This window comes from Roseateles sp. GW823-FHT07B05 (assembly GCF_058794515.1).
Window position 1 is genome coordinate 672677 of record NZ_JBXAGX010000001.1, and the last position, 55860, is coordinate 728536.

The 55860-nt window shown below is 69.4% G+C and carries 54 protein-coding genes and 1 tRNA gene (2 of these 55 only partly in view); 49 read left to right on the top strand and 6 right to left on the bottom strand.

What is annotated here, in order from left to right; translation table 11 throughout:
- Positions 1 to 94, top strand: the final stretch of a protein-coding gene (locus AC1Q7O_RS02740) for a YdcH family protein (RefSeq protein WP_492658531.1). The gene continues 110 nt to the left of window position 1, outside the view; 94 of the gene's 204 nt are visible here — the last part of the coding sequence; its start codon lies off the left edge, out of view; its stop codon occupies positions 92 to 94.
- The gene (yoaA, locus tag AC1Q7O_RS02745) at positions 81 to 2132 is read left to right on the top strand and encodes a DNA repair helicase YoaA (protein ID WP_492658530.1); all 2052 of its coding nucleotides are present in this window, start codon (positions 81 to 83) and stop codon (positions 2130 to 2132) included. The genes AC1Q7O_RS02740 and yoaA overlap by 14 nt, the downstream gene beginning before the upstream one ends.
- Positions 2133 to 2194: 62 nt before the next feature.
- Here the strand turns inward: yoaA and AC1Q7O_RS02750 are convergent, their stop codons facing one another.
- Complete coding sequence (locus AC1Q7O_RS02750; RefSeq protein WP_492658529.1) at positions 2195 to 3010, bottom strand: outer membrane protein assembly factor BamD; 816 nt, start codon at positions 3008 to 3010, stop codon at positions 2195 to 2197.
- A 99-nt stretch (positions 3011 to 3109) separates the two neighbouring features.
- Here AC1Q7O_RS02750 and AC1Q7O_RS02755 point away from each other — a divergent pair, with 99 nt between their 5' ends.
- The 20 genes from AC1Q7O_RS02755 (at position 3110) to AC1Q7O_RS02850 (ending at position 23321) form a co-directional block, all read left to right on the top strand.
- Positions 3110 to 4075, top strand: a complete 966-nt coding sequence (locus AC1Q7O_RS02755; protein WP_492658528.1) for an RluA family pseudouridine synthase — start codon at positions 3110 to 3112, stop codon at positions 4073 to 4075.
- 239 nt (positions 4076 to 4314) lie between these two features.
- Positions 4315 to 5082 carry an SMC-Scp complex subunit ScpB gene (scpB, locus tag AC1Q7O_RS02760; protein WP_492658527.1) on the top strand — a complete coding sequence of 256 codons (768 nt, stop codon included), beginning with the start codon at positions 4315 to 4317 and terminating at the stop codon, positions 5080 to 5082.
- A gap of 5 nt (positions 5083 to 5087) precedes the next feature.
- Positions 5088 to 7064, top strand: coding sequence for a 23S rRNA pseudouridine(2605) synthase RluB (gene rluB, locus AC1Q7O_RS02765; RefSeq protein ID WP_492658526.1), 1977 nt, complete (start codon positions 5088 to 5090; stop codon positions 7062 to 7064).
- A gap of 83 nt (positions 7065 to 7147) precedes the next feature.
- A complete protein-coding gene (gene ndk / locus AC1Q7O_RS02770) occupies positions 7148 to 7576 on the top strand; it encodes a nucleoside-diphosphate kinase (RefSeq protein WP_394397155.1) in 429 nt (142 codons plus the stop codon).
- A 39-nt stretch (positions 7577 to 7615) separates the two neighbouring features.
- Complete coding sequence (rlmN, locus tag AC1Q7O_RS02775; RefSeq protein WP_492658525.1) at positions 7616 to 8728, top strand: dual-specificity RNA methyltransferase RlmN; 1113 nt, start codon at positions 7616 to 7618, stop codon at positions 8726 to 8728.
- Positions 8729 to 8757: 29 nt separating this feature from the next.
- Entirely contained in the window at positions 8758 to 9543 is a 786-nt protein-coding gene (gene pilW / locus AC1Q7O_RS02780; protein WP_492658524.1) for a type IV pilus biogenesis/stability protein PilW, read from the top strand.
- A gap of 31 nt (positions 9544 to 9574) precedes the next feature.
- A complete protein-coding gene (locus AC1Q7O_RS02785; RefSeq protein ID WP_492658523.1) occupies positions 9575 to 10483 on the top strand; it encodes a helix-turn-helix domain-containing protein in 909 nt (302 codons plus the stop codon).
- The gene (ispG, locus tag AC1Q7O_RS02790; protein ID WP_492658522.1) at positions 10483 to 11745 is read left to right on the top strand and encodes a flavodoxin-dependent (E)-4-hydroxy-3-methylbut-2-enyl-diphosphate synthase; all 1263 of its coding nucleotides are present in this window, start codon (positions 10483 to 10485) and stop codon (positions 11743 to 11745) included. The genes AC1Q7O_RS02785 and ispG overlap by 1 nt, the downstream gene beginning before the upstream one ends.
- Before the next feature lie 11 nt (positions 11746 to 11756).
- Complete coding sequence (gene hisS, locus AC1Q7O_RS02795; protein WP_492658521.1) at positions 11757 to 13064, top strand: histidine--tRNA ligase; 1308 nt, start codon at positions 11757 to 11759, stop codon at positions 13062 to 13064.
- A gap of 35 nt (positions 13065 to 13099) precedes the next feature.
- Positions 13100 to 13768 (top strand): YfgM family protein, encoded by a 669-nt coding sequence (locus AC1Q7O_RS02800; protein ID WP_492658520.1) that lies wholly within the window; start codon positions 13100 to 13102, stop codon positions 13766 to 13768.
- Positions 13765 to 14910 (top strand): outer membrane protein assembly factor BamB, encoded by a 1146-nt coding sequence (gene bamB / locus AC1Q7O_RS02805; RefSeq protein WP_492658519.1) that lies wholly within the window; start codon positions 13765 to 13767, stop codon positions 14908 to 14910. Before AC1Q7O_RS02800 ends, bamB begins: the two co-directional genes overlap by 4 nt.
- Positions 14907 to 16244, top strand: coding sequence for a ribosome biogenesis GTPase Der (gene der / locus AC1Q7O_RS02810; protein ID WP_492658518.1), 1338 nt, complete (start codon positions 14907 to 14909; stop codon positions 16242 to 16244). The genes bamB and der overlap by 4 nt, the downstream gene beginning before the upstream one ends.
- Before the next feature lie 79 nt (positions 16245 to 16323).
- Complete coding sequence (hfq, locus tag AC1Q7O_RS02815; protein ID WP_056198163.1) at positions 16324 to 16566, top strand: RNA chaperone Hfq; 243 nt, start codon at positions 16324 to 16326, stop codon at positions 16564 to 16566.
- Positions 16567 to 16576: 10 nt separating this feature from the next.
- Positions 16577 to 17818 (top strand): GTPase HflX, encoded by a 1242-nt coding sequence (hflX, locus tag AC1Q7O_RS02820; protein WP_492658517.1) that lies wholly within the window; start codon positions 16577 to 16579, stop codon positions 17816 to 17818.
- The gene (hflK, locus tag AC1Q7O_RS02825) at positions 17815 to 19059 is read left to right on the top strand and encodes an FtsH protease activity modulator HflK (protein WP_492658516.1); all 1245 of its coding nucleotides are present in this window, start codon (positions 17815 to 17817) and stop codon (positions 19057 to 19059) included. The genes hflX and hflK overlap by 4 nt, the downstream gene beginning before the upstream one ends.
- A 15-nt stretch (positions 19060 to 19074) precedes the next feature.
- Complete coding sequence (hflC, locus tag AC1Q7O_RS02830; protein WP_492658515.1) at positions 19075 to 19971, top strand: protease modulator HflC; 897 nt, start codon at positions 19075 to 19077, stop codon at positions 19969 to 19971.
- Positions 19968 to 20150 carry a DUF2065 domain-containing protein gene (locus tag AC1Q7O_RS02835; RefSeq protein WP_492658514.1) on the top strand — a complete coding sequence of 61 codons (183 nt, stop codon included), beginning with the start codon at positions 19968 to 19970 and terminating at the stop codon, positions 20148 to 20150. The genes hflC and AC1Q7O_RS02835 overlap by 4 nt, the downstream gene beginning before the upstream one ends.
- Before the next feature lie 73 nt (positions 20151 to 20223).
- Positions 20224 to 21387, top strand: a complete 1164-nt coding sequence (locus tag AC1Q7O_RS02840; RefSeq protein ID WP_492658513.1) for an ATP phosphoribosyltransferase regulatory subunit — start codon at positions 20224 to 20226, stop codon at positions 21385 to 21387.
- 44 nt (positions 21388 to 21431) lie between these two features.
- Positions 21432 to 22769, top strand: coding sequence for an adenylosuccinate synthase (locus AC1Q7O_RS02845; RefSeq protein ID WP_492658512.1), 1338 nt, complete (start codon positions 21432 to 21434; stop codon positions 22767 to 22769).
- A 30-nt stretch (positions 22770 to 22799) separates the two neighbouring features.
- Positions 22800 to 23321, top strand: a complete 522-nt coding sequence (locus AC1Q7O_RS02850; RefSeq protein ID WP_492658511.1) for a phosphoribosyltransferase — start codon at positions 22800 to 22802, stop codon at positions 23319 to 23321.
- A gap of 157 nt (positions 23322 to 23478) precedes the next feature.
- On the opposite strand, the gene AC1Q7O_RS02855 is transcribed toward AC1Q7O_RS02850, so the two are convergent.
- Positions 23479 to 23563: transfer RNA gene (locus AC1Q7O_RS02855), tRNA-Leu, on the bottom strand.
- Between the two features lie 68 nt (positions 23564 to 23631).
- Between AC1Q7O_RS02855 and rnr the strand changes: the two genes are divergently transcribed.
- Positions 23632 to 25944 (top strand): ribonuclease R, encoded by a 2313-nt coding sequence (rnr, locus tag AC1Q7O_RS02860; RefSeq protein ID WP_492658510.1) that lies wholly within the window; start codon positions 23632 to 23634, stop codon positions 25942 to 25944.
- 3 nt (positions 25945 to 25947) lie between these two features.
- On the opposite strand, the gene AC1Q7O_RS02865 is transcribed toward rnr, so the two are convergent.
- A complete protein-coding gene (locus AC1Q7O_RS02865) occupies positions 25948 to 27300 on the bottom strand; it encodes an NAD(P)H-hydrate dehydratase (protein WP_492658509.1) in 1353 nt (450 codons plus the stop codon).
- Positions 27301 to 27310: 10 nt separating this feature from the next.
- Positions 27311 to 28552, bottom strand: coding sequence for an NAD(P)/FAD-dependent oxidoreductase (locus AC1Q7O_RS02870; RefSeq protein WP_492658508.1), 1242 nt, complete (start codon positions 28550 to 28552; stop codon positions 27311 to 27313).
- A 333-nt stretch (positions 28553 to 28885) separates the two neighbouring features.
- On the opposite strand from AC1Q7O_RS02870, the gene rpsB reads away from it, so the two are divergent.
- From rpsB to glgA, 20 genes are all read left to right on the top strand, one after another.
- The gene (rpsB, locus tag AC1Q7O_RS02875) at positions 28886 to 29632 is read left to right on the top strand and encodes a 30S ribosomal protein S2 (RefSeq protein WP_492658507.1); all 747 of its coding nucleotides are present in this window, start codon (positions 28886 to 28888) and stop codon (positions 29630 to 29632) included.
- A 68-nt stretch (positions 29633 to 29700) separates the two neighbouring features.
- On the top strand, positions 29701 to 30594 hold the full coding sequence (gene tsf, locus AC1Q7O_RS02880; protein WP_492658506.1) for a translation elongation factor Ts: 894 nt from the start codon (positions 29701 to 29703) through the stop codon (positions 30592 to 30594).
- An 84-nt stretch (positions 30595 to 30678) separates the two neighbouring features.
- Positions 30679 to 31389, top strand: a complete 711-nt coding sequence (pyrH, locus tag AC1Q7O_RS02885) for a UMP kinase (RefSeq protein ID WP_492658505.1) — start codon at positions 30679 to 30681, stop codon at positions 31387 to 31389.
- Positions 31390 to 31464: 75 nt separating this feature from the next.
- Positions 31465 to 32025, top strand: coding sequence for a ribosome recycling factor (gene frr / locus AC1Q7O_RS02890; protein WP_492658504.1), 561 nt, complete (start codon positions 31465 to 31467; stop codon positions 32023 to 32025).
- Positions 32022 to 32762, top strand: coding sequence for a polyprenyl diphosphate synthase (gene uppS, locus AC1Q7O_RS02895; RefSeq protein ID WP_492658503.1), 741 nt, complete (start codon positions 32022 to 32024; stop codon positions 32760 to 32762). Before frr ends, uppS begins: the two co-directional genes overlap by 4 nt.
- 13 nt (positions 32763 to 32775) lie before the next feature.
- Positions 32776 to 33612 (top strand): phosphatidate cytidylyltransferase, encoded by an 837-nt coding sequence (locus AC1Q7O_RS02900; protein ID WP_492658502.1) that lies wholly within the window; start codon positions 32776 to 32778, stop codon positions 33610 to 33612.
- Entirely contained in the window at positions 33609 to 34793 is a 1185-nt protein-coding gene (gene ispC / locus AC1Q7O_RS02905; RefSeq protein ID WP_492658501.1) for a 1-deoxy-D-xylulose-5-phosphate reductoisomerase, read from the top strand. The genes AC1Q7O_RS02900 and ispC overlap by 4 nt, the downstream gene beginning before the upstream one ends.
- Positions 34784 to 36154, top strand: coding sequence for an RIP metalloprotease RseP (rseP, locus tag AC1Q7O_RS02910; RefSeq protein ID WP_492658500.1), 1371 nt, complete (start codon positions 34784 to 34786; stop codon positions 36152 to 36154). The genes ispC and rseP overlap by 10 nt, the downstream gene beginning before the upstream one ends.
- A 15-nt stretch (positions 36155 to 36169) precedes the next feature.
- Entirely contained in the window at positions 36170 to 38482 is a 2313-nt protein-coding gene (gene bamA, locus AC1Q7O_RS02915; RefSeq protein ID WP_492658499.1) for an outer membrane protein assembly factor BamA, read from the top strand.
- 2 nt (positions 38483 to 38484) lie between these two features.
- Positions 38485 to 39000, top strand: a complete 516-nt coding sequence (locus AC1Q7O_RS02920) for an OmpH/Skp family outer membrane protein (protein WP_492658658.1) — start codon at positions 38485 to 38487, stop codon at positions 38998 to 39000.
- 12 nt (positions 39001 to 39012) lie between these two features.
- Entirely contained in the window at positions 39013 to 40041 is a 1029-nt protein-coding gene (lpxD, locus tag AC1Q7O_RS02925; RefSeq protein ID WP_492658498.1) for a UDP-3-O-(3-hydroxymyristoyl)glucosamine N-acyltransferase, read from the top strand.
- On the top strand, positions 40038 to 40499 hold the full coding sequence (gene fabZ, locus AC1Q7O_RS02930; RefSeq protein ID WP_492658497.1) for a 3-hydroxyacyl-ACP dehydratase FabZ: 462 nt from the start codon (positions 40038 to 40040) through the stop codon (positions 40497 to 40499). Before lpxD ends, fabZ begins: the two co-directional genes overlap by 4 nt.
- 11 nt (positions 40500 to 40510) lie before the next feature.
- Entirely contained in the window at positions 40511 to 41299 is a 789-nt protein-coding gene (lpxA, locus tag AC1Q7O_RS02935) for an acyl-ACP--UDP-N-acetylglucosamine O-acyltransferase (RefSeq protein WP_492658496.1), read from the top strand.
- A gap of 26 nt (positions 41300 to 41325) precedes the next feature.
- Complete coding sequence (gene lpxB / locus AC1Q7O_RS02940) at positions 41326 to 42426, top strand: lipid-A-disaccharide synthase (protein WP_492658657.1); 1101 nt, start codon at positions 41326 to 41328, stop codon at positions 42424 to 42426.
- A complete protein-coding gene (gene rnhB / locus AC1Q7O_RS02945) occupies positions 42398 to 43018 on the top strand; it encodes a ribonuclease HII (RefSeq protein WP_492658495.1) in 621 nt (206 codons plus the stop codon). Before lpxB ends, rnhB begins: the two co-directional genes overlap by 29 nt.
- Entirely contained in the window at positions 43015 to 43785 is a 771-nt protein-coding gene (locus AC1Q7O_RS02950; RefSeq protein WP_492658494.1) for a TrmH family RNA methyltransferase, read from the top strand. The genes rnhB and AC1Q7O_RS02950 overlap by 4 nt, the downstream gene beginning before the upstream one ends.
- A 71-nt stretch (positions 43786 to 43856) precedes the next feature.
- Complete coding sequence (hemP, locus tag AC1Q7O_RS02955) at positions 43857 to 44039, top strand: hemin uptake protein HemP (RefSeq protein ID WP_492658493.1); 183 nt, start codon at positions 43857 to 43859, stop codon at positions 44037 to 44039.
- 63 nt (positions 44040 to 44102) lie between these two features.
- Entirely contained in the window at positions 44103 to 45281 is a 1179-nt protein-coding gene (locus AC1Q7O_RS02960; RefSeq protein ID WP_492658492.1) for a DUF2325 domain-containing protein, read from the top strand.
- A gap of 75 nt (positions 45282 to 45356) precedes the next feature.
- Positions 45357 to 46616: a glucose-1-phosphate adenylyltransferase gene (gene glgC, locus AC1Q7O_RS02965; protein ID WP_492658491.1), complete on the top strand. Its 1260-nt coding sequence runs from the start codon at positions 45357 to 45359 to the stop codon at positions 46614 to 46616.
- A gap of 1 nt (position 46617) precedes the next feature.
- On the top strand, positions 46618 to 48075 hold the full coding sequence (gene glgA, locus AC1Q7O_RS02970; RefSeq protein WP_492658490.1) for a glycogen synthase GlgA: 1458 nt from the start codon (positions 46618 to 46620) through the stop codon (positions 48073 to 48075).
- Here glgA and AC1Q7O_RS02975 read toward each other — a convergent pair.
- Entirely contained in the window at positions 48064 to 48948 is an 885-nt protein-coding gene (locus tag AC1Q7O_RS02975) for an EamA family transporter (RefSeq protein WP_492658489.1), read from the bottom strand. The genes glgA and AC1Q7O_RS02975 overlap by 12 nt on opposite strands.
- A 3-nt stretch (positions 48949 to 48951) precedes the next feature.
- Entirely contained in the window at positions 48952 to 49773 is an 822-nt protein-coding gene (gene ppsR / locus AC1Q7O_RS02980) for a posphoenolpyruvate synthetase regulatory kinase/phosphorylase PpsR (protein WP_492658488.1), read from the bottom strand.
- Between the two features lie 283 nt (positions 49774 to 50056).
- Here ppsR and ppsA point away from each other — a divergent pair, with 283 nt between their 5' ends.
- The 6 genes from ppsA to rplI form a co-directional block, all read left to right on the top strand.
- Complete coding sequence (gene ppsA / locus AC1Q7O_RS02985; protein ID WP_492658487.1) at positions 50057 to 52453, top strand: phosphoenolpyruvate synthase; 2397 nt, start codon at positions 50057 to 50059, stop codon at positions 52451 to 52453.
- A gap of 74 nt (positions 52454 to 52527) precedes the next feature.
- Positions 52528 to 54594, top strand: coding sequence for a sodium:solute symporter family protein (locus tag AC1Q7O_RS02990; RefSeq protein ID WP_492658486.1), 2067 nt, complete (start codon positions 52528 to 52530; stop codon positions 54592 to 54594).
- A gap of 137 nt (positions 54595 to 54731) precedes the next feature.
- Positions 54732 to 55094, top strand: a complete 363-nt coding sequence (rpsF, locus tag AC1Q7O_RS02995; protein WP_268168250.1) for a 30S ribosomal protein S6 — start codon at positions 54732 to 54734, stop codon at positions 55092 to 55094.
- A gap of 48 nt (positions 55095 to 55142) precedes the next feature.
- A complete protein-coding gene (gene priB / locus AC1Q7O_RS03000; protein ID WP_492658485.1) occupies positions 55143 to 55454 on the top strand; it encodes a primosomal replication protein N in 312 nt (103 codons plus the stop codon).
- Positions 55455 to 55482: 28 nt separating this feature from the next.
- The gene (gene rpsR / locus AC1Q7O_RS03005) at positions 55483 to 55773 is read left to right on the top strand and encodes a 30S ribosomal protein S18 (RefSeq protein ID WP_492658484.1); all 291 of its coding nucleotides are present in this window, start codon (positions 55483 to 55485) and stop codon (positions 55771 to 55773) included.
- 12 nt (positions 55774 to 55785) lie between these two features.
- On the top strand, positions 55786 to 55860 hold the start of the coding sequence (gene rplI, locus AC1Q7O_RS03010; protein ID WP_492658483.1) for a 50S ribosomal protein L9. The gene runs 378 nt beyond the window's last position; the window shows 75 of its 453 coding nt (coding positions 1-75); it begins with the start codon at positions 55786 to 55788; the stop codon falls past the right edge of the window.

The following is a 55860-nucleotide window of genomic DNA, read 5'->3' on the forward strand; positions in this document are numbered from 1 at the left end:
ACTTGCGCTGCAGCGGCTGAAGAAGCGCCGGCTGGCGCTGCGCGACATGATCGCGCGCCTGGAAGCCACCACCACGCCCGATGACCTCGCCTGATCTCGACGATTGGCTGGACCAGCTCGATCAGGCCACCCCGCCCGCGCCGCCGGTCGCCGACGAACTGCTGCAGGCCGTCGAGGCGGCGTTCGACCACGATGGCCCGCTGGCCCGCCTGGACCGCGGCTACAAGCCCCGCGAGCCGCAGCTGCAGATGACCCGCGCCGTCGCGCGCGCGCTGAGCCGCCGCCAGGCGCTGGTGGTGGAGGCCGGCACCGGCGTCGGCAAGACCTTCGCCTACCTCGTCCCCGCGCTGCTGGCGGGCAGCCGCGCACTCATCAGCACGGCCACCAAGAGCCTGCAGGACCAGCTCTTCCTGCGCGACCTGCCGCGGCTGACCAAGGCGCTGAACACGCCCGTGCGGCTGGCGCTGCTGAAGGGCCGCAGCAGCTACCTGTGCTTGCACCGCATGAAGGAGGCGCGCGTGTCTGGCGAGTTCCCGGACCGGCGCACGGCCATGTCGCTGGCGCGCATCGAGCGCTGGGCGCTGGGCACGGCAACGGGTGACTTCGCCGAGATCGATGGCCTTGACGAGCGCTCGCCCATCATCCCCATCGTCAGCTCCAGCCGCGAGAACTGCCTGGGCCAGGAGTGCCCGGACTGGAAGGCCTGCTACGTCGTCAAGGCGCGGCGCGAGGCGATGGAGGCCGACGTCGTCGTCGTCAACCACCACCTGTTCTTCGCCGACATGACGCTGCGCGACACCGGCGTCGCGGAGCTGCTGCCCAGCGTCGAAATCGCCATCTTCGACGAGGCCCACCAGCTGGCCGAGGCCGGCGTGCAGTTCCTCGGTACGCTGCTGGGCACGGCCGCACTGATCGACTTCGCGCGCGACATGCTGGCCCAGGGGCTGGCCCATGCGCGCGGTGTGAACGACTGGCAGGGGTTGCATGCCGGCGTCGAGAAGGCCGCGCGCGAGCTGCGCCTGGCCGCCGCCGGCGCGCTGGCCACCGCCGGGCGCGAGCTGCGCGGCACGCTGAAGCTGGGCTGGAAGGAGAGGGCCACGCAGCCCGCCTTCGGCGCGGCGCTCGCGGGTGTCGAGCAGGCCTGCGCCGGCGCGCTGGAGGCGCTGACCGCGGTGCGCGAGGCGGCGCCCGACTTTGCGCGTCTGTGCGAACGCGCCCAGCAGCTGCGCGACCTGGCCAAGCAGTTCGCGGCCGACCCCGACCCGGGCGATGTGCGCTGGATCGACATCAGCCCGCACGCGGCCCGGCTGGTCGAGTCGCCGCTGGACATCCGCGACGCGATGCAGCAGCAGCTGGAAGGCCCGCCCAAGGCCTGGGTCTTCACGTCCGCGACGCTGGGCGACGACGAGGGGCTGACCTGGTTCACCGAGCCCGCCGGGCTGCAGGACGCCGAGATCCTGCGCGTCGGCAGCCCGTTCGACTACCCGGCGCACGCGCGGCTGTACGTGCCGCGCGGCTTTCCCAAGCCTAGCGAGCCGACGCATGCGCCCAGCGTCGCGCTGCTGGGCTCGCGGCTGGCGCGCGCCCTGGGTGGCCGCACCTTCGTGCTGACGACGACGCTGCGCAACCTGCAGACCGTGGCCGACGCGTTGCGCGAGCGCTTCGAGGAAGGCGGCGATTCGATCGCCGTGCTGCAGCAGGGGGCGCTGCCGAAGCGCGTGCTGCTGCAGCGCTTCCTCGACAACCCGGCCTCGGTGCTGGTCGGCTCGGCAAGCTTCTGGGAAGGCATCGACGTGCCCGGCGACGCGCTGCAGTGCGTCGTCATCGACAAGCTGCCGTTCCCGCCGCCCAACGACCCGCTGGTGGAGGCGCGCGTGCAGCGGCTGGAGGCCGAGGGGCGCAACGCGTTCTCGGAGTACTTCGTCGCCGAGGCGGCCATCGCGCTGAAGCAGGGCGCCGGGCGGCTGATCCGCACCGAGACCGACCGCGGCCTGCTGGTGGTGTGCGACCCGCGCATGGCCGGCATGAACTACGGCCGCCGCCTGCGCGCCGCGTTGCCGCCGATGACGCCCGTGGCCAACGAGGCCGAGGCGCTGGCATGGCTGCAGCGGCTGAACGCAGAGCGAACCTGAAGCGTGGGCGTGTCGTGCCCGGCCTGGAATGAAAAACGGGCCTGACGGCCCGTTTGTTCAATTCACCAGACTTTCCACCACGGCTTCTTTTTCTTGCCGCCGCCCGACGCGTACTCGCTGTCGGGGAAGTTCTTGTCGAGCACGCGGCGCGCGTCGTCGCGCAGCTGCGTGAGGCCCAGCTTGTCGTAGCTCTCGCTCATGATGTAGAGCGCTTCTTCGATGCCCGGCGCGTACTGGAACTCGGCGACGGCCGACTGCGCACGGTTGGCCGCGGCGACGTAGGCCTTGCGGTTGAAGTAGTAGCGCGCGACGTGCACTTCGTAGGCCGCCAGCGTGTTGGAGATGAAGTTGGCACGCGTCTGCGCGTCGGCCGCGTACTTGGACTCGGGGAACTGCTCGACCAGCTGGCGGAAGGCCAGCAGCGCCTCGCGCGAGGCCTGCTGGTCGCGCTCCGACACGTCCTGGCCGGCCAGGCGGCCGAACAGGCCCAGGTCCTCGTTGAAGTTGACGATGCCCTTCATGTAGAGGGCGTAGTCCATCGCCTGGCTGGACGGGTTGAGCTTGATGAAGCGGTCCAGCGTGGACACCGCCTGCGCACGCTCGCCCGTCTTGTAGTAGGCCCAGGCCAGATCCAGCGTCGCCTGCTGGCCCATCGTCGTGCCGGCGGCGCGGCCCTCGATCTTCTCCAGCGTCTTGATCGCGCGGTCGTAGCTGCCGGCGTTCAGGTCGTCCTTCGCGTCTGCATACAATTTGTCGAGGGCGGCCTGGGAGTTTGGATCGTCCTTGGCCGTGGAGCTGCACCCGCTCATCACGAGTGCGAACGCCATCAGGACGGCGCCGGCGACGATGCGGCCAGCCTTGAATTTCTCAACAAACATGTCTGAAGTCGGGGCTTAGCTGCCGGCCGGTCACACTGAACAATGGACGCGGAGTATAGGGCGGGGGGTCTTCAGGACCCGGAAGACGAAGCGGGCGAGTTGTCGTCGGCCGACGAGGCGCCCGAGCGCCGCGGCGCCGACGTCGATGCGGCGGGCCATGGCGAGCGGCTGGACCGCTGGCTGACGGGCCTGGCGCCGGAGTTCTCGCGCAACCACCTGCAGGCGCTCATCGAGCGCGGCTGCGTGGTCGTGGACAGCAAATCTTTACTCAAGCCGGCGCACAAACTGCGCGCCGGCCAGCGGGTCGAGATCGAGTTGCAGCCCACCGACGAGAGCCGCGCGTTCCGTGCCGAGGCGATGGCGCTGAACATCGTTTTCGAGGACGAGCACCTGGTCGTCATCGACAAGCCGGTTGGCCTCGTCGTGCACCCGGCGCCGGGCAACTGGTCGGGCACGCTGATGAACGGGCTGCTGGCCCACCACGCGGCGGCGGCCAGCCTGCCGCGCGCCGGCATCGTGCACCGGCTGGACAAGGACACCAGCGGGCTCATGGTGGTCGGCAAGACGCTGGAGGCCGTCACGGCGCTGAGCCGCCAGATCGCCGCCCGCGAGGTGCACCGCGAGTACCTGGCGCTGGCCTGGGGGCGCGTCGAGGAGCCGTTCGTCGTCGAGAAGGCGATGCGCCGCGACCCGGTGTCGCGCGTGAAGATGGCCATTGCGCCGGCCAACCTCGGCAAACCGGCGCGCACGGACGTGTTCCCGCTGGGCGTGGGCGAGGTGCAGGTCAACGGGCAGGCGCGGCCTGTCAGCGCCGTGCACTGCGTGCTGCACACCGGCCGCACGCACCAGATCCGCGTGCACCTGACGCACAGCGGCCACCCGCTGTTGGCCGACACGCTGTACGGCGGCGTGCCGGCGCTGGGGCTGGCGCGCCAGGCGCTGCATGCGGCCCGGCTGTCGTTCACGCACCCGGCCTCCGGCGAGGTGCTGGCGCTGCGCGCGCCGCTGCCCGCCGACCTGGCCGCCGCGTGGGCGCAGGTGGGGGCGGCGGAGCTGCCCGGCTGACATGGCTACAATGCGTTCGGTTGTTGTGCCAGAGCGCTGCGCCACGAGGCTGCAGCCCTTCGCGGGAACGCAGTCCCTCCCGGAAGCCGCCAACCAGATCGCCGATGCGCCCGCCCCTTGAAGGCCGGCCGCGGCGCACCATGCCAGACCGCCCCGCCGCCCGACGAACGCCTGGACCAGGCGCGCAGGCCAGGGGCCATCGCCAGAGCTCTCCCCATTGAGGGTGCGAAGTTGAGTTCATGAATACCCAGGATGCCAAGCGCGTCCTTGAAACCGCGCTGATCTGTGCCTCGCAGCCGCTGACGTTGCGCGAGATGCGCAGCCTGTTCGCCGACGAAGTCGGCGCCGACACGCTGCGCGGACTGCTCGACGACCTGGGCCGCGACTGGGACGGCAAGGGCGTGGAGCTGGTGGCGCTGGCCTCGGGCTGGCGTTTCCAGAGCCGGCCCGAGCTGCGCGAGTACCTGGACCGGCTGCACCCCGAGAAGCCGCCGCGCTACTCGCGCGCCGTGCTGGAGACGCTGGCCATCATTGCCTACCGCCAGCCCGTCACGCGCGGCGACATCGAGGACATCCGCGGCGTCGTCGTGGCCAGCCAGATCATCAAGCAGCTGGAAGACCGCGGCTGGATCGACGTCATCGGCCACCGCGAGACCCCCGGCCGGCCGGCGCTGTACGCGACGACCAAGGCTTTTCTCGACGACCTGGGCCTGGCCAGCCTGGAGCAGTTGCCGGCGCTGGACGTCGGCAGCGAGCCGCCGGCCTTCGAGGCGCTGCAGGGCCAGTTGCTGGCCGACGCCGAGGAGGTGCCGGCCGAGGCGCTGCCCGAAGTGGCCGCCGACCTGCCCGTGGCGCCGCCTGCCGTGGCGCCTGAGGCTGTGCCAGCCGAGGCCCCCGCCGATCTGCCGGCGCCGTCGTTGAGCCTGTTCGGCAACGATGGCACCCCCGCACTCCCTGATCCCGACCCCACCGATCCCACCGATCCGTCCCCGCAACCCCAGCACTGAACCGCATGAACGACGCCGCTGATCAAGACAAGCCCCTGCCCACCGCCGCCGAAGGCGATGCACCCGCTGCGCCCAAGCGCCGCCGCACGACCAAGGCTGCTGCCGTCGAGGCCGCTCCCGAGGCGGCTGCCGCCGCGGAAGAGGCCGCCGTGCCGGTGAAGCGCACGCGCCGCAAGGCGGTCGCTGCCGAGGTGCAGGCGCCTGAGGCCGCGGCACCCGAGGCGGCGACGCCCGAGGCTGCGCCCGCCGAAGAGGCGGCCCCGGCCCGCAAGCGCGCGCCGCGCAAGACCGTGGCGGCCGCCGAGGCTGAGCCGGCGCCGGACGTGGCGCAGGCGCCGCTGTTCACGCTGGCGGACGAAGCGCCGGCCGCGGTGGCGGACGAGGGTGACGGCGGGGACGAGGGCGATGACGGTGAGGGTGGCGAGGGCGAAGATGGCGAGCGCGGCGGCCGCAGCCGCAACCGCCGGCGCAATCGCAAGGAGCGCGCGGAGCGCCAGGCGACCACGCAGGCCGAAGGTGGCGGCAGCGAGCTGCCCGGCACGGCCGTGACGCCGGAGCTGGTCGAGGCGGCTGGCGCGCGCTTTGCCGACGTGCTGTCGGGCAACCTGGACGCCGAGTCCGAAGGCCCGGTCGGTGAACTGCCGACGCTGCGGCCCGACGTCGAAGAGAGTGGCGAAGCCGATGGCGAGACCAAGCGCGTGCTGGCGGCCGACGTCGACGCACCCAAGCTGCAGAAGGTGCTGGCGCAGTCCGGCATCGGCTCGCGCCGCGACATCGAGGAGTGGATCGCCGAGGGCAAGATCGAGGTGAATGGCGAGGTCGCCCACGTCGGCCAGCGCATCTCGTTCGGCGACCGCGTCAGGGTCAACGGCAAGGACGTGCGCGTGCGCATCTCGCCGCCCAACCCGCGCATCCTGGCCTATCACAAGCCCACCGGCGAGGTGTCGACGTTCAACGACCCCGAGGGCCGCCCGACCGTGTTCCGCTCGCTGCCGCGCGTGCAGGGCCAGAAGTGGCAGTCCGTCGGCCGCCTGGACATCAACACCGAAGGCCTGCTGCTGTTCACGAACTCCGGCGAACTGGCCAACCAGCTGATGCACCCGCGCTTCGGCGTCGAGCGCGAGTACGCGGCCCGTGTGCTGGGCTCGCTGAGCGACGAGCAGCGCGCCAAGCTGCTGGAAGGCGTCAGCGTCGAGGGCCAGACGGCCGCGTTCAAGGCCATCGAGGACGGCGGCGGCGAAGGCGCCAACCGCTGGTACCGCGTGACGATCACCGAAGGCCGCAACCGCGAAGTGCGCAAGCTGTTCGAGGCGGTCGGCATGGTGGTCAGCCGGCTGATCCGCATCCGCTACGGCACCGTCGTGCTGCCGCGCGGCTTGAAGCGTGGCGTCTGGGTGGAGCTGGGCGACGACGACGTGCGCGTCATCCGCCGCCTGGCCGGCCACGGCTCCAACACGGGCCAGGCCCAGCCGCAACAGCAGCAGGGTCAGGGGCAGGGCCAGCAGGGCAAGGGCCAGCAACAGCAGCAGGGCGGCAAGAACGACCGCAACAAGCGCCGCAACGACGACCGCCATGCCGGCGTCGGCCCGCGCCCCAGCCGTCCGCCCGAGCCGCAGCAGCAGCCGCGCCCGCAGCGTGAAGAGCGCGCCCAGCGCCGGGATGATGACGACGAGGATGACGGCTTCATTCCGCACCACGTCAATCCGCTGGAGCAGACCTTTGACCGCCGTCACGCGACCGGCGGCAAGCGTGGCCTGCCCCAGGGTTTCGGTGCCGGTGGCAGCCAGCAGCAGGACCGGCCCAACCGCGGTGGCGGCAACAAGGGCAATGGCCCGCGTGAGCCCGATCCGATGCAGACCTCCGTGGGCTACATCGGTGGCGACGCCTTCCTGCGCCGTGGCGGCGGTGGTGGTGGCCGTGGCGGCAAGGGCGGTGGTGGTGGCGGTGGCCGTTCGGGCGGCGGCTACGGCGGCCGGCGCTGAAACTGGCCGCAAGCTGCAACTAGGGTCATCCCTGAACGCTACAATCGCAGGCTTTGTCCAATACGCCCCCTCAGGAGAACTCCATGGCGATCGAAACCACCCTGTCCATCATCAAGCCCGATGCCGTGGCGAAGAACGTCATCGGCCAGATCTACGCCCGCTTCGAAGCCGCCGGCCTGAAGGTCGTCGCTGCCAAGATGGTGCATCTGTCGCGCGGTGAAGCCGAACAGTTCTACGCCGTCCACAAGGCCCGCCCGTTCTTCAACGACCTGGTCAACTTCATGATCAGCGGCCCGGTGATGATCCAGGCCCTGCAAGGCGAAGGCGCCATCCTGAAGAACCGTGACCTGATGGGCGCGACCGATCCGAAGAAGGCCGAGAAGGGCACCATCCGCGCCGACTTCGCCGACAGCATCGACGCCAACGCCGTGCACGGCTCCGACGCTGCCGAAACGGCCGCCGTCGAAGTGGCGTTCTTCTTCCCCGGCATGAACGTCTACGCTGCCAAGTAAACCCCAACGGGGTCGGTGACCCCGGCCCAGGAAGTTCGTATGGACGCGGTCAACCTGCTCGGTTTCGATCTGCCAGGCTTGGCCGCCTATTGCGAGCAACTGGGCGAAAAGAAATTCCGTGCGACCCAGCTGTTCCGCTGGGTCCACCAGAAAGGCGCGTCGGACTTCGACCAGATGTCCGACCTCGCCAAGTCCTTGCGCGACAAGCTCAAGGGCCGTGCCCACATCTCGGCGCTGCCGGTGATCTCGGAGCACGTGTCGGCCGACGGCACCATCAAGTGGCTGTTCGACGTCGGTGCCGGCAATGCGGTCGAGGCCGTGTTCATCCCCGAAGACGATCGCGGCACGCTGTGCATTTCCAGCCAGGCCGGTTGCGCCGTGGGCTGCCGTTTCTGCTCCACCGGCCACCAGGGCTTCAGCCGCAACCTGACGACGGCCGAGATCACGGCCCAGCTGTGGTTTGCCGAGCATTCGCTGCGCAAGCGCCAGAACACGACCGAGCGCGTCATCTCCAACGTCGTGATGATGGGCATGGGCGAGCCGCTGCAGAACTACGACCAGCTCGTGCCGTCGCTGAAGACCATGCTGGACGACCATGGATACGGCCTGAGCCGCCGCCGCGTGACGGTGTCGACCTCCGGCGTCGTGCCGATGATCGACCGGCTGCGCGAGGACTGCCCCGTGGCGCTGGCCGTCAGCCTGCATGCGCCGACCGACCCGCTGCGCGACCAGCTCGTGCCGCTGAACAAGAAGTACCCGATCGCCGAGCTGCTGGACAGCTGCAATCGCTACCTCGAGAAGGCGCCGCGCGACTTCATCACCTTCGAGTACTGCATGCTGCAGGAGGTGAACGATTCGCCGGAGCAGGCGAGGGAGCTGCTGAAGCTGCTCAAGGGCCGGGTCAACTGCAAGATCAACCTGATCCCGTTCAACCCGTTCCCGGCATCCGGCCTGATCCGCAGCACGAACGCGCGAGTGCAGGCCTTTGCCGAAGTGCTGATCCAGGCCGGCATCGTGACCACCGTGCGCAAGACGCGCGGTGACGACATCGACGCCGCCTGCGGCCAGCTGGCCGGCGAGGTGCAGGACCGCACCCGCGCGCATATCCGCATGGTCAGAGCCCCCGTGGCGGTGGCCAAATCCACGCCGTGACACGCTGGGTGTCCAACCACGAGGATTTGATGAAGCGACTGCTGACCGTCCTGACTGCCTGTCTGCTGGCCGCCTGTGCCAGCACCGGCACCGCGCCCACCGCCGACCGCGAGATCAAGACCGACTCCGACCAGACCGACGCCGACCGCCGTGCGGCCATCCGGCTGGAGCTGGCGCAGGGCTATTTCTCGCGCGGCCAGTTCCCCACGGCGCTGGACGAGCTCAAGCTCGCGCTGCAGGTCAAGCCCGACATGCGCGAGGCCGTGAACCTGCGCGGCCTCATCTACGCCGCCATGGGCGACCACCAGCTCGCCGAGGAAACCTTCCGCCGCGCGCTGGCCGTCTACCCCAACGACCCCGACACGCTGCACAACTACGGCTGGTTCCTGTGCCAGCAGCAGCGCTGGGCCACGGCCGACTCGCTGTTCGACCAGGCGCTGGCGCAGTCCACCTACCGCGCACCGGCCCGCACGCTGCTGGCCAAGGGCGTCTGCGAGGCCCGCGCCGGCCGCCTGCTGGTGGCCGAGAAGACGCTGTCGCGCGCCTTCGAGCTGGACCCTGGCAGCCCCGTCATCGCCGTCAACCTGTCCGAGGTGCTGTATCGCAACCGCGAGCTGGAGCGCGCCCGCTTCTATGTGAAGCGCGTCAACGACCAGCCCGAGCAGATGAACGCGCAGAGCGTCTGGCTGCAGCTGCGCATCGAGCGAAAGCTGGGCCACAGCAATGTCGTCGACGACCTGGCCCTGATCCTGCGCCGCAAGTTCCCGCAGGCCCCGGAAACGCAGGCGCTGGACGCCGGCCGCTACGAAGACTGAGCCGCCTGGCGGCCGACAACAAGAAGAGACGATGGAACCCATCTCCGAGGGACGTGACCCCCAGGCCGCCACCGCTGGCGCCTGGCTGAGGAGCGCGCGCCAGCAGCGTGGCCTGCACATCGCGGCGCTGGCCGTCATGCTCAAGGTGCCCCAGGCCAAGCTGGAGGCGCTGGAGGCCGACCGCTACGACGACCTGCCCGACGCGACCTTCGCGCGCGCGCTGGCCACGTCGGTCTGCCGCGCGCTGAAGGTGGACGCGGCGCCCGTGCTGGCGCTGCTGCCGCGCACGCGCGACCAGCAGTTCGACATGCGCCCCGGGCTGAACCAGCCCTTCCGCGAGCGCAGCGCGGGCGGCCCCATCGACGGCGGCGTGCTGGCCCTCGTCGCGCGGCCCGTGGTCTGGGGCCCTGCCTTGCTGCTGATCGCCGCGGCGGCCATCTACTGGATTCCCGCCGGCTGGCTGCCGGAGCGCGAGGCTGCATCGGCACCGGCCGCCGCCTTCCCGGCCTCGGGCGTGGTGACGGCCGTGGCCAGCGCGCCGGTCGAGTTCGTGCCCGCGCCCGCCGCTGCCGAGCCGGTCGCGTCGGCCCCCGTGACGCTGACCGCGCCGGTGCCGGCCGTCGTCGCGTCCGCGCCGCTGCAGGTGCGTGACGTCGCCCCGCCGCCGGCCGCCACGCCGGCGCCCGTGCCAGCCGCGGCCACCGGCCCGGCGCTGCGCGTCAGCGCCAGCGCCGACAGCTGGATCGAGATCGTCGATGCCAGGGGGCAGGTCGTGCTGTCGCGCGTGCTGCGCCAGGGCGAGCAGCAGGATCTGGCCGGCACCGCACCGTACAAGGTGCGTGTCGGCAACGTGGGGGGGACGAAGATCGAATGGCGCGGCAGCGTCGTCGACCTGGCCGCCCGCGCCAGCAACAACGTCGCCCGTCTGGAGTTGAATTGATGAGCGAATGGATCATTCCCGAGGCCGCGCCCGCGCCGCGCAAGAGCCGCCAGGCCCGCGTGGTCTGGGGCAATCGTGTCGTCACCGTCGGCGGTGACGCGCCGGTGCGCGTGCAGTCCATGACGAACACCGACACGGTGGACGCCATCGGCACGGCCATCCAGGTCAAGGAGCTGGCGATTGCGGGCTCGGAGATGGTGCGCATCACCGTCAACACGCCCGAGGCGGCCGAGCAGGTGCCCTACATCCGCGAGCAGTTGGACCGCATGGGCATCGACACGCCGTTGGTGGGCGACTTCCACTACAACGGCCACCGCCTGCTGACCGAGTACCCGGCCATGGCGCAGGCGCTGTCCAAGTACCGCATCAACCCCGGCAACGTCGGCAAGGGCGAGAAGAAGGACAGGCAGTTCGCGCAGATGATCGAAGCCGCGATGAAGTACGACAAGGTCGTGCGCATCGGCGTCAACTGGGGCAGCCTGGACCAGGAGCTGCTCGCGCAGTTCATGGACGAGAACGCGCGCCGCGCCCAGCCCTGGGATGCCAAGCCGGTCATGTACCAGGCGCTGGTCGAGTCTGCGCTGACGTCGGCCACCTATGCCCGCGAGCTGGGCATGAACCCCGACAACATCATCATCAGCTGCAAGGTCAGCGGCGTGCAGGACCTGATCTCGGTCTACCGCGAGCTGGCCCGTCGCTGCGACTATGCGCTGCACCTGGGCCTGACCGAAGCTGGCATGGGCACCAAGGGCACGGTGGCGTCCTCCGTCGCCTTGGGCATCCTGGCGCAGGAGGGCATCGGCGACACCATCCGCGTCAGCCTCACGCCGCAGCCCGGCGAATCGCGCACGCAGGAAGTGGTCGTCGCGCTGGAGATCCTGCAGTCGCTGGGCCTGCGCCACTTCAACCCCAGCGTCACCGCCTGCCCGGGCTGTGGCCGCACCACCAGCACGACCTTCCAGGAACTGGCCAAGCAGATCGACGACTTCCTGCGCCTGCAGATGCCGGTCTGGCGCAACAAGTACCCCGGCGTCGAAGAGATGAAGGTGGCCGTCATGGGCTGCATCGTCAACGGCCCCGGCGAGAGCAAGCATGCCGACATCGGCATCAGCCTGCCCGGCACCGGCGAGGCGCCGGCGGCGCCCGTCTTCATCGACGGCGAGAAGGCGCTGACGCTGCGCGGCGACAACATCGCGCAGGAGTTCCACGCGCTGGTCGAGAACTACATCGAGAAGCGCTTCGGCGCCACGGCTGCGGCCTGAACACGGATTCCATGAGCGAGACCAAGAAAGTCCAGCCGCTGCAGGCGGTGAAGGGCATGAACGACATCCTGCCGCCGGAATCGGCGCGCTGGGAGCAACTCGAAGCCACGATGCGCGGCGTGCTGGCGCGCTACGGCTACAGCAACGTGCGCGTGCCCATCGTCGAGCCGACGGCGCTGTTCGTGCGCGGCATCGGCGAGGTGACGGACATCGTTGAGAAGGAGATGTACGCCTTCGAAGACCGCGCCGACAAGCACGGCCAGGCTGAGCACCTGGCGCTGCGCCCCGAGGGCACTGCCGGCGTCGTGCGCGCGATGATCGAGCACAGCTACCTGCGCGACAGCCCGCGCCGCCTCTACTACGTCGGCCCGATGTTCCGCCGCGAGAAGCCGCAGAAGGGCCGCTACCGGCAGTTCCACCAGATGGGCATCGAGGCGCTGGGCTTCGCCGGGCCCGACGTCGATGCCGAAGTCATCCTGCTGGCCCGCACGCTGTGGCGCGAGCTGGGGCTGAAGGAGGGCGAGGACGTCTCGCTGGAGATCAACTGCCTGGGCCAGCCGGACGAGCGCGCCGCGCACCGCGCTGCGCTGATCGCCCACCTCGAGCAGCACCAGAGCGTGCTGGACGAGGAAGCCAAGTCCCGCATGTACAGCAACCCGCTGCGCGTGCTGGACACCAAGAACCCCGCGATGCAGGCCATGGCCGAAGCGGCGCCCAAGCTGCTGGACTTCCTCGGCGAAGCCTCGCTGGCCCACTTCAACGGCGTGAAGGCGCTGCTGGATGCGGTCGGCCTGGCCTACCGCATCAACCCCCGCCTCGTGCGCGGGCTGGACTACTACAACCTCACCGTCTTCGAGTGGGTGACGGACAAGCTGGGCGCCCAGGGCACCGTCTGCGCCGGTGGCCGCTACGACGGCCTCGTCGAGCAGCTGGGCGGCAAGCCCACGCCGGCGGTCGGCTTCGGCATGGGCCTGGAGCGGCTGCTGCTGCTGCTGGAGACGCTGGGCCTGCAGGCGCCCACCGCCGTGCCCGACGCCTATGCCGTCGTGCCCGACCCGGCCGAGCTGCCGCGCATCCTGCCGACGCTGGAAGCGCTGCGCGCCGCCGGCGTGAGCGTGCAGATGCACGCCGGCGGCGGGTCGTTCAAGTCGCAGTTCAAGAAGGCCGACGGCTCCGGCGCGCGCTACGCGCTGGTGTTCGGCGCCGACGAACTGGCGCGCGGCGAAGTGGCCGTGAAGCCGCTTCGGGACGGTACCGAACAGACCAGTCGCCCCCTCGCCGACGTGGCCGCCTGGGCGGCCGAACTGCGCACCGCATAATCCCGGGCCTTGCCCGAACACGCTGACTTCCTCTCATGGCATCGCATCTCGACCTCGAAGAACAAGAACAACTGGACCAGCTCAAGGCCTTCTGGAAGCGCTGGGGCAACCTCATCACCTGGCTCATCACGGCCGCGCTGGCCGCCTTCGCCGCGTGGCAGGGCTGGAACTGGTACCAGCGCGACCAGGCCGCCCAGGCCAGCGCGATGTACGACGAGTTCGACCGCGCCGTCAGCGCGCAGGACCTCGACAAGGCCACCGCTGCCGCGGGCGACCTCAAGGCCCGCTTCGCCAGCACCGGCTTCGCCGCGCAGGCCGGCCTGCAGGTCGCCAGGCTGCAGCTGGACAAGGGCAAGGCCGATGACGCCAAGCAAAGCCTGACCTGGGTGGCCGAGCAGGGTTCGGAGAGCGCCTACCGCGACCTGGCCCGTCTGCGCCTGGCCGGCCTGCAGCTCGACGCCAAGGCCCACGACGACGCGCTGAAGACGCTGGACGCGATCAAGTCCACCGAGTTCTCGGCCCTGGTGGCCGACCGCCGCGGTGATGCGCTGCTGCTGCAGGACAAGCGCGACGCCGCCAAGGCCGAGTACCAGAAGGCGCTGGCCGGTCTGGAGAAGACGCAGGACTACCGCCGCATCATCGAAGCCAAGCTCGCCACGCTGGGCGTGCCCACTGCCGTCGAGACCACCGGAGCCGCGCAATGAAGCGCCTCGTTCAAATCACGCTGATCTCGCTGGCCGCGGCCTCGCTGTCGGGCTGCTCGACGATCAGCAATACGTGGAACAACTGGTTCGGCGACGCGAAGAACAAGCCCGCGGTGCTGGAGACGTTGACCGGCCCGGCTTCCGGCCGCGTGGTCTGGAGCACCAAGGGCGACGACGTCACCTTCCCGCTCAGCATCGCGACGCCGGGTGACCGCTTCGTCGTCGCCAGCGTCGACGGCACCGTGCGCGCGCTGGCCGCCGCCGATGGCCGCGAGCTGTGGCGCGGCACGGCCGGCGCCAAGCTGGCTGCCGGCGTCGGCAGCGACGGCCGCTTCGCGGCGGTGGTCAACCGCGACAACGAGCTGGTCGTGCTCGACAACGGCGCGGTGGTCTGGAAGAAGGCCCTGCCCACGCCCGTCATTGCCGCGCCGCTGGTGGCTGGCGAGCGCGTCTTCGCGCTGACGCTGGACCGCCAGGTCCTCGCGTTCGACGCGCTGGACGGCCGCAAGATCTGGGAGCTGCGCCGCCCCGGCGAGCCGCTGACGCTGGCCAAGGCCGGCGTGCTGATGGCTTACAAGGACACGCTGATCGTCGGCCAGGGCGCGCGCCTGGCGGGCATCGATCCGCTCAAAGGCCAGCTGCGCTGGGAAGCCAGCGTCGCCACGCCGCGCGGCACCAACGAGGTCGAGCGCCTGGCCGACCTCGTCGGCCCGGCCGTGCGCCAGGGCGACGTCATCTGCGCACGCGCCTTCCAGTCGTCGGTGGGCTGCGTGAACGCCGAGCGCGGCAGCGCGCTGTGGAACCGTGTCGTCGGCGGCACCAACGGCATCGGCGCGGACGACCAGATCGTCGTCGCCGGCGACGCCTCGGACCGCATGTCGGCCTGGAAGCTGGCCAACGGCGACCTGGCCTGGTCGGCCGACCAGTTCCAGCTGCGCAAGTTGTCGGCGCCCGTGGTGCTGAACAAGCAGATCATCGTGGGCGACTACGAAGGCCAGGTCCACCTGCTGGACCGCGACACCGGCAAGACCCGCTCCCGCATCGCCACCGACGGCACGCCCGTCGCAGCCATCACGCTGCTGGGCGACACGGCGCTTGTCGCCACCAGGAATGGCGGCCTGTTCGCCATCAAGGCCGAATGAAACCTGTCATTGCCCTGGTCGGCCGCCCCAACGTGGGCAAGTCGACGTTGTTCAACCGCCTGACGAAGTCGCGCGACGCCATCGTGGCCGACTTCGCCGGCCTGACGCGCGACCGCCACTACGGCGACGGCCGCCTGGGCGATCGCGAGTTCATCGTCATCGACACCGGCGGCTTCGAGCCCGACAGCTCGACCGGCATCGTCAAGGAGATGGCCAAGCAGACCAAGCAGGCCGTTGCCGAGGCCGATGCGGTCATCTTCGTCGTCGACATCCGCTTAGGGCTTTCGGCCCACGACAGCGACATCGCCCGCTACCTGCGCAGCGTCAACAAGCGCGTGCACCTGGCCGTCAACAAGGCCGAGGGCATGAGCGAGTCGCCGCTGCTGGCCGAGTTCCACGAACTCGGCATGGGCGAGCCGCACCCGATCTCTTCGGCGCACGGGCAGGGCATCCGCAGCCTGCTGGACGCCGTGCTGGAGCCCTTCGAGGACACCAGCGAGGAATTCGGCGCCGGCCCGCAGCAGGACGGCGTCATTCGCCTGGCCGTGGCCGGCCGCCCCAACGTCGGCAAGAGCACGCTGATCAACACCTGGCTCGGCGAGGAGCGCCTCGTCGCCTTCGACATGCCGGGCACGACGCGTGACGCCATCTCGGTCGACTTCGAGCGCAACGGCCAGAAGTTCAAGCTCATCGACACCGCCGGCCTGCGCCGCAAGGGCAAGGTCTTCGAGGCCATCGAGAAGTTCTCGGTCGTCAAGACGCTGCAGGCCATCGCCGACGCGCACGTCGTGCTGCTGCTGCTCGATGCGACCCAGGGCGTGACCGACCAGGACGCCCACATCGCCGGCTACATCCTCGACAGCGGCCGCGCCGTCGTGCTGGCCTGCAACAAGTGGGACGCCGTCGACAGCTACCAGCGCGAGACGCTGCAGCGTCAGATCGAGCAGCGCCTGGCCTTCCTGAAGTTCGCGCCGATGCACCACATCTCGGCGCTGAAGCGGCAGGGGCTCAGCAGCCTGTGGAATGCGATGGCCGATGCCTATGCGTCCGCCTACCGCAAGATGACGACGCCGGTGCTGACCCGCCTCATCCAGGAGGCCGTGGAGCACCAGCAGCCCAAGCGCTCCGGCGTGTCGCGCCCCAAGATGCGCTACGCCCACCAGGGTGGCCAGAACCCGCCCATCGTCGTCATCCACGGCAATGCGCTGGACGGCGTCACCGAGGTCTACAAGCGCTACCTGGAAGGCCGCATCCGCGCCCACTACAAACTGGTCGGCACACCGCTGAAGATAGAGCTACGTTCTTCGAAGAATCCCTTCGACGAAAAGACCTAGGCTGACCTCCGGAGGGACAAAGACGCTGTGTTAAGGTCTTACCCGTAGTCCCCACCTCCCGATAACTCGGAGCATACCGATGAGCAACAAAGGCCAACTTTTGCAGGACCCCTTTTTGAACCTGCTGCGCAAAGAGCATGTGCCGGTTTCGATCTACCTCGTCAACGGCATCAAGCTGCAAGGCCACATCGAATCGTTTGACCAGTACGTCGTGCTGCTCCGCAACACGGTGACCCAGATGGTCTACAAGCACGCGATCTCCACCGTCGTGCCGGGCCGCGCGGTCAACTTCCACGCCGGCGACGCTCCCGCGGACGCCTGATCCCGACCCCTTGTCCCCGACCTCTGCCAACGCCGCGACGCCGCCCTCCGAGGCGGCGCGCGCCATTCTTGTGGGCGTCGATTTCGGTCGACAGTCCGCCAAACAGGGCTTTGACGAAAGCCTGGACGAGCTGGCGCTGCTGGCCGAATCCGCCGGCGACACGCCGGTCGCCAAGGTCATCGCCCGCCGCCCGGCGCCCGACGCCGCGCTGTTCGTCGGCTCCGGCAAGGCCGACGAGATCAAGCTGCTCGTGCAGGCCCACCAGGCCCACACGGTGCTGTTCGACCAGGCCATCTCGCCCGCGCAGCAGCGCAACCTCGAGAAGGTGCTGGGCGTGCCCGTTGCCGACCGCACCGCGCTGATCCTCGAGATCTTCGCGCAGCGCGCCAAGAGCCACGAGGGCAAGCTGCAGGTCGAGCTGGCGCGGCTGCAATACCTGGCCACGCGCCTGGTGCGCCGCTGGAGCCACCTGGAGCGCCAGAGTGGCGGCATCGGCATGCGCGGCGGCCCCGGCGAGGCGCAGATCGAGCTGGACCGTCGCATGATCGACGACCGCATCAAGAAGACCAAGGAGCGGCTCAAGCAGGTGCAGAAGCAGCGCAGCACGCAGCGCAAGTCCCGCTCCCGCAATGGCGTCTTCAAGGTCTCGCTGGTCGGCTACACGAACGCGGGCAAGAGCACGCTGTTCAATGCGCTCACCAAGGCGCGTGCCTATGCCGCCAACCAGCTGTTCGCGACGCTGGACACCACCACGCGCTCGCTCTACCTGGAGCAGGCTGAGGCCAGCGTGTCGCTGTCCGACACGGTGGGCTTCATCCGCGACCTGCCGCACAAACTTGTCGAGGCCTTCCGCGCGACGCTGCAGGAGGCGGCCGATGCCGACCTGCTGCTGCATGTCGTCGATGCCGCCAGCCCGGTGCTGGACGAGCAGATGGCCGAGGTAGAGCGCGTGCTGGAGGAAATCGGCGCCGGCGGCGTGCCGCAGATCCTCGTCTACAACAAGCAGGACCTGCTGGCCGACGACCAGCGCCCGCGCGAGATCGTCGACGCGATGCTGCGCCCCAATGGCTCGACCGAGCCGACGCCGCGCGTGTTCGTCAGCGCCGTCGAAGGCGATGGCCTGGCCGAACTGCGCCAGCTCATCGCGACGGCCATGCAGGCCCAGCCCTTGATTCCCGACGAGCGGGACCCACGTTTCGATGCTGATCCGTCAGACATCGAATCCTCTTCCTCAGACCCTTCTCAGGCATGAGCAGCACTCTCAACACTCCGCCCCGCAGCCCCTGGGCCCGGCGCCTGATGACGCCGGTCGCGCGAGCCGCAGGCCGGCTGCTGAACAACGGCCGCAACGACGGCCCGCCCGACCTCGACGAGCTGTGGCGCGACTTCAACCGCAAGCTCTCGGGCATGTTCGGTGGGCGCAACGGCGGGTCGTCGGGCGGCGGCGCCGGCGGTGCGCCGGACATGAAGGGCGCGGGCATCGGCATCGGGCTCATCGCCGGTGTCGTCGCGCTGGGCTGGCTGGCCAGCGGCTTCTTCATCGTGCAGGAAGGCCAGCAGGGCGTCATCACGTCCTTCGGCAAGTACGACAAGACCGTGGAGGCCGGCTTCCAGTGGCGCCTGCCGTATCCGTTCCAGGCGCACGAGGTGCAACCGGTGTCGCAGCTGCGTCAGGTGGAAGTGGGTCGCAACTCGGTTGTCGCGGCCACGGGGCTGCGCGACTCGTCCATGCTGACGCAGGACGAGAACATCGTCGACATCCGCTTCAAGGTGCAGTTCACCATCCGTGACCTGAAGGACTTCCTGTTCGAGAACCGCGACCCCGAGCAGGCCGTGCTGCTGGCCGCCGAATCCGCCGTGCGCGAGATCGTCGGCAAGAGCGCGATGGACTCGGTGCTGTACGAGCAGCGTGACGCCATCGCGGCCGACCTCGTCAAGTCCATCCAGGCGCAGATGGACCGCCTCAAGGCCGGCGTCCAGATCAAGAACGTCAACCTGGAGAGCGTGCAGGCGCCCGACCAGGTGCAGGCCGCGTTCGACGACGTGCAGAAGGCCAATGCCGACCGTGAGCGGGCCAAGAACGACGCGCAGGCCTACGCCAACGACAAGATCCCCAGCGCGCAGGGCGATGCCGCCAAGCTGCGCGAGCAGGCCGAGGGCTACAAGGCCAGCGTCATTGCCCGCGCAGAGGGCGATGCCGAACGCTTCAAGAGCGTGCTGGCCGAGTACCAGAAGGCGCCGCAGGTCACGCGCGACCGCATCTACATCGACACGATGCAGCAGATCTACGCCAACGTCAGCAAGGTCATGGTGGACAGCCGCAACGGCTCCAACATGCTGTACCTGCCGCTGGACAAGCTGCTGCAGCAGGGCAGCTCCGGCACCGTGACCGTGTCGCCGCCGCAGCCCACGACGCTGCCCGAGCCGCAGAACCTGCCCAGCGCCAACGACCTGCGCAGCCGTGACAACCAGCGCAGCCGCGACGGCCGCTGATCGAGGAGCCCCCACATGAACCGAATTGCCGCCATCGTTGCCGGCGTCCTCGTCGCGCTGATGCTGGCCTCGTCCATGCTGTTCGTGGTTGACCAGCGGCAGTTCGCCGCGGTCTACGCGCTGGGCGAGATCAAGGAAGTCATCACCGAGCCGGGCCTGCACGGCAAGCTGCCGCCGCCGTTCCAGAACGTCGTGCTGCTGGACCGCCGCGTGCAGACGCTGGACAGCCCCGAGTCGCGCGCTATCTTCACGGCCGAGAAGAAGAGCCTGGTCATCGACTGGCTCATCAAGTGGCGCATCGCCGAGCCGCGCCAGTTCATCCGCAACAGCGGCGTCGACATCCGCAACGTCGAGAACCGCCTGGCGCCCGTCGTGCAGGCTGCGTTCAACGAGGAAGTGACCAAGCGCACCGTCATCGCCGTGCTGGCGACCGAGCGCGAAAAGATCATGCAGGACGTGCGCAAGCGCCTGGCCGACGAGGCCAAGCAGTTCGGCATCGAGATCGTCGACGTGCGCATCAAGCGCGTGGACTTCGCGTCCAGCATCACCGATTCGGTCTACCGCCGCATGGACTCCGAGCGCAAGCGCGTGGCCGCGGAGGCCCGCTCCACCGGTGCCGCCGAGGGCGAGAAGATCAAGGCCGACGCCGACCGCCAGCGCGAAATCATCGTCGCCGAGGCCTACCGTGATGCGCAGAAGATCATGGGCGAGGGTGATGCCAAGGCGTCGGCCCTGTATGCCGAGGCCTTCGGCCGCGACCCGCAGTTCGCGCAGTTCTACCGTTCGCTGATGGCCTACCGTGCCAGCTTCAAGACGAAGAACGACGTGATGGTGGTGGACCCCAACAGCGACTTCTTCAAGGCCATGCGGGGCTCCGGCGCCGCGCCCGCTGCCGCTCCTGCACGCAAGTGAACGAGCTGCTCAGCGCGCTGGCGCTGGTGCTGATCATCGAAGGGCTGATGCCGCTGCTCAGCCCGGCGCGCTGGCGCGAGGTGTTCGCCCGCGTGCTGGCCATGAGCGACGGCCAGATCCGCTTCATCGGCCTGATCAGCATCGTGCTGGGCGCGCTGGGATTGCTGTGGTTGCGCTGATCGGAAGGCTCGCTGCGCGCTGAAGGCGGGGAGGGCATAGGTACAATGCCGTTTTTAACCGCCTGCCCCGACCATGTCCTCTGCTTGGCTGCTGCCAGAGCACATTGCCGATGTCCTGCCTTCGCAGGCGCGCCGCATCGAAGAGCTGCGTAGAGAACTGCTCGACATGGCCCGCAGCTACGGCTGCGAGCTGGTCATCCCGCCGCTGCTGGAGCATCTGGACTCCCTGCTGTCCGGCACGGGCAGCGGCAGCGAGATCAAGTTGTTCAAGCTGGTCGACCAGCTGTCTGGCCGCTCGCTTGGCGTGCGCGCCGACACGACGCCGCAGGTGGCCCGCATCGACGCCCATCTGCTGAACCGCCAGGGCGTGACCCGCCTGTGCTACTGCGGCCCCGTGGCCCACACGCGGCCGGACGGCCTGAACACCAGCCGCGAGCCGCTGCAGTTCGGCGTCGAGATCTACGGCCACGCCGGCCTGGAGGCCGACCTGGAAGTGCAGGAGCTGGCGCTGGATGCCTTGCGCCGCGCCGGCCTGAAGAAGGTCATGCTGGACCTCGGCGACGCCCGCCTGCTGCAGGGCGTGCTGGACGGCGTCAAGCTGGCGCCCGAAGCACTGACGGCGCTGACCGCGGCGCTGGCGGCCAAGGACGTTGCCGTGCTGGCGACGCTGACTGCCGACCTGCCCGCCGAGACCCGTGATGCGCTGCTGGCGCTGCCCAGCCTGTTCGGCGGCCGCGAGGTGCTGGCCGAGGCCGCGCGCCGCCTGCCCGCGCACCCACTGGTCAAGGCCGCGCTGGCCGACCTGGACTGGCTGGCCGGCCATCTGGGGGCCGTGCATCCCGAGGTCAGCCTGGGCTTCGACCTGGCCGACCTGCAGGGCTATGCCTACTACACCGGCATCCGTTTCGCGGCCTACGCGGCGGGCTGCTCCGACGCCGTGCTGCGCGGCGGCCGCTACGACGAGGTCGGCGCCGTGTTCGGCCGCCGTCGCCCGGCCGCGGGCTTCAGCCTGGACCTGAAGACGCTGGTGACGCTGGTGCCCGCCACGCCGTTGCGTGCCGCTGTGCGCGCGCCGTGGGGCGACGACGCGTCGCTGCGCCAGGCCGTGCGCGCGCTGCGCGAGCAGGGCGAGACGGTGGTCTGCGTGCTGCCGGGCCACGAGCACGAGGCCGATGAATTCGACTGTGACCGCGAACTGGTTCGCGATCACGCTGACTGGGTCGTCCGGGCGCTCTGAGCGCGACGGCCCCACTTCCTTCCAAGCTACAGCAGGCAAACAACATGCAAAGCCAAACCGCGCGTGGACGCAATGTGGTCGTCGTCGGCACCCAGTGGGGTGACGAGGGCAAGGGCAAGGTCGTCGACTGGATGACCGACCACGCCCAAGGTGTCGTGCGCTTCCAGGGCGGCCACAACGCGGGCCACACGCTGGTCATCAAGGGCATCAAGACGGCGCTGCAGCTGATCCCCAGCGGCATCATGCGCGACGGCGTGGCCTGCTACATCGGCAATGGCGTGGTGCTGGACCCGACCCATCTGCTGACCGAGATCGAGCGCCTCGAAGCCGCCGGTGTCGAGGTGCGTTCGCGCCTGTTCATCAGCGAGTCCTGCCCGCTGATCCTGCCGTTCCACGTCGCCGTCGACAAGGCGCGCGAGGCGCTGCGCGAGACCAGTGGCAGCGGCAAGATCGGCACGACGGGCAAGGGCATCGGCCCGGCCTACGAGGACAAGGTCGCCCGCCGCGCGCTGCGCGCCCAGGACCTGAAGCACCCCGAGCGCTTCGCGAAGAAGCTGCGCGAGCTGCTGGAGCTGCACAACTTCGCACTGCGCGGCTACCTGAAGGGCGAAGAGCTGGCCTTCGAGCCCATCTTCGAGCAGGCCATGAAGATGGCTGAGCAGATCAAGCCCATGCTGGCCGACGTCGGCTACATGATCCACAAGGCCAGCAAGGCCGGCGCCAACATCCTGTTCGAAGGCGCGCAAGGCACGCTGCTGGACATCGACCACGGCACCTACCCCTACGTGACGTCCAGCAACTGCGTGGCCGGCAACGCCGCCGCCGGTGCCGGCGTGGGCCCGCAGATGCTGCACTACATGCTGGGCATCACGAAGGCGTACACGACGCGCGTGGGCTCCGGCCCGTTCCCGACCGAGCTGGACTGGGAAGTGGCGGGCACCGTCGGCTACCACCTGTCCACCGTGGGCCAGGAGCGCGGCACCGTCACCGGCCGCGCGCGCCGCTGCGGCTGGCTGGACGCCGCCGCGCTGAAGCGCTCCATCATCATCAACGGCATCACCGGCCTGTGCCTGACCAAGCTGGACGTGCTGGACGGCCTGGCCGAGATCAAGGTCTGCGTCGGCTACCAGCTCAACGGCCAGCTGCTGGACATCCTGCCGCTGGATGCCGACGAGATCGAGGACTGCACGCCCGTGTATGAGACCTTCCCGGGCTGGACCGAGACCACCTTTGGCATGACCAGCTGGGATGCGCTGCCGGCCAACGCGCGCGCCTACCTGAAGCGTGTCGAGGAAGTCATCGGCGCGCCCATCGACATGGTCTCCACCGGCCCCGACCGTGAGCACACCATTGTGCTGCGCCACCCGTATTCCGCCTCCTGATCACCATCACACCACGGAGACAACACCACCATGTTGACCGACGACGGCAAGCACCTCTACGTATCCTGGGACGAGTACCACCTGCTGACCGAGCGCCTGGCGCTCAAGGTGCACGCCTCGGGCTGGCAGTTCGACCAGATCCTCTGCCTGGCCCGTGGCGGCATGCGCCCGGGCGACGTGCTGTCGCGCGTTTTCGACAAGCCGCTGGGCATCATGTCCACCAGCTCCTACCGTGCCGAAGCCGGCACCATCCAGGGCCGCCTGGACATGGCCAAGTACATCACCATGCCCAAGGGCGAGCTGGCTGGCCGCGTGCTGCTGGTGGATGACCTGGCCGACTCGGGCGTGACGCTGAAGGCCGTGGTGGAGCGCCTGCGTGGCATGCCGGCCATCTCCGAGCTGCGCTCGGCGGTGATCTGGACCAAGCAGGTCTCGGCCTACACGCCGGACTACTACGTCGAGATGCTGGAAACCTCGCCGTGGATTCACCAGCCGTTCGAGGAGTACGACGGCATGGGGCCGGAAGCCCTGGCGAAGAAATTCGTCGTTTGAACCTGAAGATGGGCGCCAGGCAGGATTCGCTGATGCGCCCATCCAAGGCGGTGCCCGACGTTGTCGTCGGCGCCGACCTTGACTCTTTGTCGGCATCGCCGCGGCGCACAAAGCAAAAAGGCCAGCACTTGCGTGCTGGCCTTTTCGTTTCTTGTTATGGTGCCCAGGAGAGGACTCGAACCTCCACGGAGTTACCCGCTAGTACCTGAAACTAGTGCGTCTACCAATTCCGCCACCTGGGCAAGGTTCTCAAAACTTCTTTTGAAGTCCTGAGCCGTTTCAGGAAAGCGCGGACTATAGCATCAAAAACTTGAAGAACACAACACACTCCACCAAGGCTGACGGCGCCGGGCTGCTCGGCGAAGTCGAAGGCACGCTGCAAGGCCATCGCGACGGCCACGGCTTCTTGATCCCGGACGACGGCTCGACCGACGTCTATCTGTCCTCGCAAGAGACCCATGCCGTCATGCACGGCGACCGCCTGCGCGTGCGCGTCGTGCGCTTCGACAAGCGCGGCCGCCCCGAGGGCAAGGTGCTGGAGATCCTGGAGCGCAAGAGGCGGCCCATCATCGGCAGGCTGCTGCTGGAGTCGGGCATCTGGCTGGTCGCGCCCGAGGACCGGCGCATGGGCCAGGACATCCTTATCCCCAAGAACGGCATCGCGAATGCGACCGCCGGCCAGGTCGTCGCCGTCGAGCTGACCGAGCCGCCGTCGCTGTATTCGCAGCCGGTGGGCCGCGTGGTTGAAGTGTTAGGGGAAATCGACGACCCCGGCATGGAGATCGAGATCGCCGTGCGCAAGTACGACGTGCCGCACCGCTTCAGCCCCGAGACGCTGGCGCAGAGCGCCAAGCTGCCCGAGAAGCTGCGCGCGGCAGACCTGAAGCACCGCATTGACCTGCGCGACGTGCCGCTGGTCACCATCGACGGCGAGGACGCGCGCGACTTCGACGACGCCGTCTACTGCGAGCCCTTCAAGCAGGGACGCGGCAAGAAGGCCTTCGACGGCTGGCGCCTGCTGGTGGCCATCGCCGACGTGTCGCACTACGTGAAGCCCGGCGAGCCGCTGGACGCCGACGCCTACGAGCGCGCCACGTCCGTCTACTTCCCGCGTCGCGTCATTCCGATGCTGCCGGAGAAGCTGTCCAACGGCCTGTGCTCGTTGAACCCGTATGAAGACCGGCTCAGCATGGTCTGCGACATGCTCGTGTCCACCGATGGCGAGGTCACGGCCTACCAGTTCTACCCGGCCGTCATCAGCTCGCATGCGCGCTTCACGTACAACGAGGTCGCGGCTATCCTTGGCAACACGCATGGCCCCGAGGCCGCCAAGCGTCGCGAGCTGGTGCCGCACCTGCTGCACCTGCACGAGGTCTACCGCGCGCTGCTGTCCGAGCGCGGCCGGCGTGGCGCGGTGGACTTCGAGACGACCGAGACGCAGATCGTCTGCGACGACAACGGCCGCATCGAGAAGATCATCCCGCGCACGCGGAACGACGCGCACCGGCTGATCGAGGAGGCCATGCTGGCCGCCAACACCTGCTCGGCGGATTTCATCCAGTCGAACAAGCACCATGCGCTGTTCCGCGTGCACGAGGGTCCGACGCCCGAGAAGCGCACGACGCTGCAGAACTACCTGCGCTCGCTCGGCATCGGCATGGGTGTTTCCGACGACCCGACGCCGCGCGAGTTCCAGCAGATCGCCCAGGCGACCAAGGACCGCCCGGACGCGCAGCAGATCCACACCATGCTGCTGCGCTCCATGCAGCAGGCCATCTACACCGGCACCAACTCCGGCCACTTCGGCCTGGCGTATCCGGCTTACACGCACTTCACCAGCCCGATCCGGCGCTACCCGGACCTGCTGGTCCACCGCGTCATCAAGGCGCTGCTGGCGGGCAAGAAGTACACGCTGGACCCGGCCAAGATGAACGTGCCGCAGGCGCCCAAGCGCCCCGGCCGCGCGGCGCCGCCCAACCCGGCGGAGGCGCGCAACGAGGCCGAGCGCTGGGAGGTCGTCGGCGCGCACTGCAGCGCCAACGAGCGCCGTGCTGACGAGGCCAGCCGCGACGTCGAGGCCTGGCTGAAGTGCCGCTACATGCGCGACCGCCTCGGCGAGGAATTCGCCGGCACCGTCAGTGCGGTCACGTCGTTCGGGCTGTTCGTGCAGCTGGATGCGCTCTACGTCGAAGGCCTGGTGCACATCACCGAACTGGGCGGCGAGTACTACCGCTTCGACGAGGTGCGCCAGGAGCTGCGTGGCGAGCGCACCGGCATCCGCTACGCCACGGGCGCGCGCGTGCAGGTGCAGGTCAGCCGTGTGGACCTGGACGGCCGCCGTATCGACTTCCGCCTCGTGCGGGACGCCGACGACGTGCGCTCGCCCAGCCGCGCCGCTGCCGGAAAGCCGGCGGGCAAGGCGCCGGCCAAGAAGCGCGCCCCGAAGACCGCCGTCGAGGCGCTGGAGGATGTGCGCCAGGCCGATCGCGATGTGAAGCAGAGCCGCAAGGCCGTCGTCGCTGCATTGCACCCCGTCAAGGCGGCGCAGCAGGCGGCCAAGCGGGCGGCCGGCAAGGCTGCCAAGAAGGCGCCTGCGAAGACGGCGCCGCGCAAGCGCCGTTGAGGCTCAGCGCAGCGCCGCGAGGCGCTCGATGAGATCGCCCGCGCGCAGCACGCCATCCACCTCGCCGGCGCGGCCGTGCGCGTCCACGCCCGCGCAGGCGATGGCATGGGCGCCGGCATCCGGCTGCTGGGCCCACAGCCCGCCCAGCCAGCCGGCCAGCACGTCGCCGCTGCCGGCCGTGGCCAGCGCCGGGCCGCCGCTGGCGCAGATGGCCGGCCGCTCGGCGGGCGACGCGATGACACTGCCCGAGCCCTTCAGCACGACGCTGCAGTTCAGCCGCGCCGACAGCTCGCGCGCGGCGGCCAGGCGGTCGGCCTGCACGGCCGCGGTGTCCCGGTCCAGCAGGCGGGCTGCTTCGAGTGGATGAGGCGTCAGCATGGTGGTGCCGGCCGGCCGGGCGCGCAGCAGGTCCTGCAGTGCCAGGCTGGAGGCGACGGCATTCAGCGCGTCGGCATCGAGCACGACGCGGGGCAGCCGCTGCAGCATCGCGGGCAGCTGATCGGCAATGGTCGTGCCGGCGCCGCAGCCGATGACGCCCACGGCCTGCGGCAGCTCGGCCAGCGTGCCGCGCATCAGCTCGGGCCGGCCGGCGTCGGCCACCTCGCCCGCCGGCAGACCGAGCAGGTCGGCGTAGACACGGCCCGCGCCGCAGGCCAGCGCAGCCCGGGCGGCCAGCCGCGCCGCGCCCTGCATGCCGGCGGCGCCGCCCACCACCAGCACCTGGCCGTGGCTGCCCTTGTGGCTGGTGGCGCCGCGCGCGGGTGCGGGCGACGGGCCCAGCAGGTCGGCGGTGGGGGCCTCGTCGGGCGCCACGCCGAGGTCGTCGAACCACAGCCGGCCCACCTGCGCGCGGCCCTCACCGGTGAACAGCCCGGGCTTGAGCGTCAGCAGCGTCAGCGTGTGGTCGGCGCGCAGCGCCCGTCCGCCCGCGGGCTGGCCCGTGTCGGCCAGCAGGCCGCTGGGCAGGTCGACAGCGACGATGGCGGCGCCGCAGGCCTGCATCGCGGCGAGGGTGGCCTGCATCGCCGCCGAGGGCGCGCGGTTCAACCCCAGGCCTAGCAGCGCGTCGATGACCAGCGACGGTGCCGGCGGCGGCTCGCTGCCGATGTGCACCGGCACGCCGGCCTCGGCCAGCCGCCGCGCGGCGACGCGGCCGTCGCCGCCGTTGTTGCCCGGCCCGCAGGCGATCCACACGGGGCCAGCGCCGCGGCGCAGCGCCAGTGCCAGTTTGGCGACGGCCAGGCCGGCGCGCTCCATCAGGTCGGGCGAATGGGTCAGCGCCCGCGTCTCGATGCGCCGGCTGGCGGCGACGTCGAACAAGGGCAGGGCGGTGGTGGTGGGCAGCAGCGCATGCATGCCCGCGAGCTTAGGCCAGCCGCTGCGGCCCCAGCGGCGTCACGTCCAGCGCCGGTGTCTGCCCGCTGATCTGCTGTGCCAGCAGCTGGGCCGCGCCGCAGGCCACGCCCCAGCCCAGGCCGCCAGCCGACAGGTTCAGCCACAGGCCCGGCTGGCCGCTGGCGCCCAGCACCGGCATGCCGTCGGCTGGCTGTGCACGGCGGTTCTGGCTCTGCTGCACCTGTTGGTGCAGTACCGAGCCCGGGAACCAGTGCTGCAGGCCGCGGTGCAGGGCTTCGAAGTCGGGCGTGTGCCGGCCTGCGGCGCCGGTCACCGCCAGGCCGCCGGTCACGCGCACGCGTTGCCCCGTGCGGGCCACGACGAGGCCGCGCGACGGGTCGACCCAGCCGGCCTTAGGGCCCAGGTCGGGGTGGGCCTCCAGCAGCCGCAGCGGCGCGGTGACCGAGGTCTCGTGCAGCGCCGCCAGCGGCAGGCGCCGGCCCAGCAGTGCCGGCGCGTCCAGCCCGTTGCACAGCACGACGGCGTCGAAGCGCTCGTCCATCGCACCCGGCGCCTGCGGCAGTGTGTCGCCGGCGTCGCGCTCGCCGCCACGCGTGGGCGCCTCCTGTGGCGGCGTGTATTCGTGGCGCAGCGCCAGTACGGCGCCTTCGTTGGCGATGGCGCGCACTGTGGTGTGAAAGCGCAAGGTCACGCCCAGCCGCTGGGCCTGCTGGCGCAGCTGCTGCGCGAACAGGCGGGCGTTGCCGGTGCCGCCGCCGGCGAGCGCCAGCGCGCCTGCCAGCGGGGCCTCGCCGTTGAGCCCGGGCTCGCGCCGGCGCGCCTCGTCGGCGTCCAGCAGGTCGACGCCCAGCCCCAGCGCCTTCCAGCCAGCCAGCTGCGCCTCGGCGGCCGTGACGCGCCGGCTCTCCGCGAGGGCGACCAGCAGCCCCTCGGATGCTTCGTCGTCCAGCCCGAGGCTGTGCCGCAGCTCGGCCGTGCGGGCCAGCCCGAACTGGCTCAACGCGGCCAGCGTGTCGGTGCTGCGGCGACGGGCGCGCCAGCGGCGCCAGCGCCAGGCCAGCGGCGCCGGCGGCAGCGTGTCGGCCAGGCCGGGCAGCCAGGGCGACAGCAGCGCGCTGCCGGCAAAGCTGGCCTGCTCGGCGACGCTGCCGCCGCGCTCGAACACCTGCACCTGCCAACCCAGCGCGGCCAGCTCGTAGGCCGTGGCCACGCCGGCCAGCCCGGCGCCCACCACGGCGATGCGGCGGCTCACCGGTCCACCCGGCGGATGTCTGCGGCGCAGGGGGTGACGGGCGATTCGCCGGGCGCTTGCCTGGGGCGTCGGCTGAGGTGGGCCATGGGTTGTGTATACTCTGCGGGTTTTGCCGGAGGGCTTGCGCATTCAAGCGCAGGTTTTCAGCTTCGGCAGAACGGTTGTGAGGGTGTCGGCTGGAGCGATCTGCCCCGCCTGTCGCAACAAATCGCAAACCGGCCACGCAAAGGTGTTGTGGTTTGCGGCCCTGGGAATCAGGCAAGAAACAGCTGTTTCCAGGTGCTGCAACGCAATTCGGGCCGGATTTTAGACACAACCTTCGGAGTAAGACCCATGTCTGTCACGATGCGCGAGATGCTGGAAGCCGGCGTCCATTTCGGCCACCAAACCCGCTTCTGGAATCCCAAGATGGCCCCGTATATCTACGGCCATCGCAACAAGATCCACATCATCAACCTCGAGAAGACGCTGCCCGCGTTCAACGATGCGATGAAGTTCGTGCGCTCGCTGTCCGCCAAGCGCGGCACGATCCTGATGATCGGCACGAAGCGCCAGGCCCGTGAGTTCATCGCCGCCGAAGCCCAGCGCGCCGGCATGCCCTACGTCGACTCGCGTTGGCTGGGCGGCATGATGACCAACTTCAAGACGGTCAAGACGTCCCTCAAGAACCTGAAGGACATGCAGGCCCAGGTCGAGGCTGGCACCCAGCCCGCGATCAAGAAGGAAGCCCTGCTGTTCCAGCGCGACATCGCCAAGCTGGAAAAGAATATCGGCGGCATCCAGGACATGACCGCGCTGCCCGACGCCATCTTCGTCATCGACGTCGGCTATCACAAGATCGCCGTTGCCGAAGCCAAGAAGCTGGGCATTCCCGTCATCGGCGTGGTTGACACCAACCACTCGCCCGAAGGCATCGACTACGTCATCCCCGGCAACGACGACTCGGCCAAGGCCGTGGCGCTGTACGCCCGTGCCGTCGCCGACGCCGTGCTGGAAGGCAAGGCCAACGCCACGAACGAAGTGCTGGCTGCGGTTGCCCCGGCCGGCGACGAGTTCGTCGAGGTTTCCGAAGAGGCGTAAGCCCTTTCGACCCTGCATCTGAAAGGGGCCGCGAGGCCCCTTTTGCCAACCGAAATCTGGAGAGAACAATGGCTGCAATCACTGCAAGCATGGTGGGCGAACTGCGTGCCCGCACCGACGCCCCGATGATGGAGTGCAAGAAGGCGCTGACGGAAGCCGACGGCGACCTGGGCCGCGCTGAAGAGATCCTGCGCGTCAAGCTGGGCAACAAGGCCGGCAAGGCCGCCTCGCGCATCACCGCCGAAGGCATCGTCGCCTCGGCCGTCGTCGGCGGCAACGGCGCGCTGATCGAAGTCAACTGCGAAACCGACTTCGTTTCGAAGAACGACGCCTTCCTGGCGTTCGTCAGCGCGCTGGCCGGCCTCGTCGCCGAGAACAACCCCGCCGACGTGGCCGCGCTGTCGGCGCTGCCGCTGTCGCAGGAAGGCTTCGGCCCGACGGTGGAAGACGTGCGCAAGGGCCTGATCGGCAAGATCGGCGAGAACATGACGATCCGCCGCTTCCAGCGCTACACCGGCTCCAAGCTGGCCACCTACCTGCACGGCACCCGCATCGGCGTGGTCGTCGAGTTCGAAGGTGACGACACGGCTGCCAAGGACGTCGCGATGCACATCGCCGCCATGAAGCCCGCCGCGCTGTCCAGCGCCGACGTGCCGGCCGAGCTGGTCGAGAAGGAGCGCAAGATCGCCACCGAGAAGGCTGCCGAGTCTGGCAAGCCGGCCGACATCGTCGCCAAGATGGTCGAAGGCTCGGTGCAGAAGTTCCTGAAGGAAGTCTCGCTGCTGGACCAGGTCTTCGTGAAGGCCGCTGACGGCAAGCAGACCGTGGGCGCCCACCTGAAGGCTGCCAGCACGACGGTCAAGGGCTTCACGCTGTACGTCGTGGGCGAAGGCATCGAGAAGAAGGTCGACGACTTCGCGGCCGAAGTGGCTGCCCAGGTGGCGGCTGCCAAGGGTCAGTAAAGACTCTTGCGAAATGAAAGGGCGCCAAGTTGGCGCCCTTTAAACTTGCGGCCCACCAGAAGCCGCCAAAACACTGAGGACACCATGCCCGCGTACAAGCGCATCCTGCTCAAACTCTCCGGTGAAGCCCTGATGGGCGACGACGCCTACGGCATCAATCGCGCGACCATCGTCCGCATGGTGCAGGAAGTCCGCGAGATCACGCAGATGGGCGTGGAAGTCGCCGTCGTCATCGGCGGCGGCAACATCTTCCGCGGCGTGGCCGGCGGCTCGGTCGGCATGGACCGTGCCACCGCCGACTACATGGGCATGCTGGCCACGGTGATGAACTCGCTGGCCCTGGCCGACACGATGCGCCAGGAGGGCATGATCGCCCGCGTGATGTCCGCCATCGGCATCGAGCAGGTCGTCGAGCCCTATGTGCGCCCGAAGGCGCTGCAGTACCTCGAAGAGGGCAAGGTCGTCGTCTTCGCCGCCGGCACCGGCAACCCCTTCTTCACGACCGACACCGCCGCCGCGCTGCGTGGTGCCGAGATCGGCGCCGAGATCGTGCTGAAGGCCACCAAGGTCGACGGCGTCTACACGGCCGACCCCAAGAAGGACCCCGCCGCGACGCGCTACTCGGCCATCACCTTCGACGAGGCCATCAGCCGCAACCTGCAGGTCATGGACGGCGCCGCCTTCGCGCTGTGCCGCGACCAGAAGCTGCCGATCAAGGTGTTCAGCATCTTCAAGACCGGCGCGCTCAAGCGCGTCGTGCAGGGTGAGGACGAGGGCACACTGGTCCACGTCTGACGCTTCAGTCCGTTGGGGACGGGGCTGCCCGCTGACACCCCGGCAGCCTGTCCCGCAGAGAAATAGGTATTGATCATGAGCATTGCCGACATCAAGAAGAATGCTGAAGGCCGGATGGCCAAGTCCGTCGAGTCGCTGAAGGGCGAACTGCAGAAGATCCGCACCGGCCGCGCCCACCCGGGCATCCTGGACCAGGTCAGCGTCGACTACTACGGCTCCATGGTGCCCATCAGCCAGGTGGCCAACGTGACGCTGCTGGACGCGCGCACCATCTCCGTCCAGCCCTGGGAAAAGGGCATGGGCGCCAAGATCGAGAAGGCCATCCGCGAGAGCGACCTGGGCCTGAACCCGGCGTCGCAGGGCGACCTGATCCGCGTGCCGATGCCGCCGCTGACCGAGGAGCGCCGCAAGGACCTGACCAAGGTCGTGCGCAACGCCGGCGAAGACGCCAAGGTGGCCGTGCGCAACCTGCGCCGCGACGCCAACGAGCAGGCCAAGAAGCTGCTGAAGGACAAGGAAATCGGCGAGGACGACGAGCGTCGCAGCCTCGACGAGGTGCAGAAGCTCACCGACCGGGTGATCAACGAGATCGACAAGGTGATCTCGGCCAAGGAAGCCGAGATCCTCGCGGTTTGAGCGCGGTCCTCAGCGTGGCGCAAGACCGCCCGGCGCCGCCGCGCCACGTCGCCATCGTCATGGATGGCAACGGCCGCTGGGCCAAGAAGCGCTTCCTGCCGCGCTTCTTCGGGCACAAGGCGGGTGTGGAGTCCGTCGTCAAGGTCATCCAGGCCTGCATCGCACGCGACATCGAGCACCTGACCGTCTTCGCGTTCTCCAGCGAGAACTGGAAGCGCCCCGACGACGAGGTCTCCGGCCTGATGGGGCTGGTGCTGGCCGCCGTGTCGCGCTACCTGAAGAAGCTGGACGGGCTGGGCGTGCGCGTGCGTGTCATCGGCGACCGCGACGCGGTGTCCGCGAAGCTGCAGCATGCGTGGAACGAGGCCGAGCGCATGACGGCCGCCAACACCAAGCTGACGCTCAACGTCGCCTTCAACTACGGCGGCCGCTGGGACATCGTGCAGGCCTGCCGCAAGGCCATGGCCGCCGGTGTGCCCGCAACGGACCTCACCGAGGAGCGGCTGTCCGAGTTCATGGCGCTGGCCCATGCGCCGGACCCGGACCTCTTCATCCGCACCGGCGGCGAGGTGCGCATCAGCAACTTCATGCTGTGGCAGGTCGCCTACTCGGAGTTCGTGTTCTCGGACTGCCTCTGGCCCGAGTTCGGTGAGCGTGAGCTGGATGCGGCCATCGCCGCCTTCCATGCGCGCGATCGTCGTTTTGGCGGGGTCAAGGACGCCCCCGCTGCTGCCTGACCCCGAGGGCGCCATGCTCAAGACCCGCGTCATCACCGCCATCGTCCTGCTGGCCGTCCTGCTGCCCGCGCTGTTCGCGGCCTCGCCCTGGTACTTCGCCGGGCTCACCGTGCTGATGATCGGCGCCGCGGGCTGGGAATGGGCGCGGCTGAACGGCCTGCCCGGCACGGGCGCCATCGCGGCCGGCGTGTCGCTGGCGCTGGCCTGCATCTGGACGCTGCTGATCGGTGGCCTGAACGCGCCGCCGGCGTGGATCTGGTGGCTGGCCACCGGCGTCTGGGTGCTGGGGGGCGCCTATGCGCTGCGTGCCGGGCCCACGGGCTGGCCGCGCATCGCGCAGGTCGGCCGCCTCGCGCTCGGCGCGGTGCTGCTGTGGGGCGCCTGGCTGGCCATCGTGCAGGCCAAGGTGCACGGCATCAACTTCATCCTGTCGGTGTTCTGCCTGGTTTGGATGGCCGACATCGCTGCCTACTTCTGCGGCCGTGCGTTCGGCAAGCGCAAGCTGGCCCCCGCCATCAGCCCCGGCAAGAGCTGGGAGGGCGCCTGGGGTGGCATGGCGGGCGTCATCCTGCTGGGCTTCGTGTGGGTCCACGTCATCGACGTGCGCGTCGCCGTCGACTCGCCCAGCCTCTACACGCTGCTGGTGCAGCGCCACGGTGTCGTGTCGCTGCTGGCGCTGGTCTTCCTCGGCGCGATGAGCGTCGTCGGCGATCTCTTCGAATCCCTCGTCAAGCGTGCCGCCGGTGCCAAGGACAGCAGCAACCTGCTGCCCGGCCACGGCGGCGTGCTGGACCGCATCGACGCGCTGCTGCCCGTCTTCCCGCTGGCGCTCGCGCTCATCTCGCTATGAATCGTCAACGCGTCTGCGTCCTCGGCTCGACCGGCTCCATCGGCGTCAACACGCTGGACGTGCTGGCCCGCCACCCCGAGCGCTACGAGGTCGTCGCGCTGAGCGCGATGAGCCGCGTCGACGAACTGCTGCAGCAATGCCTGCAATGGCAGCCGCGCTTCGCCGTCATGCCCGAGCGCGATGCCGCGGCCCGGCTGCGCGAACGTCTGCGCGAAGCCGGCAGCCGCACCGAGGTGCTGGACGGCGCCGACAAGCTGGCCCACATCGCCGCGCACCCGAACGTCGACACCGTCATGGCGGCCATCGTCGGCGCCGCCGGCCTGGCGCCTGCCATCGCGGCGGCGCGGGCCGGCAAGCGGCTGCTGCTGGCCAACAAGGAGGCCATCGTCGTCGGCGGTGCGCTGTTCATGCAGGCGGTGGAAGAGGGGGGGGCCACGCTGCTGCCCATCGACAGCGAGCATTCGGCGATCTTCCAGTGCCTGCCGGAAGACCGCGCGACCTGGCAAGACCGCATCGATCACATCGTGCTGACGGCGTCTGGCGGCCCTTTCCGCAGCCGCGACCCCAAGACGCTGGCCGACGTGACGCCGGACCAGGCCTGCGCCCACCCCAACTGGGTCATGGGCCGCAAGATCTCGGTGGACTCGGCCACGATGATGAACAAGGCGCTGGAGGTCATCGAGGCGCGCTGGCTGTTCAACCTCGCGCCCGAGCAGATCAGGGTGCTGATCCACCCGCAGAGCATCATCCATTCGATGGTGGTCTGCCGCGACCAGTCGGTGCTCGCGCAGCTCGGCACGCCCGACATGCGTGTGCCCATCGCCTACGGCCTGTCGTTCCCCGAGCGCATCACGTCGGGCGCCAGCCGGCTGGACCTGCTGACCACGCCCAGCCTCACGTTCGAGGAGGCCGACGCCGTGCGCTTCCCCGGCCTGCACCTGTCGTGGCAGGCGCTGCGTGCGCCCGAGGGCAGCACCACGGTGCTGAACGCGGCCAACGAGGTGGCCGTCGACGCCTTCCTCAACGGCCGCCTGCGCTTTGACCGCATCCATGCGCTGAACGCCGACTGCCTGGCAGCCGTGGCGCCCAGCGCCGCCGACTGCGCGAGCATCGACGGCCTGCTGGCGCTCGATGCCCGCGTGCGTGACGTGGCGCAACAGCGGGTGCTCGCATGGACGTGATCCAGAAGGCCTTCTGGTTCCTCATCGCCATCGGCATCCTCGTGCCCTTCCACGAGTGGGGCCACTACCGCGTCGCGCGGGCCTGCGGCGTCAAGGTGCTGCGCTTCTCCGTCGGTTTCGGCCGTGTGCTGTGGAGCCGTGTCGCCCGCAACGGCACCGAGTTCGCGATCAGCGCCATCCCGCTCGGCGGCTATGTGCGCATGCTGGGCATGGGTGACGAGCCCGTGGCGCCTCACGAGCGCGAACAGGCCTTCCGCAACCGCCCGCTGCGCCAGCGTGCCGCCATCATCGCGGCCGGCCCGATCGCCAACTGGCTGCTGGCCATCGCGCTGTTCGCCGCCGTTGCCTGGCTGGGCAGCGAGCAGCCCAAGGCGCTGCTGGGCACACCGCCCGCCGCGTCGCTGGCCGAGCGCGCCGGCCTGCGTGCCGGTGATCAGGTGCACGCCATCTCGCAGGACGGCCAGCAATGGGACGACATCGCCTCGCTGACCGAGCTGCAGGCCGCCGTCGGCCGCGCGCAGGCGCTGGGCGAGAGCCTGCACCTGTCCGTCACCGGCGCCCAGGGCCATGGCTCACGCAGCCTGCGGCTGGAGACCGAGCGGCTGGCCGGCCGCTCGCCAGACGCCAGGCTGTTCAGCGAGATCGGCCTGGTGCCGCTGGCCGAGCCGCTGATCCGCCAGGTGGTGGCCGGTGGTGCCGGCGACGCCGCCGGGCTGCAGGCCGGCGACCGCGTGCTGTCCATCGACGGCCAGGCGGTGCCCGACGCGGGCTACCTGCGCGACGCCATCCGCCGCGCCCATGACGGCGAGCGGCCGCGTGCGATGGCCTGGCGCGTCGAGCGCGCCGGGCGGGTTGTCGAGCTGACCCCCACGCCGAGACTGGTCGACGACGGCGGGCAACGCATCGCGCGGCTGGAGATCGGCGTCGGCACGCAGCCGGAAACGGTGTCCGTCAGCTACGGGCCGGTGGACGGCCTGGTGCGCGGCGTACAGCAGAGCTGGGACATGGCGGCCACCACCGTGAAGCTGATCGGCCGCATCCTGGTGGGTGAAGCTTCGGTAAAGAACTTCAGCGGCCCGCTGACCATTGCAGACTACGCGGGGCAGTCGGCGCACGCGGGGCTCGCACCGTTCCTGGACTTCCTCGCCAAGATCTCCATGAGCCTGGCCGTGCTGAACCTGCTGCCGCTGCCGATGCTCGATGGCGGACACCTCATGTATTATCTTTTCGAGGGCTTGAGCGGCCGTCCCGTCTCCGACTGGTGGCAGCAGAAACTCCAAACGGCTGGCTTCCTGATCCTGATGCTGATGCTGGCCTTGGCCCTTTCCAACGACGTCGGCCGCTACGCGGGCTGGCACTGAAACTCCCGGTTCCCCATGTCCTTTTCTTTCAGTTCGGGAGCGTCTCTGCGCCCCTCAGTCGTGGCTTTGGCTCTCGTGGGGACGTTCCAGTCGGGGCTGGCCTGGGCCGTCGATCCGTTCGTGCTCAAGGACATCCGCGTCGAGGGCCTGCAGCGCACCGACCCCGGCACCGTCTTCGCGTCGCTGCCCTTCCGCATCGGCGACACCTACAACGATGAAAAGGGCGCCGCCGCACTGCGCGCGCTGTTCGCGACCGGCCTGTTCAAGGACGTGCGCATCAGTATCGAGGGTGACGCCGTCGTCGTCATCATCGACGAGCGCCCCATCATCGCCAACGTGAACTTCGTCGGCCTGAAGGAGTTCGACACCGAGGCGCTGTCCAAGTCGCTGAAGGACGTCGGCATCGGCGAGGGCAAGCCCTTCGACCGCGCGCTGGCCGACCGTGCCGAGCAGGAACTCAAGCGCCAGTACCTGACGCGCAGCCTGTACGGTGCCGAGGTCACGACGACCATCACCCCCATCGAGCGCAACCGCGTCAACGTCAGCTTCAACGTGACCGAGGGCGAGCCGGCCAAGATCGCCGAGATCCGCATCCTGGGCACCAAGGTGTTCTCCGAGAGCACGCTGATGGGCCTGCTGGAGCAGACGACGACCGGCTGGCTGACCTGGTACACCAAGACCGACCGCTACTCGCGCGCCAAGCTGAACGCGGACCTGGAAACCATCCGCAGCCACTACCTGAACCGTGGCTATCTGGAAGTGGCGGTCACGTCCACGCAGGTCACGATCTCGCCGGACAAGCAGAGCATCAGCATCGCCATCACCATCAGCGAGGGCCAGCCCTACACGGTGACCGGCGTGAAGCTGGAAGGTGACTTCCTGGGCCGCGAGGAGGACTTCAAGCACCTCGTCATGCTCAAGCCCGGCCAGGCCTACCAGGGCGAGGCCGTGGCGCAGACGACGCGCGCATTCAGCGACCTGTACGGCACCTACGGCTACGCCTTCGCCCGCGTGGACAGCCGCCCCGAGATCGACCGCGCCACCGGCCAGGTGGTCGTCACCTTCGTCGGCGAGCCGCAGCGCCGCGTCTACGTGCGCAAGGTCATCCTGTCCGGCAACTCGCGCACCCGCGACGAGGTCATCCGCCGCGAGTTCCGCCAGTTCGAGTCGGCCTGGTACGACGGCCAGAAGATCAAGGCTTCGCGCGACCGCGTCGAGCGCCTGGGTTACTTCAAGGACAAGGAAGTCAGCATCGACACCCAGGAGGTGCCGGGCGCGCAGGACCAGGTGGACGTGATCCTCACCGTCGTCGAGCGCCCCACCGGCGCCATCACGGTGGGCGCCGGCTACTCCAGCCAGACCAAGCTGTCCTTCACCGGCTCCATCCGCCAGGACAACGTGTTCGGCTCGGGCAACTACCTGGGCATCGACGTTGCCACCGCGCGCACGGGCCGCCAGCTGCAGGTCAGCACGGTGGACCCGTACTTCACGGTGGACGGCGTGTCGCGCGCGCTGGACGTGTTCTACCGCACCACCAAGCCCATCAACACGCTGGGCGAGGAATACGAGTACGTCACCAAGGGCGGCTCGGTGCGCTTCGGCGTGCCGTTCTCCGAGCTGGACACGGTGTTCTTCGGCATCGGCTACGAGCAGACGGACATCACGACGGCGCGTGGCCTGCCGCAGAGCTACTTTGACTACGTCAACCGCTTCGGCACCCGCAGCAACTCCATCCCGCTGACCATCGGCTGGCAGCGCGACAGCCGCGACAGCGTCATCACGCCGATGAAGGGCCGCTACCAGCGCGTCAACTTCGAGCTGAGCGCCGTGGGCGATGTGCGCTTCGCGCGCCTGAACCTGCAGCACCAGGAGTACTTCGAGATCACCAACAAGATCACGCTGGGCATCAACAGCGAGCTGGGTTGGGGCGAGGGGCTGGGCGGCCGTTCCTACCCCATTTTCAAGAACTTCTACGGCGGCGGCCTGGGCTCGGTGCGTGTGTTCGAGGCCGGCACGCTGGGCCCGGTGGACCCGACCGGCTCCTACAGCGGCGGCAACCGCCGCTTCAACCTGAACGCCGAGCTGTACCTGCCGGTGCCCGGCAGCGGCAACGACAAGAGCTTCCGCATCTTCATGTTCGCCGACGCCGGCAACGTGTGGGGCGAGTACGAGAAGCTCAAGCTCGACAGCGTGCGCGCCTCGGCCGGCATCGGCCTGTCGTGGATCTCGCCGATGGGCCCGCTGCGGCTCAGCTACGGCAAACCTATCCGCAAGCAACGCACGGATAGAATCGAAAAATTCCAATTCCAGATCGGGACTGCATTCTGATGATGAGCAAGCTCTTGCAATCGGCGGCTCTGGCCGCGTCGATGATGGTGGCCACTGCGGCCGTGCAAGCCCAGGAACTGAAGATCGGCTACGTCAACAGCGAGCGCGTGCTGCGCGAAGCCAATTTGGCGAAGGCCGCGCAGATCAAGCTGGAAACGGAGTTCGGAAAGCGCGAGAAGGACCTGCGCGATCTGGAGAACAGGCTGCGCGGCGCCGCCGAGAAGCTGGAGAAGGACGCGCCCACGCTGTCCGAGGCCGAGCGCAACCGCCGCCAGCGCGACGTCGTCGAGCAGGAACGCGATCTGCAGCGCAAGCGCCGCGAATGGCAGGAAGACCTGACGCAGCGCAAGAACGAGGAACTGTCCGTGGTGGTCGACAAGGCCAACAAGGTCATCAAGCAGATCTTCGACGCCGAGAAGTACGACCTGATCCTGCAGGACGCCATCCACTTCAGCGCGCGTGTCGACATCACCAAGAAGGTGATCGATGCGCTGAACGCGCAGAGCGCGCAGAAGTAGGCTGGAGCCGCCATGAGCTCGACATCCGTCGCGCTCTCCGACCTGATCGCCGCCTTGGGCGGCGATTTGCTTGGTGGGTCCGAAGTTCGCATCACGGGCATTGCACCGCTGGATGAGGCGGGCGAGCACAGCATCAGCTTCCTCGCCAACCCGCGCTACCAGGCACAGCTGGGCACGACGAGGGCCGGCTGCGTCATCGTCGCGCCGGCGCTGGCCGAGGCGGCCTCGGCGCGCGGCGCTGCCATCGTCACGCCCGACCCCTACCTGTACTTCGCGCGGCTGACGCAGTGGTGGGCCGCCCGCACGCGCCCGCCGGTGCAGGCCGGCGTGCATGCCAGCGCCGTCGTGTCGCCTGACGCGACGCTGGGCGAGGGCGTCGAGGTCGGCCCGCTGGCCGTCATCGAGGCCGGTGCCGTCATCGGCGATGGCGCCCGTATCGGCGCGCATTGCGTCGTCGAGCGCAACGCCCGGGTGGGCGAGGGCACGCGGCTGGCGCCGCGCGTCGTGCTGGGCCACGGTTGCCGCATCGGCGCGCGCGGCATCGTGCACAGCGGCGTGGTCATCGGCGCCGACGGCTTCGGCTTCGCGCCCTCGAAGCAGGGCTTCGTGAAGATCGAGCAACTGGGCAACGTGGTGATCGGCGATGACGTCGAGATCGGTGCCAACACGTGCATCGATCGCGGCGCGTTGGCCGACACGGTCCTCGAGGACGGCGTGAAGCTGGACAACCTGATCCAGATTGCGCACAACGTCCGCATCGGGCGCAACACGGCCATGGCCGGTTGCGGCGCCATCGCGGGTTCGACGACCATCGGCGCGAACTGCACCATCGGTGGTGCGGCCAACATCATCGGCCACCTGACCATCGTGGACGGCGTGCACATCACGGCCTGCACACTGGTGACGCGGGACATCGCGCAGCCGGGCGCCTACAGCGGCGCCTATCCCTTCGAAGAAAACTCGAGCTGGCAGAAGAACGCGGCGACGCTGCGCCAGCTCCACACCCTGAGAGAGCGTGTGCGCGCGCTGGAAAAGAAATGACGACCGAGACGATCACGATGGACATCCACGAAATCCTGACGCGCCTGCCGCACCGCTACCCCATCCTGCTGGTGGACCGCGTCGTCGAGCTGGTCAAGGGCGAGCGCATCCGGGCGATCAAGAACGTCTCCATCAACGAGCCCTTCTTCCTGGGCCACTTCCCGCACCGGCCCGTGATGCCGGGCGTGCTCATCCTCGAAGCCATGGCGCAGGCGGCGACGCTGCTGGCGCTGCGCAGCATGGACATGGTGCTGGACGAGAAGTCGGTGGTGTATTTCGCCGGCATCGACGGCGCCCGCTTCAAGCGGCCGGTCGAGCCGGGCGACCAGCTCTTGCTGGAGGTGACGCTGGGCCGGGCCAAGGCCGGCATCTACAAGTTCAGCGCCCGCGCGCTGGTGGGCGACCAGCTCGCCGCCGAGGCCGAGCTGATGTGCACCATGCGCCGTCTGGAAGCCTGAGGTCGCACGCGATGGCCATCCACCCCACCGCCATCGTCGACCCCGGCGCGCAGCTGGACAGCAGCGTCGAGGTCGGCGCCTACACGCTGATCGGCCCGCACGTGAAGATCGCGGCCGGCACCAAGGTCGGCCCGCACTGCGTCGTCGAAGGCCACACCACCATCGGGCGCGACAACACCTTGTTCCAGTTCAGCTCCATCGGCGCGGCGAACCAGGACAAGAAGTACGCCGGCGAGCCGACGACGCTGGTCATCGGCGACCGCAACACCATCCGCGAGTTCTGCACGCTGAACGTCGGCACGGTCCAGGACCGTGGCGAGACGACGCTGGGCAACGACAACTGGATCATGGCGTACTGCCACCTGGCGCATGACGTCGTCATCGGCAACGAATGCGTGCTGGCCAACAACGCGACGCTGGCCGGCCATGTGCACGTGGGCGACCACGTCACCATCGGCGGCCTGACGGGCATCCTGCAGCGCATGCGCATCGGCGACCACGCGATGATCGGCTTCCAGGCGCACGTCGCGCAGGACGTGCCGCCGTTCATGACGGTGGACGGCAACCCGCTGGCCGCGCGCGCGGTCAACGTCGTGGGCCTGAAGCGCCGCGACTTCAGCGCAGAGCGCATCGGCGTCATCCGCCAGATCTACAAGCTGCTCTACCGCAGCGGCCACACGCTGGACGAGGCCAAGGCCGCCATCGAGGCACTGCGTGGCACGGACGGCGGTGCCGCGGATGGCGACATCGACAACATGCTGACCTTCCTCGCCGCGTCCACCCGCGGCATCGTGCGCTGACCGTGCAGAACCCGCCCCGCCTCGGCATGGTGGCCGGCGAGGCCAGCGGCGATCTGCTGGCCGGCCTGCTGCTGCAGGGCCTGCGTGCGCGCTGGCCCGGGCTGGCCTCCGAAGGCATCGGCGGCCCGAAGATGCTGGCCCAGGGTTTCGAGACCTGGTGGCCGCACAGCAAGCTGTCCATCTTCGGCTACGTCGATGCGCTGCTGAACATCCGCGAACTGCTGTCCATCCGCAAGCAGCTGGGCACGCGCCTCATCGCCAACCGGCCGGACGTGTTCATCGGCGTCGACGCGCCCGACTTCAACTTCGGCCTGGAGACGCGGCTGCGCGAAGCGGGCATCAAGACGGTCCACTTCGTCTGTCCGTCCATCTGGGCCTGGCGGCCGGAGCGCGTCGAGAAGATCAAGGCGGCAGCCGACCACGTGCTGTGCCTGTTCCCGTTCGAGCCCGAGATCCTGCACCAGGCCGGCATCGGCGCGACCTACGTGGGCCATCCGCTGGCCGATGCCATTCCGATGGAGCCGCCGCGTGCCGCGTCCCGCGAGGCGTTGAAGCTGCCCGGGCAGGACACCGTCATCGCGCTGCTGCCCGGCAGCCGCAAGAGCGAGATCCAGTACATCGCGCCGGCGCTGATCGGTGCTGCGAAGCTGCTGGCCAGGCCGGGCCGCCGTTTCGTCATGCCCGTGGTGCCGGGGCTGCGCGGTCTCGTCGAACCGATGCTGCAGGGCGCCGACATCCAGCTCGTCGACGGCCAGTCGCACGCCGTGCTGGCCGCCTGCGACCTGACGCTGGTAGCCAGCGGCACGGCGACGCTGGAGGCGGCGCTGTTCAAGCGGCCCATGGTCATCGCCTACCGCATGAACTGGCTGAACTGGTGGCGCATGAAGGACAAGGGCCTGCTGCCCTGGGTGGGCCTGCCCAACATTCTGGCGCGCGAGTTCCTCGTGCCCGAGCTGATCCAGCACGCCTGCACGCCCGAGAACCTGGCCCGCGAGGCCGAGGCGCTGCTGGCCGATGCGCCGCGCCGCGCCGCGCTGCACCAGCGTTTTGTGCAACTCCACGAGCTGCTGCGGCAAGACACCGCGCGGCGCGCCAGCGATGCGATCGCGACGCTCATCGGTGCCTGAGCAGGTGTCGCTGGACTGGACGCCGCCCGGCCTCGTGGCCGGCGTGGACGAGGCCGGCCGCGGCCCGCTGGCCGGCCCGGTGTTCGCGGCAGCCGTCATCCTGGATGACCTGCAGCCCATCGCCGGCCTGGCCGACTCCAAGGCGCTGACGGCCGCCCGGCGCGCGCGCCTGTTTGATGAGATCCGCGCCAAGGCGCTGTGCTGCAGCATCGCGCACGCGACGACCGAGGAGATCGACCAGATCAACATCCTGCAGGCGACCATGCTGGCGATGCAGCGCGCGGTGCACGGCCTGCGCCTGAAGCCCACGCTGGTGCGCATCGATGGCAACCGGCTGCCGGTGCTGCCGATGGCCGCCGAGGCCATCGTGAAGGGCGATGCCACCGTGCCGGCCATTTCGGCCGCCAGCATCCTCGCCAAGGTGGCGCGCGACCTGTTCTGCGAGCAGATGCACCAGAGCCATCCGCAGTACGGCTTTGCCACGCACAAGGGCTATGGCACGCCGGAGCATCTGGCGGCGTTGAAGGAACACGGCGCCAGCCCCTGGCATCGCCGCAGCTTTGCGCCCGTGCGGGAGGCCGGCATCAAATGAAGATCGACCACATCACGTCCCGCGACAACCCGGCGCTGGTGCGCCTGCGCAAGCTCACCGCCGATGCCGGCGGCTACCGCAAGGCCGGCAGCGTGTGGATCGAAGGCGACCACCTGCTGCGCGCGGCGCTGCAGCGGGGCTGGACGCCGGCGCTGGTGGTGCTGACCGAGGCCGCGATGCAGGCCCCCGAGCTGGCCCAACTGGCCGAGGCCGCGCCGCGCGCGCTGGTGGTGCCCACGGCCTTGTTCAAGGGGCTGAGTGGCCTGGAGTCGCCCGCGCAGATCGGCGCCGAGCTGACGCTGCCGGCCACTCCCGCCATCGATGCGCAGGCCGCCAGCGTCGTGCTGGACCGCCTGCAGGACGCCGGCAATGTCGGCGCCATCCTGCGCAGCGCGGCGGCCTTCGGCGTGCGGCAGGTGCTGGCGCTGAAGGGCACGGCGGCGCTGTGGTCGCCCAAGGTGCTGCGGGCCGGGCAGGGCGCGCACTTCGGGCTGCGCCTGATCGAATGCCTGGCCGCGGACGATCTCGCGGCCCTGGCCGTGCCGCTGATCGCGACCAGCTCGCACACCGAGCATGTGCTGCACCAGGTGGCCTTGCCGTCGCCGTGTGCCTGGGTCATGGGGCACGAAGGGCAGGGCGTGTCGCCCGCGCTGATGGCCCGCTGCGCGCTGACCGTGGGCATCCCGCAGCCGGGCGGCGAGGAGTCGCTGAACGTCGCGGCCGCCGCGGCGATCTGCCTCTACGAAAGCGAGCGGCAGCGCGGCTGACGCCGGGGCCATGTGGCGGCCCTGGATGAGAATTACTTGCAATTGCGAGTTATTCTCATTAGAGTCACTGCATGCTTGATGACCGAGATCCAGCCCCGTCTCCCCCGCCGCCGTTGACGGCGCACGGCGACCTTCCCCGCCGCATCGACAGCGCCACGCTGCTGGGGCCTCGCGGCGAGGTGCAGATCGTCCACCAGCAGCAGGTCTACCGCCTGCGTGTCACGTCGCTGGGCAAGCTCATCCTCACCAAGTAGACCTTTCTTCCCTGCCGCGCCAGCCAGCCGTCGCCCGCCAGCGCCTCCCCCCGGAGCCCTCGAATGGCCGACTTCTGCTGCGCGGCGCATGCCGCCCCTCCACCCGCCACCGGCTCGCGCCGCCGCCGGCTGTGGGAACTCGGCAGCCACGCGCACTGCCCCGTCATCGGTGTCTGCGTGCCGCTGGAGCGCGTGCGCGTGCTGGCCAAGAAGCTGCTGGTGCTGCAGGGTGACGAGGATGACTACACGCTGCACTGCAGCCTCGTCACCGCCGCCGCGCGCCGCAACGCGGTGGCCGAGGCGCTGCAGAAGGACCTGGAGCAGCGCTTCACGCTGGACGTCCGCAGCGCCGGCCAGGCCCGGTGCCGCGAGTCGCTGATGACCTGGTGGCGCGCCCGCGCCGCACAGGGCGAGGTGGCCGGTGCGCTGTGGGCCACGCTGACACACGCGCGCTGCGACGAGTGGCTGGAGATGCGCGTGCTGGGCCAGGTGCACATGCTGCAGCACCAGGTGGGCGCCGCGCAGCGCGTGGACCTGGCGCGCCACCGCGAGCTGGCCACCGAGCACCAGGCGCTGCTGCGCGACTACGCCGAGGTGCAGCAGCGCGTGACCGCCTGGAGCGCTGAGCGTGCCCGCGAGCAGCAGGCCTGGGAACAGGAGCGCATGCAGCAGCGCGCCGCCGTCATCTCGCTGCAGACGCAGCTTGCGCAGGCCCAGGAGCAGCTACAGCACTGGCAGGCCGCGCGCCCCGACCTGCCCGAGCGCGAGCAGCTGCGCGAGCGGCTGGCCGAGCAGGTCGAGCGCAACCACGCGCTGCAGCGTGAGCTGGCGCGGCAGGCGCAGCGCGCGCCGGTGGCCGAGCCTGCGCCGGCCGCGGCCGGCCCCGAGGCCGACCCGCCGCCCGCGCCGGTCAAGCTGGAGCACCGCGTCGTGCTGTGCGTGGGCGGCCGCGGCGGCAGCGTGCCGCAGTACCGGCAGGCGGTGGAGGGCTGCGGCGCGCAGTTCCTGCACCACGACGGCGGCAGCGAGCACAAGCCTGCGCAGCTGGAACCGCAGCTCGCTGCCGCCGACCTCGTCATCTGCCAGACCGGCTGCATCAGCCACGACGCCTACTGGCGCGTGAAGGACCACTGCAAGCGCCACCACAAGCGCTGCGTGTTCGTCGAGACGCCCAGCCGCAGTGCCTTCGAACGTGCGCTGGCGCAGGCCGCCGCGAGCGAAGGCAGCGAAGCGCTGACCTGAGGGGAAGCCCCGAGGCGAGGCGGCACACTGGCGGGCGCAAACTGCAAGCGTTTGCAGTCTCGTGGAGATCGGTTCATGGCCCCTGTCGCATCGCCCCACCAGCTCGCCCGCCGCGCCATCGCCCTCGTGCTGGCCGGCGGTCGTGGCTCCCGCCTCAAGCAGCTCACCGACTCGCGCGCCAAGCCGGCGGTCTACTTCGGCGGCAAGTTCCGCATCATCGACTTCGCGCTGAGCAACTGCGTCAACAGCGGCATCCGCCGCATCGGCGTCGTCACGCAGTACAAGAGCCACTCGCTGCTGCGCCACATCCAGCGCGGCTGGAGCTTCCTGCGCGCCGAGCTGAACGAGACGGTGGACCTGATGCCGGCGCAGCAGCGCGTCGACGAGGAGAGCTGGTACCGCGGCACCGCCGACGCGGTCTACCAGAACCTGGACATCATCCAGAGCACCGAGGCCGACTACATCGTCGTGCTGGCGGGCGATCACATCTACAAGATGGACTACTCGTCCATGCTGGTGGACCACGTGGCCACCGGCGCGGGCTGCACGGTGGGCTGCATCGAGGTGCCCAAGGCCGAGGCCACGGCCTTCGGCGTGATGGCTGTGGACGGCGAGCGCCGCATCACCGCCTTCCAGGAGAAGCCCGCCGACCCGCCCACCATGCCCGGCCGCAGCGACGCCTGCCTGGCCAGCATGGGCATCTACATCTTCAACGCCGACTACCTCTACCGCCTGCTGGCCGAGGACCTGGCCGACAGCGGCTCCAGCCACGACTTCGGCAAGGACGTCATCCCCAAGGTCGTCGCCGAAGGCCGCGCCGTGGCCCACCCGTTCGGCATGAGCTGCATCACCAACGCCAACGGCGCGCCGCCGTACTGGCGCGACGTCGGCACGCTGGACGCCTTCTGGGCCGCCAACCTCGACCTGGCCTCCATCAGCCCCGAGCTGGACATCTACGACACCGACTGGCCCATCTGGACCTACCAGCGCCAGCTGCCGCCGGCCAAGTTCATCCCCGACCACAACGGCATGCACGGCATGACGGTCAACACCATCGTCAGCGGCGGCTGCATCGTGTCGGGCTCGCACGTCGTGCAGACGGTGCTGTTCAGCAACGTGCGCGTCCGCTCGTTCTGCAACATCCACCAGAGCGTGCTGCTGCCCGGCGTCAGCGTGGGGCGCAACTGCCGGCTCACCAAGGTCATCGTCGACCGTGGCTGCGAGATTCCCGACGGCCTGGTCGTCGGCGAAGACGCGAAGCTGGATGCGGCCCGCTTCGAGCGCACCGACAACGGCGTCGTGCTCATCACCAAGCAAATGCTGGCGAAGCTCTGACATGCGTGTTCTGCAAGTCAGCGCGGAGCTGTTCCCGCTGCTGAAGACCGGCGGCCTGGCCGACGTGGCCGGTGCGCTGCCCGCCGCGCTGGCCGCGGCCGGCGCCGAGCCGCGGCTGCTGGTGCCGGGCTTCCCGGCCATCCACGACGCGCTGACGCAGGAATGCGCCGTCGCGCCCGTCGCGCTGCCGTGGGGCGAGGGCCGGGCGGCGCTGCTGCGCGGCCGGCTGCCGGGGTTCGAGCAGCTCGTCTACGTGCTGGACGCGCCAGGCCTGTTCGACCGCCCCGGCAATCCCTACGCCGACGACAGCGGCGTGGCCTATGCCGACAACCACCGCCGCTTCGCGCTGCTGGGCCTGGCCGCCGCGCGGCTGGCCGAAGGACTGGACGCCAGCTGGCGGCCCGACATCGTGCACGCGCACGACTGGCATGCGGGCCTGGCCTGCGCCCACGTCGCCGCCAGCCGCGCGCGCCGCCGCAGCGACGCCAGGACCGTCTTCACCGTGCACAACCTGGCCTACCAGGGCCTGTTCCCGGCCGGCCAGTTCGGCGAGCTGGGCCTGCCGGCGTCGCACTACGCCATGGAGGGCGTGGAGTTCTACGGCCAGGTGAGCTTCATGAAGGCCGGCCTGCATTTCGCCGACGCGATCACTACCGTCAGCCCGACCTACGCCCGCGAGATCCAGACGCCCGAGCAGGGCTGCGGCCTGGACGGCCTGCTGCGCCACCGCGCCGACGTACTGCACGGCATCCTGAACGGCGTGGACTACGGCGTGTGGTCGCCCGAGCACGATGGCGCCATTGCGAACCGCTACCGCGCGGGCGATGCAACGGGCAAGGCGGCCTGCAAGGCCGCGCTGCAGCGCGACTGCGGCCTTGCCGTCGCGCCCGAGGCGCCGCTGTTCGGTGTGGTCAGCCGCCTGACCGAGCAGAAGGGGCTGCCGCTGCTGCTGGAGGCGCTGGACGAGCTGCTGGCCGGCGGCGGCCAGCTGGTCGTGCTCGGCGCGGGTGACGCGCGCCTGGAGGCCGAGTTCTCGGTGGCTGCTGAACGGCATCCCACCCAGGTGGCCCGGCGTGTCGGCATGGACGAGGGCCTGGCCCACCGCATCGTCGCCGGCAGCGACGTCGTGATGGTGCCCAGCCGCTTCGAGCCCTGCGGCCTGACGCAGCTGTACGGCCTGAGCTACGGCGCGCTGCCGCTGGTGCACCGCGTCGGCGGGCTGGCCGACACGGTGGTGGACACGACGCTGGAAGACCTCGCCGCCGGCACCGCCACCGGCTTCGTCTTCGACGCCTTCACGGCCGATGCCTGCCGCCGCGCGCTGCGGCGCGCGTTCGCGCTGTGGCGCCGGCCCGAGGACTGGGCCCGCGTGCGCGAGGCCGCGATGCGCCAGCGCTTCGGCTGGGACACCGCGGCGGCCCGCTACGTGGACCTGTACGGCGACCTGCTATATCGCTAGCGCGATGACGCCGGCGCCGATCAGCGCCGCGCCGGCCAGCCGCCAGCCGCGCTCGGCCTCGCCCAGCAGCTGCCCGCCCAGCAGCGCCGCAATCAACATGGACACCTCGCGCGCCGGCGCCACGCGCGACAGCGGCGCCTCCTTCACGGCCAGCAGCACCAGCACATAGGCCGCCGGCCCCAGCACCGACACGGCCAGCACGCCGCGCCACGACTGCTTCACTTCCGGCCAGAACGTGTGCCGCCGGCGCAGCGACACCGGCAGCTGCATGACCATGCGCAGCAGATTGCCCACCCAGTCCAGCAGCAGCGGCGACACGGCCAGCACCTTGACCGAGTAGCCGTCGATGACCGTGTAGCCGGCGATCAGCGCGCCGGTGGCCGCGCCCCACCAGATGCCGTGCCGGCGGCAGCGGTCGGCCTGTGCGTCGTGCGACAGCCCGCGGCCGATGAGCCGCGGCCCCATTGTGATGAGCAGGATGCCACCCACCACGCCGGCCAGGCCCAGCGCGCCGTGCACGCCCAGGTGTTCGCCCAGCAGCAAGACGGCGGCCACCGCCGACAGCAGCGGCCCGCTGCCGCGCGCGACCGGGTAGACCACCGTCAGGTCGCTGGCCCGGTAGCCCGCCACCAGGCAGTTGAAGTACAGCAGGTGCACGACGGCGCTGGCCACCACCAGGCCCCAGATGGCCGGCGTCCAGCGCGGCACCTCGTCGACGCCCAGCCACGCCGCGGCCGGCAGCCACACCAGCACGACGCCGATGGCGCAGCTCATGACGAAATGCGGCCCGCCGCCCCATTTCTTGGCGGCCAGGTTCCAGAGCGCGTGGAGGAGGGCGGCGGTGAGGACGAGGGCTAAGGCCGAGGCGGGCATCGATCAGTAGATCAGGCGATCCGGACGGATGTCGCGCAGGATCGTCGTCGCGATCTCCTCGATCGACTTGTGCGTGGACGACAGCCACGAGATCCCCTCGCGCTTCATCATCGCCTCGGCCTCATTGACCTCGTAGCGGCAATTCAGCGGGTCGGCGTACTTGCTGCCCGGGCGGCGCTCGTTGCGGATGGACGAGAGGCGCTCGGGGTCGATGGTCAGCCCGAAGCACTTGCGCCGGTGCGGCATCAGCGACGGCGGCAGCTTGCGGCGCTCGAAGTCCTCGGGGATCAGCGGGTAGTTGGCGGCCTTGATGCCGTGCTGCATCGCCAGGTACAGCGACGTCGGCGTCTTGCCCGAGCGCGACACGCCGACGAGGATGACGTCGGCCACGTCCAGGTTCTTGGACGACTGGCCGTCGTCGTGCGCCAGCGAGAAGTTGATGGCCTCGATGCGGTCGTGGTACTCCTGGCTCTGCGCCACGTCGGAGAAGCGGCCCACGCGGTGGTTGCTCTTGATGCCGAACTCCTCCTCCAACGGCTCGATGAAGGTGCCGAACATGTCCATCACGCGGCCCTGGCAGTGCTCTCGCACGATCTTCAGCACGTCGCGGTCCACCAGCGTCGCGAACACGATGGGCCGCTCGCCCTCGCGCATGGCCAGCTCGTTGATCTCCGCCACGACGGCCTGGGCCTTCTCCGCCGTGTCGATGAACGGCCGGCGCACGTGGCGCGGCTTGATGGAGAACTGCGCGAGGATGGAGTTGCCGAAGGTTTCGGCGGTGATCCCGGTGCCGTCAGAGACGAAGTAGACGGTTCTGGCGGTCATGGCAGGTCAGGTGGAGTCGTGGGCGCGGCCATGATAGCCAGCGCCCCCGGGGCGAGGGGGGCATTTCCCGATGGCGGACCTTTCGCACGATCCAGGCGGGTTACGCCCAGGTACGAACCGCCTAGAATCCGCCGCAATTCCTCGCGATCAGCCCCATGCGCGCCGCCACCCTCCAAGAAGAATCCAGAAATGGGTGGAGCCGCGCCTGCCTTGAGCACGTCTGCTCGGCACCGGGCCCGGACGACGCGACGACACCGGTTTTTCAACCTCCCGGAGTTTTTTCATGTCCACCCTGTTCGAGGCGACCGCCCTGGTCGTACCGTTTGAGAACCTGAGGATGACCGACGTCGAGGCAGTTGGCGGCAAGAACGCCAGCCTCGGCGAAATGATCTCGCAGCTCGCCGCCAGCGGCGTGCGCGTCCCCGGAGGGTTCGCCACCACGGCGCATGCCTTCCGGCAGTTCCTCAAGCACGAGGGCCTGGACGCGCGCATCGCGGCGCGCCTGGCCACGCTCAACACCGACGACGTCCGCGCGCTGGCCGAGGCCGGTGCCGAGATCCGTGGCTGGATCGAGAACCAGCCCTTCCCGGCCGACCTGGAAGCCGGCGTGCGCGCGTCCTATGCGCAGCTGACGGCCGACAACCCGGACGCGACCTTCGCCGTGCGCTCCTCCGCGACGGCCGAAGACCTGCCCGACGCGTCCTTCGCCGGCCAGCAGGAGACCTTCCTGAACGTGCACGGCATCGACGAGGTGCTGCACAAGATGCGCGAGGTCTTCGCGTCGCTGTACAACGACCGCGCCATCAGCTACCGCGTCCACAAGGGCTTCGCCCACAACGACGTGGCGCTGTCCGCCGGCGTGCAGCGCATGGTGCGCTCCGACCTGGGTTCCGCCGGCGTCATGTTCACGATCGACACCGAGAGCGGCTTCCAGGAGGTCGTCTTCATCACGTCCAGCTACGGCCTGGGCGAGACGGTGGTGCAGGGCGCCGTGAACCCGGACGAGTTCTATGTCCACAAGCCCGCGCTCAAGGCCGGCAAGCTGGCCATCATCCGCCGCAACCTGGGCTCCAAGCTGATCCGCATGGAGTTCGCGTCGCCCGAGGAGAAGGCGGCCGCCGGCAAGCTGGTCAAGACGGTGGACACGGCCGTCGAGGCGCGCAACCGCTACTCGCTGAACGACGCCGAGGTGACCGAACTGGCCCAGTACGCGCTGATCATCGAGAAGCACTACGGCCGCGCGATGGACATCGAGTGGGGCCGCGACGGCGTCGACGGCAAGCTCTACATCCTGCAGGCCCGTCCCGAGACGGTGAAGAGCCAGGCCGCCGGCCAGGTCGAGCACCACTACAAGCTCAAGGCCCACAGCGCCGTGCTGGCCGAGGGCCGCGCCATCGGCCAGAAGATCGGCACGGGCCCCGTGCGCCTGGTCGACAGCGTCGCCGAGATGGAGCGCGTGCAGCCGGGCGACGTGCTCGTCACCGACATGACCGACCCGAACTGGGAACCGGTCATGAAGCGCGCCAGCGCCATCGTGACGAACCGCGGCGGCCGCACCTGCCACGCGGCCATCATTGCGCGTGAACTCGGCATCCCGGCCGTCGTCGGCTGTGGCGATGCGACGGACAAGCTCAAGGACGGCCAGCTGGTGACGGTGGCCTGCTCGGAAGGCGACACCGGCTACATCTACGACGGCCTGCTGGAAACCGAGGTCAGCGAGGTGCACCGCGGCGAGCTGCCGTACTGCCCGATCAAGATCATGATGAACGTCGGCAACCCGCAGCTGGCCTTCAACTTCGCGCAGATGCCGTCCGGCGGCGTGGGCCTGGCCCGGCTGGAATTCATCATCAACAACAACATCGGCGTCCACCCCAAGGCCATCCTGGACTATCCGAACATCGATGCCGACCTGAAGAAGGCCGTCGAGTCGGTGGCCCGCGGCCACGCATCGCCGCGCGCGTTCTATGTCGACAAGCTGGCCGAAGGCATCGCCACCATTGCCGCCGCCTTCTTCCCGCGCCCGGTCATCGTGCGCCTGTCGGACTTCAAGTCCAACGAGTACCGCAAGCTCATCGGCGGCACCCGCTACGAGCCGGACGAAGAGAACCCCATGCTGGGCTTCCGCGGCGCGTCGCGCTACATCAGCGGCGAGTTCCAGGACGCCTTCGCGATGGAGTGCGAGGCGCTCAAGCGCGTGCGCAAGGAGATGGGCCTGAACAACGTCGAGATCATGGTGCCGTTCGTGCGCACGGTGAAGCAGGCGTCCAAGGTCGTCGACATGCTGGCCGAGAAGGGCCTGAAGCGTGGCGTCGACGGCCTGCGCGTCATCATGATGTGCGAGGTGCCGAGCAACGCCATCCTGGCCGAGCAGTTCCTCGAGCACTTCGACGGCATGTCCATCGGCTCCAACGACCTGACGCAGCTCACGCTGGGCCTGGACCGCGACTCCGGCCTGGAGCAACTGGCGGGCGACTTCGACGAGCGCGACCCGGCCGTCAAGGCCATGATCTCGCGCGCCATCCGTGCCTGCCGCGCCACGGGCAAGTACATCGGTATCTGCGGCCAGGGCCCCAGCGACCACCCCGACTTCGCCGACTGGCTGGCCGAGGAAGGCATCGTCTCCATCTCGCTGAACCCGGACACGGTCATCGAGACCTGGCAGCGCCTGGCCGCCAAGTAAAGCTTCGTCGCTGACGATCCAGCCCGGGTTCTCCGTAAGAGAGCCCGGGCTTTTTTGCGGCCATCATCGCGGCCGTGCCCGTCCGTCGCCTCCACCGCCGCTATGTCCTCTTCGCGCTGAGCTTCATCGCGCTGGTCGTCTTGCTGGGCGTGGCCGAGCAGCGCGGCATGCCCAAGGCCTGGATCGGGTACACCTTCCTCGGCGCGACGGTGGCGGTCTATGCCGTCATCGGCATCCTGAGCCGCACGACCGACCCGGCCGAGTACTTCGTCGCCGGCCGCCGCGTGCCGCCGCTCTACAACGGCATGGCCGCCGGGGCCGACTGGATGAGCGCCGCCACCTTCATCGGCCTGGTGGGCACGCTGTACGCCAGCGGCTACGCGGGCCTGGCCTATGTGCTGGGCTGGACCGGCGGCTTCGTGCTGGTGGCGCTGTGCATCGCGCCGTATCTGCGCCAGTTCGGCCAGTTCACGATCGGCGACTTTCTGGCCGAACGCTTCCAGAGCCGCGCGCTGCGGCTGGTGGGGGCGTGCGCGGCCATCCTGGTGTCCTTCGTCTACCTCGTCGCGCAGATCTACGGCGTGGGCCTGATCACGACACGGCTCACCGGCCTGGGCTTCGAGGTGGGCGTGTTCGTGGGCCTGGGCGGCGTGCTGGTGTGCTCCTTCCTCGGCGGCATGCGCGCCGTCACGTGGACGCAGGTGGCGCAGTACCTCATCATGATCCTGGCCTACCTGGTGCCGGTCATCTGGCTCAGCGTGAAGCAGACCGGCTGGCCGCTGCCGCAGCTGGTCTACGGCCAGCAGCTGCACCAGCTGGCCGAGCGCGAACAGCAGCTGATCCGCGACCCGGCCGAGCTGCAGGTGCGTGCCATCCACCAGCAGCGCGCCGACGCGGCGGCTGCGCGGCTTGCGGACGTGCCGCGTGCGCTGGCCGACGAGCAGGCGCAGGCGGCCGCGCGCGTCGCCGAGCTGAAGAAGGCGGGCGCGCCGCTGGCGCTGATCCAGGCCGCCGAGAAGCAGCGTGCCGCGCTGCCGCGCACGCCGGCCGAGGCCGAGGAGCAGTGGCGGCGCGAGCAGGCCAGCGAGGCCCAGCGCTCGCGGCCGCTGTCCGGGCTGGTGCCGCATTCCCAGCCTTTCCCCGTACTCGCGGGTGACGCCACCGGCGAGCCGGCGGACGCCGGCAAGGGCAGCGAGTCGCGCCGCAACTTCATCGCGCTGGTGTTCTGTCTGATGGTGGGCACGGCCGGCCTGCCGCACCTGCTGACGCGCTACTACACGACGACGACGGTGGCCACGGCGCGTGAGTCGGTGGCCTGGTCGCTGGTGTTCATCTGCCTGCTGTACCTGACGGCGCCGGCGCTGGCCGTCATGGTCAAGACCGAGGTGTTCAACGGCCTCGTGGGCACGGCGTTCGACCAGCTGCCGGCGTGGATACGCCAGTGGCAGCGCGTCGACCCGACGCTGCTGTCGGCCGTGGACCTGAACGGCGACGGCCGGCTGCAGCTGGGCGAGCTGCGCCTGCATCCGGACCTCGTCATGCTGGTGATGCCCGAACTGGGCGGGCTGCCCTACGTCATCTCGGGCATGGTGGCCGCCGGCGGACTGGCGGCGGCGCTGTCCACGGCCGACGGGCTGCTGCTGGCGATCTCCAGCGCGCTGTCGCACGACCTGTACTACAAGGCCATCAACCCGGAGGCGTCGCGCACGCGGCGCGTCACGCTGAGCAAGGCGCTGCTGCTGGCGGCGGCACTGGCCGCGGCGGCGGTGGCGTCCAGCCGGCCGGCGGACATCCTGGCCGTCGTCACGGCGGCGTTCTCCATTGCCGGCTCCACGTTCTTCCCGGCGCTGGTGGCGGGCGTGTTCTGGCGCCGTGCCAACCGTGCCGGCGCGCTGGCCGGCATGCTGGCGGGGCTGGCGGTCTGCCTGGTCTACCTGGGGCTGGCCCACCCCGGGCTGCGCGCGCTGGTCGGCCTGCCGGGGCCGGCCCAGCTGCTGTGGGGCATCCAACCGGCGTCGGCCGGCCTGTTCGGCGTGCCGGCGGGCGCGCTGGTGCTGGTGATCGTGAGCCTGCTGACCTCCGCACCGGGCACGCGGGAACGTGAGATCGTCGACCTGCTGCGCAGCCCGCCAGCGCGCTGACGTCGGCCCGATTAGGGGATTTCGTCTTTGCGCGCTAGAATCCTGGGTTCCCCCTTGCCGTATCACGTGTCGACGCCGTGATGCGGCTTCCACAGCCGAGGCAACCCGTTCGAGGCTGGAATCCACAAGGAGTACACATGCGTCACTACGAAATCGTTCTGCTGATCCATCCGGATCAAAGCGAACAGGTTCCGGCCATGCTGGAGCGCTACAAGGGCCTGATCACCGCCGGTGGCGGTGTCGTGCACCGGGTCGAGGACTGGGGCCGCCGTCAGCTGGCCTACCAGATCCAGAAGCTCGCCAAGGCCCACTACCTGTGCCTGAACATCGAAGCCAGCAAGGAAGTCCTCGTTGAGCTCGAGACCGGCTTCCGCTTCAACGACGCCGTGCTGCGCCACCTGACCGTGGTGCAGGACAAGGCCATCACGACCCCGTCGGTCATGATGAAGGCCGTCGAGCGCGAAGAAGCCCGCAAGGCGCCGCAGCAAGAAGCGGCCTGAGCACAGGTCATCGCTAGCACCAGGTTTTTCGAACAGCGCGCCGACTGAGTGAATCAACTTCACCTGAAGGCGCAGATCCAGCAACTCGGACAAGTTCGCTACACCCCCGCCGGGCTGATGGCCCTGGACGCAGGCCTCAAGGCCGAGTCCGAAGTCATCGAAGCCGGCAAGCCGCGCAAGGTCTCCCTGGAGATCAAGGCGGTCGCGGTGGGCGAGGTGGCCAAGCAGTTGCAGGCGCTGGGTGTCGGTGGCGTCGCGGTGTTCCGCGGCTTCCTGACCCATCAGCGCAACGGCCGGGGCTTCATCGCCCACGTGACCGTGATCGAACCCGCTGCCGTCGCAGAACCTGGCAACCATTGAATCCGGATAGATTTAACAGAGGTCCAACATGCCCCCTCTTCGTGGCAAAGGTCGCTTCTCCAAAGACAAGAAGCCCAAGCGCAACCAACAGTCGCTGCTGTTCCGCCGCAAGCGTTTCTGCCGTTTCACCGTCGCTGGCGTCGAGAAGATCGACTACAAGGACATCGACACGCTGCGCGATTTCATCTCCGAGAACGGCAAGATCACGCCCGCTCGCCTGACCGGCACGCGCGCTTTCTTCCAGCGTCAGCTGACGGTGTCCATCAAGCGCGCGCGCTTCCTGGCCCTGCTGCCGTACAGCGACCAGCACAAGGTCTAAGGAGCTGACGACATGCAAGTGATCCTGCTCGAAAAAGTCGCCAACCTCGGCAACCTCGGCGATGTCGTCAAGGTCAAGGACGGCTAC

What these genes read in the sequence shown, in the direction of transcription:
- glgA (WP_492658490.1), top strand. Translation starts at nt 46,618, where the DNA reads ATGCGTGTTCTGCAAGTCAGCGCGGAGCTGTTCCCGCTGCTGAAGACC.
- hfq (WP_056198163.1), top strand. Translation starts at nt 16,324, where the DNA reads ATGAGCAACAAAGGCCAACTTTTGCAGGACCCCTTTTTGAACCTGCTG.
- AC1Q7O_RS02840 (WP_492658513.1), top strand. Translation starts at nt 20,224, where the DNA reads ATGTCCTCTGCTTGGCTGCTGCCAGAGCACATTGCCGATGTCCTGCCT.
- tsf (WP_492658506.1), top strand. Translation starts at nt 29,701, where the DNA reads ATGGCTGCAATCACTGCAAGCATGGTGGGCGAACTGCGTGCCCGCACC.
- hflC (WP_492658515.1), top strand. Translation starts at nt 19,075, where the DNA reads ATGAACCGAATTGCCGCCATCGTTGCCGGCGTCCTCGTCGCGCTGATG.
- frr (WP_492658504.1), top strand. Translation starts at nt 31,465, where the DNA reads ATGAGCATTGCCGACATCAAGAAGAATGCTGAAGGCCGGATGGCCAAG.
- rnhB (WP_492658495.1), top strand. Translation starts at nt 42,398, where the DNA reads ATGCGATCGCGACGCTCATCGGTGCCTGAGCAGGTGTCGCTGGACTGG.
- pilW (WP_492658524.1), top strand. Translation starts at nt 8,758, where the DNA reads ATGAAGCGACTGCTGACCGTCCTGACTGCCTGTCTGCTGGCCGCCTGT.
- ndk (WP_394397155.1), top strand. Translation starts at nt 7,148, where the DNA reads ATGGCGATCGAAACCACCCTGTCCATCATCAAGCCCGATGCCGTGGCG.
- ispG (WP_492658522.1), top strand. Translation starts at nt 10,483, where the DNA reads ATGAGCGAATGGATCATTCCCGAGGCCGCGCCCGCGCCGCGCAAGAGC.
- AC1Q7O_RS02960 (WP_492658492.1), top strand. Translation starts at nt 44,103, where the DNA reads ATGGCCGACTTCTGCTGCGCGGCGCATGCCGCCCCTCCACCCGCCACC.
- ppsR (WP_492658488.1), bottom strand. Translation starts at nt 49,773, where the DNA reads ATGACCGCCAGAACCGTCTACTTCGTCTCTGACGGCACCGGGATCACC.
- rpsB (WP_492658507.1), top strand. Translation starts at nt 28,886, where the DNA reads ATGTCTGTCACGATGCGCGAGATGCTGGAAGCCGGCGTCCATTTCGGC.
- lpxA (WP_492658496.1), top strand. Translation starts at nt 40,511, where the DNA reads ATGGCCATCCACCCCACCGCCATCGTCGACCCCGGCGCGCAGCTGGAC.
- der (WP_492658518.1), top strand. Translation starts at nt 14,907, where the DNA reads ATGAAACCTGTCATTGCCCTGGTCGGCCGCCCCAACGTGGGCAAGTCG.
- rpsR (WP_492658484.1), top strand. Translation starts at nt 55,483, where the DNA reads ATGCCCCCTCTTCGTGGCAAAGGTCGCTTCTCCAAAGACAAGAAGCCC.
- ispC (WP_492658501.1), top strand. Translation starts at nt 33,609, where the DNA reads ATGAATCGTCAACGCGTCTGCGTCCTCGGCTCGACCGGCTCCATCGGC.
- AC1Q7O_RS02750 (WP_492658529.1), bottom strand. Translation starts at nt 3,010, where the DNA reads ATGTTTGTTGAGAAATTCAAGGCTGGCCGCATCGTCGCCGGCGCCGTC.
- rseP (WP_492658500.1), top strand. Translation starts at nt 34,784, where the DNA reads ATGGACGTGATCCAGAAGGCCTTCTGGTTCCTCATCGCCATCGGCATC.
- rlmN (WP_492658525.1), top strand. Translation starts at nt 7,616, where the DNA reads ATGGACGCGGTCAACCTGCTCGGTTTCGATCTGCCAGGCTTGGCCGCC.
- ppsA (WP_492658487.1), top strand. Translation starts at nt 50,057, where the DNA reads ATGTCCACCCTGTTCGAGGCGACCGCCCTGGTCGTACCGTTTGAGAAC.
- AC1Q7O_RS02865 (WP_492658509.1), bottom strand. Translation starts at nt 27,300, where the DNA reads ATGCATGCGCTGCTGCCCACCACCACCGCCCTGCCCTTGTTCGACGTC.
- hflK (WP_492658516.1), top strand. Translation starts at nt 17,815, where the DNA reads ATGAGCAGCACTCTCAACACTCCGCCCCGCAGCCCCTGGGCCCGGCGC.
- rpsF (WP_268168250.1), top strand. Translation starts at nt 54,732, where the DNA reads ATGCGTCACTACGAAATCGTTCTGCTGATCCATCCGGATCAAAGCGAA.
- hisS (WP_492658521.1), top strand. Translation starts at nt 11,757, where the DNA reads ATGAGCGAGACCAAGAAAGTCCAGCCGCTGCAGGCGGTGAAGGGCATG.
- glgC (WP_492658491.1), top strand. Translation starts at nt 45,357, where the DNA reads ATGGCCCCTGTCGCATCGCCCCACCAGCTCGCCCGCCGCGCCATCGCC.
- AC1Q7O_RS02850 (WP_492658511.1), top strand. Translation starts at nt 22,800, where the DNA reads ATGTTGACCGACGACGGCAAGCACCTCTACGTATCCTGGGACGAGTAC.
- yoaA (WP_492658530.1), top strand. Translation starts at nt 81, where the DNA reads ATGACCTCGCCTGATCTCGACGATTGGCTGGACCAGCTCGATCAGGCC.
- AC1Q7O_RS02800 (WP_492658520.1), top strand. Translation starts at nt 13,100, where the DNA reads ATGGCATCGCATCTCGACCTCGAAGAACAAGAACAACTGGACCAGCTC.
- AC1Q7O_RS02950 (WP_492658494.1), top strand. Translation starts at nt 43,015, where the DNA reads ATGAAGATCGACCACATCACGTCCCGCGACAACCCGGCGCTGGTGCGC.
- bamB (WP_492658519.1), top strand. Translation starts at nt 13,765, where the DNA reads ATGAAGCGCCTCGTTCAAATCACGCTGATCTCGCTGGCCGCGGCCTCG.
- lpxD (WP_492658498.1), top strand. Translation starts at nt 39,013, where the DNA reads ATGAGCTCGACATCCGTCGCGCTCTCCGACCTGATCGCCGCCTTGGGC.
- hemP (WP_492658493.1), top strand. Translation starts at nt 43,857, where the DNA reads ATGCTTGATGACCGAGATCCAGCCCCGTCTCCCCCGCCGCCGTTGACG.
- bamA (WP_492658499.1), top strand. Translation starts at nt 36,170, where the DNA reads ATGTCCTTTTCTTTCAGTTCGGGAGCGTCTCTGCGCCCCTCAGTCGTG.
- AC1Q7O_RS02900 (WP_492658502.1), top strand. Translation starts at nt 32,776, where the DNA reads ATGCTCAAGACCCGCGTCATCACCGCCATCGTCCTGCTGGCCGTCCTG.
- AC1Q7O_RS02920 (WP_492658658.1), top strand. Translation starts at nt 38,485, where the DNA reads ATGAGCAAGCTCTTGCAATCGGCGGCTCTGGCCGCGTCGATGATGGTG.
- AC1Q7O_RS02785 (WP_492658523.1), top strand. Translation starts at nt 9,575, where the DNA reads ATGGAACCCATCTCCGAGGGACGTGACCCCCAGGCCGCCACCGCTGGC.
- rluB (WP_492658526.1), top strand. Translation starts at nt 5,088, where the DNA reads ATGAACGACGCCGCTGATCAAGACAAGCCCCTGCCCACCGCCGCCGAA.
- AC1Q7O_RS02845 (WP_492658512.1), top strand. Translation starts at nt 21,432, where the DNA reads ATGCAAAGCCAAACCGCGCGTGGACGCAATGTGGTCGTCGTCGGCACC.
- lpxB (WP_492658657.1), top strand. Translation starts at nt 41,326, where the DNA reads ATGGTGGCCGGCGAGGCCAGCGGCGATCTGCTGGCCGGCCTGCTGCTG.
- fabZ (WP_492658497.1), top strand. Translation starts at nt 40,038, where the DNA reads ATGACGACCGAGACGATCACGATGGACATCCACGAAATCCTGACGCGC.
- pyrH (WP_492658505.1), top strand. Translation starts at nt 30,679, where the DNA reads ATGCCCGCGTACAAGCGCATCCTGCTCAAACTCTCCGGTGAAGCCCTG.
- scpB (WP_492658527.1), top strand. Translation starts at nt 4,315, where the DNA reads ATGAATACCCAGGATGCCAAGCGCGTCCTTGAAACCGCGCTGATCTGT.
- AC1Q7O_RS02975 (WP_492658489.1), bottom strand. Translation starts at nt 48,948, where the DNA reads ATGCCCGCCTCGGCCTTAGCCCTCGTCCTCACCGCCGCCCTCCTCCAC.